Origin of the sequence: Providencia sp. (assembly GCF_040396775.1) — a bacterium.
GTDB lineage: Bacteria > Pseudomonadota > Gammaproteobacteria > Enterobacterales > Enterobacteriaceae > Providencia.
On sequence record NZ_JBEBNT010000016.1, the window covers coordinates 57,672 to 98,061 of the forward strand.

Below are 40,390 nucleotides of genomic sequence, written 5' to 3' on the forward strand. Positions count from 1 at the left end.
GGGCTATATCGCGGTTGAGCTGGCTGGCGTGTTAAACGGTTTAGGGGCTGAGGCGCATTTATTTGTTCGTAAACATGCACCACTGCGCTCTTTCGACCCACTGATTGTCGAAACGCTGGTGGAAGTGATGAACACCGAAGGGCCAAAACTGCACACCGAGTCGGTTCCAAAAGAAGTGGTGAAAAATGCGGATGGTTCATTAACGTTGAAATTAGAAAACGGCCATGAACAAACTGTTGATGCATTAATTTGGGCTATTGGTCGTGAGCCAATGACAGATAACCTGAATATTGAAGCAACGGGTGTTGCACTAAACGATAAAGGTTACATCAAAGTCGATAAATATCAAAATACCAACGTTGCGGGTGTTTATGCAGTGGGTGATAACACGGGTGCAGTGGAATTAACGCCAGTTGCGGTAGCTGCCGGTCGTCGTTTATCTGAGCGCTTATTTAATAACAAGCCAGATGAGCACTTAGATTACAGCAATATCCCAACCGTTGTATTCTCTCATCCACCAATTGGCACTGTCGGTTTAACTGAGCCAGAAGCGGTTGAAAAATACGGTGCGGATAACGTGAAAAGTTACAAATCATCGTTTACAGCGATGTATACCGCAGTCACTTCCCACCGCCAACCTTGTCGCATGAAGTTAGTTTGTGTCGGTGAAGATGAAAAAATTGTCGGAATTCATGGTATTGGTTTCGGTATGGATGAAATTCTTCAAGGTTTTGCGGTCGCATTAAAAATGGGCGCAACCAAGAAAGACTTCGATAATACCGTGGCAATCCACCCAACTGCAGCGGAAGAGTTTGTGACGATGCGTTAAGCATGGTTAACGAAAGTTAAAAGCTAAGCTCTGATGAGCTTAGCTTTTTTTGGCATTATTTTTCCAGCAGTGCGGCAATTGCAGGAATAGTCGCTAAGCTATCGAGGTATTTTTGCATCCCTGGGGTTGTTTCCACCGGCGTATATTTCACGAGGAACATCACAAATGCACCGACATACACATCCACAGCAGTAAATTGCTCACCACAAATAAACGGTTTAGCGCTGTTTAGACCGACTTCTAAGCAAGCCATTGTACGTTCTACAGAACCAAAGCCAGACGATTTTTGTTGTTCTTCGTTTAATTGAATGCCTAAGTCGTTAACGGTGAAAGCCGATTCAATTGGGCCAGCGGTAAAGAAAAACCAACGGTAATAATCAGCTCGTCTTGGGTCATCTAATGCAGGTGCTAAGCCTTTTTCAATGAACTTATCTGCTAAATAAGCACAAATCGCTGCAGTTTCTGTGACGATAGCATCGCCATCAACTAATGCAGGCACTTTCGCCATTGGGTTAATCGCGAGGTATTCAGCGGTGTGCATGTCTGCACCATAGCCTAACTCAATGCGTTTGTAAGGCACATCTAAGATTTTTAATAATAAATCAACAGTATTGCCACGTGACATTGAATTAGTAAACAGGACGAGTTCGCTCATGGTTATTCCCTTATATGAAGTTGAGCACTTACTATAAGGGAGGGCAGTGTCAGAAATTGTCAGGAGACACACACAACACTTCTTTTTGCCAGCGTGCTAATAAATATTCCTTTGGATACGGTAACTTATCAGAAAGTGCAAAGTACGACTGAATCCGATCCAAGCGAAAATGACGGTAGCTTTCTCGTAATTCACACCACGCCGCTAAGACTTGGGACTCCTTCATATAGCCAATTGCAATCGGCCAAATGATTCGTTCGGTTGGTTGATTTTGCGCATCAAGGTAAGTCATTTTGGCTTTGCATTCTTTGCGTAAACTTGAGCGTAAATCCTTAGCGATCTTATCATTGATGTCATAATAATGTGTTGTGGGGGCAAATAAGGTATTTTGATTGAGAATTTTTTGGGCGTTCCCTGCTACTACGGCATTGATTTTGCTAATCGCTCGCATGGCAGAGTTTTTTAATTCACTATCCGCATTACTTTTTACCCAACGTAGTCCTAAAATCAACGCTTCTAGTTCATTTTCGTCAAAGGCTAGTGGTGGTAATAACAACCCTGTTTTCAACTGGTAGCCGATACCCGCTTCCCCAACAATTTCAGCCCCTTGGTCGCGCAAAGACTCAATATCACGATAAATTGAGCGAATACTTACTTCAAGCTGTGAAGCCAGAGTTTCTGCTGTAATTGGATAACGGTTTTCTTTTAGGATCTGCAATAGAGTTAGTAAGCGTTGGGTACGAGTCATAAGTTTTTACTTATTTTTTAATTTAGGCCGCGCCTATTTGAACAGCAAATAGGCGCTGTGTATGTGTTTATTTACTTTTTTTCCACCAAGAGACGATGTAATCTGCCACTTGCTCTGGGTTATTGATATCGAGCTGCGGGACTTGCGTATCAATAATTTCATTGCTGGCAACAGCGACCACATAGTTATCGATCAGGCCATTTAGTGGTTTTCCAACCTCGGATCGAAACAAGGCGATTTTATCGATCGTCTCATGTTTAAACCCTTCAACTAAAATCAGATCTAAAGACGCGGGATCAAATCGGCTGGCTAAATAATAGAGGTCCATCTCTTTGGTTTCTGGGGTTTCTGTCATTAGCGCCCAGCGCTTTTCACTGGCGACAAGAGTTTGGTCAGCACCTGCTTTGCGTAATTCAAAGCTGTCCTTGCCCGGTTTATCCACTTCCATATCATGGTGAGTGTGTTTAATTAAACCGACACGTACGTTACGTTGCCTAAGCAATGGTATGACTTTTTTTAATAAGGTGGTTTTACCAGTGCCACTGTAGGCGGTAATTCCAAGTAGGGGTAGAGTATTTTGCTTCATGGTTATTTTTGTTGTAACTCCCAGTTACGGCTATCTTCTGGTGTATTCAAATTAGCGAATGACCCAGTTTCTGACGAGAACGTGATGCCTTTTGCATTGATTTCCTGCATAAAGAGCATTAGCTTGCGATCACCTCTGGCGAGATAATCATCAAGTTGGGACCGAAGGCTGTGATGCAATAGGGCGAAAGTTGGGTGCTCGCGTTCTGCATCTTGCGCATAACAGGCTAAATGCTGCCCTTTTTCCATGAACATTTTTTCCGCTAAATTCAAGGGGAACGAAGGCACATCACAAGGCACGAATAACAGCCAATCGGTTTTTGCATAGTGAAGCGCGGCCTGCATTCCCGCTAAAGGGCCTGAAAAGTCCGCATTTAAATCCGTAATAACCGTTAATTGGCTTTGACGATATTCATCTTGATTGCGATTGGCATTAATCATCACTTGGTTAACTTGGGGGGATAAGCGCGCAAGGATATATTGGTATAAAGGTTTACCTAACAAAGGGATTAAGCCTTTATCTTGCCCACCCATACGTGTTCCTCGGCCACCTGCCAGTATGACCCCTGTAATTGACTGTCGAAATGACATATTCAATATCCTTGAATATCTTCAAGAAAATGTTTCAACTTACCTGTAAACACTTTCGCGTATAGTAATTGCTAAAATTTATTCTATTTTGCTATAAAATCAATGAATATTCGTACGTATTGGCGCTAAACTTTACGTAGATTGACAACAGTTCGCTTTTTCTCTTGTATGATTATTGATAACTTGTATCGAATATTCGTGATAAAGGAATAAACATGAAATGCCATCGCTTAAATGAAGTCATTGAGCTTCTGCACCCTGTCTGGAAAGATAACTCAGATTTAAACCTTGTCGAATTATTGCAGAAACTTGCTGATGAAGCGGGCTTTAAAGGCAGCTTATCTGAATTAACAGATGATGTATTGATTTATCATCTGAAAATGCGTGGCACAGACAGTAACGATGCGATCCCTGGCCTGAAAAAAGATTATGAAGATGATTTTAAAACAGCGATTTTACGTGCTCGTGGGATCATAAAAGACTAAATCATGGATGAAATAGAACATTCGAATTTCCATTTTAGTGGGATTTCACCCGATTTGATTTTAGACGCGCTTATGGAAGCGGGTATTTACCTAGAATCAGGGCTGACAGAACTCAATAGTTACGAAAACCGTGTTTTCCAGTTTCAAGATGAAAACCGCCAACGTTATGTGGTGAAGTTTTATCGGCCTGAGCGTTGGAACCGGTCGCAAATTCAAGAAGAACATGATTTTACGTTAGAGTTACATGATGAAGGTCTGCCTGTTGCTGCTCCTCTTGAGTTTGCTGGGCAAACCGTATTGGAGTTTGGTGGCTTTATGTTTGCTGTTTTTCCGAGTATCGGTGGGCGGCAATATGAAACAGATAACTTATTTCAGCTTGAAAGTGTCGGGCATTTATTAGGGCGCATTCACCAAATTGGTCAGCGCAAAAACTTTGCATTTCGTCCGACAATGGGGATGGATGAATACCTTAATAAGCCGCGCGATATTATTGTATCAAGCTCGTTGTTGAAAGAACGCGACAAAGAGCTGTTTATTGAATCGTTAGATAAACTGATTGCGCAGGTCAAATTGCAATGGCCAACAACTTTATCCACCTTGCGACTGCAGGGGGATTGTCATCCGGGTAATATTTTGTGGCGTGATGAGGCGTGGATGGTGGATTTCGATGATGCGCGAAATGGCCCTGCCATTCAGGATTTATGGATGCTGCTTAATGGCTCACGCCAAGAGCAAGTCATTCAATTAGATACATTATTAGAAACCTATAATGAGTTTTCTGATTTTGATGTAAAACAGCTAAAGCTGATTGAACCGCTTAGGGCGATGCGCATGGTTCACTATCTCGGGTGGATTATTCGTCGTTGGCAAGACCCGGCGTTTCCTCGGGCGTTTTCATGGCTACAAGCTGATGATTTTTGGCAAAAGCAATCCATTGAGTTTGCGCAGCAAATTGAACGGTTGCAGGATGCTCCTTTGCAATTAACCCCGCAGTTTTAACATTTAAGTCTTTGTTTTTGGAGAATGTAGTCTATGAAAAAAATTATGTTGGCTTTGCTTGGTATTGCCATGTCTTTTGGTGCCGCAGCGGCAAATTACACGGAAGGTAAAGAGTATACCGATGTTAAGCCTGTGCAAAACCTGCCACAAGTTTTAGAGTTTTTCTCTTTTTATTGCCCACACTGTTACCAATTTGAAAGTGTGTATAAAGTGCCACAAACGGTAGAAGCAAATTTACCTGAAGGCGTAAAAATGGAGCGTTATCACGTTGATTTTTTAGGGCCTTTAGGTGCTGATTTAACACAAGCATGGGCAGTTGCTATCGTACTGAAAGCGGAAGATAAAGTGACGCCAATTCTGTTTGAAGGTATCCAAAAAACACAAACTATCAACAGCAAAGCCGATATCCGTAATGCTTTCATCAAAGCGGGTATTTCTGGTGATGAGTATGATGCAGCGCTAAATAGCTTCGTGGTTAAATCTGTCGTGGCAAAACAGCAAAATGCAGCTCAAGATTTAAAACTACGCGGCGTGCCAGCATTATTTGTTGACGGCAAATACCAAGTCCGTAACAACGGTATTTCTGCTGATAAAGCTGAAGACTATGGCAAAGAGTTCTCTAATGTGGTGAATTTCTTAGTGAATAAAAAGTAAGCCTTATTGATGGTGGCAAATCCTGCCACCATCACGCTATTTTGCTTTGCGACTGAATCAATATCCACAATTCGACTACTCCCTTCATGTTGTGTTAAATCAAAATATTTCGTAGCTAACTCATTGATTTTTATTTCTTGTTTTTATATGAAAACCCCTCCTTTCTTATTGAATTCAATCAATAACATAAATATATGCACATGGTTATCCACAGGATATTCCCTTTCGCATCGTGATTAATTATGATGTGAATAATCACTCTCTTGGCTCGTATTGGTGATCATTTGTTTGAAATTGGTCTCGATTTCAACAGAATTTCGGTGAAGGCTTGGCGTAATGTAAAACTTGGGATGTATCCGAAGCCACATTATGGCATCCTATGGCTCTTCATTCCCGATTAACAAGATGATGACAGACTATGGCTCAGATTGCAGAAAACCCCCTTATTTTGGTTGATGGTTCTTCCTACCTATACCGTGCTTATCATGCATTCCCTCCGCTGACAAACAGTGCAGGCGAGCCTACAGGTGCGATGTATGGCGTGCTCAACATGCTGCGCAGCCTCGTGTTGCAATATAAGCCTAGCCATGTCGCGGTTGTCTTTGATGCGAAGGGAAAAACGTTTCGTGATGAATTATTCGAAAGTTATAAATCTCACCGCCCACCGATGCCGGATGATTTACGGGCACAAATAGCGCCATTACATGAAATGGTTGAGGCGATGGGGTTACCATTGCTCGTCGTTTCAGGGGTAGAGGCCGATGATGTTATCGGGACTTTAGCTCGTGAGGCTAGCCGTAAAGGTATGCCTGTTTTGATTAGTACGGGTGATAAAGATATGGCGCAATTGGTTGAGCCAAATATCACGCTGATCAATACCATGAATAACACCATTTTAGGCCCTGATGAAGTCAAAGATAAGTACGGTGTTCCTCCTGAACTTATTATCGATTTTCTTGCATTGATGGGGGATTCATCAGATAACATTCCGGGTGTGCCAGGTGTTGGCGAAAAGACAGCATTAGCACTGTTACAAGGCATTGGTAGTTTAGACGCCATTTACAACGACCTTGATGCTATCGCACCATTAGGTTTTAGAGGCTCAAAAACCTTAGCCCCTAAAATGGCGGAAAACCGTGAACTTGCGTTTTTATCTTACCAACTTGCGACGATCAAAACTGATGTTGAGTTAGATAAAAAATGTGAGGAATTACAAGTTACTGAGATTGATGCAGATAAGCTTCATCAGTTATTTAGCCGCTATGAATTTAAACGTTGGTTAGCGGATGTTGAAAATGGCTCTTGGATGGATGGCAAAGGTGCCAGTACTAAAGCCGCTCAAACACCCGCAACGGCAACAGTGAAAGCTGTTGCGCCTGCGACACCAACACTCAGCGCTGAAAACTACCAAACTATTTTAGAAAAAGCAGATTTAGACCGTTGGGTTGAAAAACTGAGCGCAGCCTCTTTATTTGCTTTTGATACCGAAACTGACAGTTTAGACACGCAAGAAGCGCGTTTAGTTGGTATGTCATTTGCCATTGAAGCTGGCCATGCAGCCTACTTACCTATAGGCCACGACTATCTAGATGCGCCAGATCAGATACCACTTGATGAAGTCCTTCAGGCGATGAAACCGATCCTTGAGAGTGAAACAATCCTCAAAATTGGTCAAAACTTAAAATATGATGCAGAAGTTTTAGAAAACTATGACATTGAATTAAAAGGTATTGGTTATGACACCATGCTGGAGTCCTATGTATTAAATAGTGTGGCAGGCATGGGGCGCCATGATATGGATAGCCTTGCTGAACGCCATCTTAACCATAAAACGGTGAGTTTCGAAGAGATTGCCGGTAAAGGTAAAAAACAGCTGACATTTAATCAAATTGCGTTAGAAGAAGCGGCAAATTATGCAGCGGAAGACGCAGATGTCACCTTGCTGCTGCATCAAGCGCTTTATCCGCAGGTAGAAGCGGAGCCAAAACTGAAGCACATTTTTGAAAATATCGAAATGCCGCTGGTACCGGTGTTAGTTCGTATGGAACGCAAAGGGGTATTAATTAATGCAGCGACATTGGCAGCACAATCCAAAGTCATTACGGCACGATTAGCTGAGCTAGAAAAAGATGCGTTCGAGCTGGCGGGTGAAGAGTTCAACCTAGCATCACCAAAACAGTTGCAGACGATTTTATTTGAAAAACTGCAATTACCCGTGATTAAGAAAACCCCAAGTGGTGCAGCATCAACGAATGAAGAAGTGCTGGAAGAACTGGCACTTAACCATGCGTTACCTAAATTGCTTTTGGAGCACCGTAGTTTAGCTAAATTGAAATCGACCTACACGGATAAGCTACCACTGATGATTAGCCCGCGTACTGGCCGTGTTCATACTTCATATCATCAAGCAGTAACCGCAACGGGGCGGCTGTCTTCACGGGATCCAAACTTACAAAACATTCCAGTGAGAACAGAAGAAGGGCGCCGAATTCGCCAAGCGTTTGTGGCGCGTGACGGTTATAAGGTTATGGCGGCGGACTATTCGCAAATCGAATTACGCATTATGGCGCATTTATCACAGGATAAAGGCTTACTCACCGCGTTCGCAGAAGGGAAAGATATCCACAAAGCAACGGCGGCCGAGGTATTTGGTGTTCCTCTTGATGAAGTCACGAGCGATCAACGCCGTAGTGCAAAAGCGATTAACTTTGGTTTGATTTACGGTATGAGTGCATTTGGTTTAGCGCGCCAGTTAGGCATCCCTCGTGGTGAAGCGCAGCGTTATATGGATTTATATTTCGAACGTTACCCAGGTGTTTTACGTTACATGGAAAATACACGTGTGCAGGCATCTGAACAGGGTTATGTTGAGACGCTAGAAGGGCGTAGATTGTATTTAGCGGATATTAAATCCAGCAATGGTATGCGCCGTAAGGCGGCAGAGCGTGAAGCGATCAATGCCCCAATGCAAGGTACTGCTGCGGATATCATCAAAAAAGCGATGATCGCTGTTGATAACTGGCTGCAAACGGAAAAGCCAGAAGCAGATATGTTAATGCAAGTACACGATGAATTGGTTTTTGAGGTCAAAGAGTCTGAGCTAGAGCGCGTTCAAGCACAGGTTCAAGCCTTGATGGAGCAAAGCTTAAAGCTGGATGTACCACTTAAAGTGGAAGTCGGTATTGGTGATAACTGGGATGAAGCCCACTAACCATTGATTGCATGATTTAATGAAGCGCCTAATGAAATTTTATTAGGCGCTTTTTTTATGAATACGTTTCGGGTAATTATGCGTCTGGTATTATTGACTGTAAATTGAACATAACTCCTCGATAATTCACTGAATTTAACTTGAAAAATAAAAAAATAAACGACATTTTTATGCGACTTGGCTCTCATAAATATGTAATAAAAATACGATTTTTTATCTTTATTTTAATATATAGGTAGCTGAATCGATATAAGCTTTGAAAAAAAACTACAAAAAGACTTTTTTTCGAACGAAAAATAAAGTACATTAATAGGCGTAGGGTACAGAGGTAAGATGTTCTATCTTTCAGACCTTTTACTTCACGTAATCGGATTTAGCTGAATATTAGCTGCTCCAGTCAAAGTTTTTGACTGGAGCATTTTTTTATCTAAAATTCAGTGAATTAGACTTAAGGCGGGCAAGTGAGTCATCGGCGACCCACTTGTTCGGCAGGTTAAGCGGGTGTGTTATACCAACTATCTAGCTTAATTCGCAGTTTATCAACGCCGATTTTTTTCAGCGCAGAGAAATACTCAACTTCAATATCTCCCTCTAATGGAGCCAGTGCTTCACGCACTTCTGCCAGCTGTTTCTTTCTTGCTCCTGAAGCCAGCTTATCGGCTTTTGTTAGCAACACTAAAACGGGTACACTCATCGCGACAGACCATTCAATCATCTGCATATCGAGATCTTTTAATGGGTGACGGATGTCCATTAAAACGACGAGGCCTTTAATGCACTCTCTTTTTTGCAAGTATTCGCCAAGTGCTTGTTGCCATTTGCGTTTCATTTCTTCAGGAACTTCGGCATAACCATAACCTGGAAGGTCAACAAGGCGCACACCTTCTTCAACTTCAAATAGGTTGATTAGCTGCGTTCTTCCCGGTGTTTTACTGGTGCGTGCTAAGCTTTTTTGCTGTGTTAATGCATTTAATGCACTGGATTTTCCCGCATTTGAGCGGCCAGCAAAAGCCACTTCAATACCCGTATCTTTGGGAAGATGACGGATATCAGGTGCACTGATGACAAATTTTGCCATCTGGTAGTTATGATTTTTAATTGCCATTGGTCTTTCTCCCTGAGTTAGCCTCATAAGGCTGGGGGATTATAGCTTTGCTTAGCCTCTCCCGACAACTCGAAATATCATTCGCGCTCGTGTAATCCAATTAAGAATGGATTAGGGAGAGTAGAAAAAGTCGTCAGTGAAGATATAACCACAATTAGCGAAGCTTTTTATTAAAGTTGGTCTACAATTTAACGCATTTGGTGATTTTCATGCTTTTGGCGTAAATATAGGTAAATCTTTAGCAATCTGGGCAGCTTCACTCTAGAATTGCCTAATTGCAGTAGTAATGCGTCATAACGAAAGGGATCTTACATGTTAAAACGAATTTTTGTGCCACTTTTGGCCGTTTGCGCAATGAGCGCCTCCTCTCTTGCATTATCCGCGGGTGAAACCTATATCAAGTTAGTCACATCAGCGGGTAATATCGAATTAGAATTGAACAGTAAGAAAGCGCCAGTGACGACAGAAAACTTCGTTCAATATGTTAATGAAGGCTATTACAATGGAACCACTTTTCATCGTGTGATCCCTGGCTTTATGATCCAAGGTGGTGGTTTTGATAAAGATCTACAGCAAAAACAAACTCGCGCGCCAATTAAAAACGAAGCGGATAATGGCCTGCGTAACTTACGCGGTACCATTTCAATGGCTCGTACAGCGAATAAAGACAGCGCGACTAGCCAGTTCTTTATTAATGTCGCAGATAATGCATTCTTAGACCATGGCCAGCGTGACTTTGGTTACGCCGTATTTGGTAAAGTGGTGAAAGGGATGGATGTTGCAGATAAAATTTCTAAAGTGAAAACTGAAAATGTCGGCCCATACCAAAATGTCCCTGTAGAGCCAATTACAATCATTTCTGCTGAAGTGATCAAAAAGCCTTAATGCTGTTTTTAGTGGGTAAGCGAATGCGTTTACCCACTTTTGCTAGTCAATAAGTCGTTTTTTAAGTTCGCTATAGATTTCATCACGCTTATCTACCTCAATAACGGTTACGGTGACATTAATATTACCAGAATCATCGCTTTTCACTGTATAAGCAAGACGATACGCGTCATTTTTGAGCTTAATTTTATAGCAATTATGTTGTAGTGAAAGCCGATTCTTTGGCAATGTTAGTGATTCATAAGGCTCCATTCTCTTTTTTAAAATCTTTTTAAATTTTTCTTTTATTGCTAAATTGAGCGAATCCCATTCCTTCTTCGCAGTAATTTTGAACTTTAATTGTACTTTGAAATGAGACATGATTAGATTTCATCTAATCTAACGTCTAACTCTGGCTCATCCATTTGGAGAGTTACTTTTTCAAGTAATAATTTATCACTGAGTTGCTCTACCATCAGCTCGAATAATGCAGGAGGAACACAGTAGAATGCGGGTTTGTTGTGGCTAAGTATAGCGATAGGTTCCCCTTCCGATTCTTTCATTACCGCTGCAGGATTTTTTTTGAATTCGCTTATTGAAGCGGTTCTCTTTGCATGAATGGCTTCTGTATACATATTAAACCTCATAATTAGCTCTATTTTTAGTGCTAATTTTAGCTCTAATTTAATTTTTGTCTATTAAATCCACGAAAAGTTTGTCTTAATTTTATCGTTTTAGTAAATACTTTTACTTCCTTGTATTTAAAGTAATTCTTAATATCATCATGAAATTGTTATGGGAGTGTAAATATAATTCCATGATTTTTATATGGAAATTTTTATGGATAAAAAACATTCCTTGACGTAAATAGGCTATTTTCCTGCTAAGGCTGTGCTATGATAGCCGCCCTTTGTCATTTTTCGTGGTGTTTTAATCATCGTTCTGATTGTCAACATCCAGAAAATATGCATGGGATATAATATATAATGATAAAAATCAGTCGGATAGGCTACTATGCTTCTACTTATTGATAATTACGATTCATTTACTTACAACCTTTACCAGTACTTTCGTGAGTTAGGGGCTGAGGTTGTTGTAAAACGTAATGACGAAATTACCATCGAAGAAATTGAACAGCTTTCGCCTACACATCTGGTGATTTCACCCGGGCCATGTACACCAGATGAAGCAGGGATCTCCCTTGAGGCGATAAAATATTTTGCGGGCAAACTGCCTATTTTAGGGATTTGCCTTGGTCACCAAGCCATAGGCCAAGCTTTCGGCGCATCTGTCGTTAAAGCCCGTGAAGTGATGCATGGCAAAACATCCGCAATCCATCATAACCACCAAGGTGTGTTCAAAGGTTTGAACCGGCCACTGACGGTGACTCGTTATCACTCTCTGGTTATTGCCGCAGAGACACTTCCTGTTTCTTTTGATGTATCAGCATGGTCACTGAATAACGGTGATGTTGATGAAATCATGGGAATACGGCACAAAACCTTACCAATCGAAGGCGTTCAGTTTCACCCTGAAAGCATTTTGAGTGAACAAGGCCATGAGTTATTGAATAATTTCTTAAAGTATTAGTTTGTTAATATTGTTCATAACAAATTAATTATGCATATTTCACCCTTGCCTATTGCTCTTTTGTGATTTTTTATTCATATTTGATGCTTATATTTTCACTTAAGCATCAAGTTAGAGCAGGTGAGGGGTATGACAGAACAACAATCAGTAAATCGGCAGACTTTTGACCAAGTCATGTTGCCTATATTTTCGCCAGCGGAGTTTATTCCAGTCAAGGGCGAAGGAAGCCGAGTTTGGGATCAGCAAGGTAAAGAATACATTGATTTTGCGGGCGGAATTGCCGTTTTAGCCTTGGGTCATTGCCACCCAAGTTTAGTCGCGGCTGTTCGTGAGCAAAGTGAAAAGCTTTGGCACGTCAGTAATATCTTTACCAATGAACAAGCGCTTAAACTCGCGCAAAAAATCACCCAAGCGACATTTGCCGATCGCGCGTTTTTTGTAAACTCAGGTTCAGAAGCCAATGAAGCGGCTTTTAAGTTGGCACGCCGCTATGCCATCACAAAATACAGCCCTTATAAAACCAAAATCATTGCATTCAAGCAGGGGTTCCATGGCCGCACACTATTTACTGTTTCGGTAGGTGGGCAAGCAAAATACGCAGATGGCTTCGGGCCAAAGCCTGCAGATATTATCCATGTGCCTTTTAACGACCTTGATGCAGTTAAAGCGGTGATCGATGAGAACACTTGTGCGGTCGTTTTAGAGCCTGTACAAGGGGAGGGCGGTGTCACTGCGGCTACGTCAGAATTTCTGCAAGGTGTTCGTAAGCTGTGTGATAAAAATAACGCTTTATTGATTTTCGATGAAGTGCAAAGTGGAATGGGGCGCACAGGCAAACTATTTTCGTATATGCACTATGATGTGACGCCCGATATTTTAACCACGGCAAAAGCATTGGGTGGTGGTTTTCCAATTAGTGCGATGATTACGACAGAAGAAATCGCGAAAACCATGGAAGTTGGTTCTCATGGTACGACTTATGGCGGTAATCCATTAGCTTGCGCGGTAGGTAATGCGGCATTTGATATTATTAATACTGAAGAAGTGTTAAAAGGTGTCGAAAAACGTCGCGGGCTATTCGTTGCTCATTTAAATAAGCTAAACGATAAATACGGTATTTTCTCCGAGATCAGAGGAATGGGGTTATTAATCGGCGCGGAGTTAGATGGCAAACTATTAAACCGTTCAAAAGATATTTTGCAAGCCAGTGCAGTGGAAGGCCTGATGATGTTAAACGCTGGCACTAACGTACTGCGTTTTACGCCTTCTCTGATTATTTCTGAAGAAGAAATTAACTGCGGAATGGCGAAATTAGAGACGGCGATCGGGAAATTGTTGAGTTAATTATCTAATTTAAATTGGTAGAGATATTCATACCTCTACCAATTTGTTTTTTAAATGTTCTTTTTGGCTTCTGATATTAATTGATTGACTTGTGTTTCTGCATCTCCAAATATATCTACTATTTGCTGATTTTCTTCTTTCTGTCGTGTTAATCTAGCTATTTCTTTATCAAGTTTTTCTAATATCTGATCGTTAGTGGGCCGACTTGCCTGAGCGCGTCGAGAAGGATAAATATAGCCTGTTGAACTATTTCCTTTTGTTAATAGTTTCATTTTTTCGGTTTGTATTTGCTTTTTAGAGCTTTTATGTATATCACTAGAGTTTTCTTTATTATCTTTTTCTTGATACAACGATTCGGTTGAAGAATACTTTGAACTGCTTGAGAAAAAGTTACTATCTGAATGATAAGCCGAGGAATCAGAGCTTAAGCTTTCATTACTCGAATAAAGGTTAGATGTTGAGCTTTGACGATTATCATTAAAAAATTCATTAAGCTCATTCTTTGTATTTTCACTGATAATATCAAGATTTAATTTATTGATTATATGTATTGCATTATCAATAATATATTGCGAACTGTCTTGTTTAATTGTTTTTTTATTCTGTGTGTTTGGAGTTTCATTTGATAAACTATGTGAGTTAATATCATAATCATCCCAAGCTAATTTTTCATTTGATTCAGACTCATCTATATAATCTTCGAGCATTTTAATGACCGATTTCATTTCATTAAAGATATCGTTGATTTCCTTGAGTCTACAATTTGTTAGTTCTGATGAATTAATCATGTCTATAATATTTGATTCTTCAAATAGCTCATGGTATTTGGATTGATTTTCATCTTTTGAGCTTTCCATTATCAGAACATTAGCTTTTGATTCAACTATATTTATTTCATCGAGTAGAATTTTATAATTATTACATAAATCTAATTTTTGTTGTTGAGTTGTATAGATGATATTACTTGTAGCCTTAGCGTCATTAATTTTTTCGTGTTGTTTTATTAAACTTTTTTTGGCTATAGCGGCTTTATCTATAATCTTAGTCTTTCCAATTTCAAACTTTACGCATGGTTCTTCATTGTTATTTTTATTAAATTTATTTTTTAAATAGCGTATGCTCTTTTCATGGGTTGATTTTAATTCTAATATTAAATTTGAGAATCGACTTGCAGAGCGATTTAAATGAAAGTCTTTAAAAGTTTTGGTTTCTGGAGTGCTTATTTTATCAATTGACATTAATTCGGTATCCTGTTTTTTACTGGTAAATGAATCATTTTTTCTTGAAACTGTATGGTTAAAAATACGAGGGGCTTTTAGAATTAAGAACTGATCATGAGTTTCAATTTTTTCATGATATTTATAAGGTAATGTGATTTTTTCTACTGGTGGCGAATATTTTAACTGGTTAACTTCCCTTTGCTCGCATGGTTCAAAATGACAGGTCGGCATTGCAAAATACTGTTTTTGATAGTTTGGCTTATCAGTCTTGTATCCCCCAATATTAGTCGCTTTTCTGATTTCCGTGGATAATGATAGGCTTTTTATTTGTGGGCTAGCTTTATCATTAGTGTTAATTAACTTTTCATTTTTAAGCGTTGAGTTAATATTTATAGTCATAGCTAATGTTATTCCTAATAATGGTTTTGTTACCATTATCTTAGTTTGAACACTAGCTAAAAAAATATAAAGAAACGACACTCATTTAAAAATGATATATAAAACAATCGTATTTTGGGGAAATAGCGTTATACCCATGATACAACGCTATTTGAAAGTGTGCGCCCCACCAAGGGAGTGAGGCGAAAGGTTAATTATCGTGTACCGTAAACAACAATGGTTTTACCATGCGCGGAGATTAAGTTTTGATCTTCCAGCATTTTCAAAATACGGCCAACAGTTTCACGGGAACAACCAACGATTTGGCCAATTTCCTGACGGGTGATTTTGATTTGCATCCCGTCTGGATGCGTCATGGCATCAGGTTGTTTGGCTAGATTCAGTAACGTTTGTGCGATACGGCCTGTTACGTCTAAGAAGGCGAGGTTGCCCACTTTTTCTGACGTAGTTTGCAGGCGGCTTGCCATTTGCGCAGAAAGGCGCATTAAGATATCAGGGTTTACCTGAATCAATTGACGGAATTTTTTGTAAGAAATTTCAGCAACTTCGCAGGCGATTTTTGCTCTAACCCACGCAGTACGTTCTTGCCCTTCTTCAAATAATCCAAGCTCACCAATGAAATCCCCCTGATTCAGGTAGGAGAGGATCATTTCTTTGCCTTCTTCATCTTTGATTAAAACAGCCACTGAACCTTTAACGATGTAGTAAAGGGTTTCTGCTTTCTCACCCTGATGGATCAGTGTGCTCTTGGATGGATACTTATGAATATGGCAGTGTGACAAAAACCATTCAAGAGTAGGGTCTGTTTGTGGCTTGCCGAGAACCATTAGCGTTATCCTCTGTATGTTATTGCAGCCATCCGGAAAAGCGTACCAGAAAGGCTGGCTTTAAAGTCACTAGCTTAGCATATTAATTTGTCTTATATACCCTAAATAACAGGAAGAGCAACATTGCATCAATCGCTTTTCATGGTTAGGGGAAACAAACTGATATCAACACTATAATATAATCAAATACAACGTTGAGTTTTGATCTTAATCCTATCAACTAAGTATTGTTTGTAGCATATCCAATACAGAAAGTCTTCCCTGTATCGCTTCAGCAGAATAAAGCTGATATAACATTCATTATATCTATGGAACAATGTAGCCTTTAAATCGATTTCATTTCAAGGGGAATAAAATGGAAGCAAGAGTTAAATGGGTAGAAGGACTCACTTTTTTAGGTGAGTCAGCGTCAGGCCACCAAGTGATGATGGATGGTAACGCTGGCGATAAAGCACCAAGCCCAATGGAGATGGTTTTAATGGCTGCGGGCGGTTGTAGCGCGATTGACGTGGTATCCATCTTACAAAAAGGCCGTAATGACATTACCGACTGTGAAGTGAAATTAACCTCTCAGCGCCGTGAAGAGGCGCCACGTTATTTCGTTAAAATCCATTTGCATTTTATTGTAACAGGGAATGAATTAACGGATAAAGCCGTTGAACGTGCTGTTCAACTTTCGGCTGAAAAATATTGTTCGGTCGCATTGATGTTAGAAAAAACCGTCGAAGTGACCCATAGCTTTGAAATAAAAAATTAAAAATAAATTTAATTATTATTAATATATTTGAATGGAAAGATGCTTATCTTAATTATTGGTAAGCATCTTGTTTAATAATCAAAAAACAATTTAGCTATGTTTCTGGCTAATGAGTTTTTCAACTATTGGCGTCATAATTAATTCCATCGCTAAGCCTAATTTCCCGCCAGGTACAACAATAGTATTCATAGCGGAAATGAAAGAGCCGGATATCATTGATAGCAGGTAGGGGAAGTCGATTTGTTCAAGCCCACGAAAACGAATAACGATAAAGCTTTCATCTTGTGAAGGAATGGCTTTCGCTGAAAATGGGTTTGAGGTATCCACAGTCGGCACCCGTTGGAAGTTAATATGGGTACGAGAAAATTGTGGCGTGATGTAGTTAATGTAATCCCCCATCGAACGTACCACCGAATCCATTACCGCTTCTCGGGAGTGCCCACGCTCAGTGGTGTCACGGATAAGCTTTTGTATCCACTCTAAGTTTACGATAGGTACAACACCGACCAATAAATCAACATGTTGTGCGACATTGTGTTCAGGTGTCACTATCCCACCGTGTAGGCCCTCATAAAACAGCACATCCGTTTTTTCGGGTAACGATTCCCAAGGGGTGAACGTACCTGGTTGTAAACCATAAGGCACTGCTTCGTCGTAGGTGTGCAGGTATTTTCGTGATTTCCCACAGCCCGTTTTAGCGTAATCCACCAGTGTTTGCTCAAGTAGCGCGAAGTCATTGGCTTCTGGGCCAAAATAACTAATATGACGGCCTTGCTCTCTGGCTTTACGAATTGCCATATCCATTTCAGGGCGCGTATAACGATGGAAGCTGTCGCCTTCTAGCGTGGCAGATTGGATATTTAATTGATGGAATATTTTACGGAATGCTTGGCTAGTTGAGGTCGTACCAGCACCGCTTGAGCCAGTGATGGCAATGATCGGGTGTTTTTTGGACATAGCGGACTCCCTGTGTTGCGCTTATGGCCACTATTTCAGAAACAGCGAACGAAGCGGGTTAGCGGGCTTTAGGCATGAAATTAACGGATTCATGCAATTCTGACCAGACTAGCACAATTTCGCCAGAAACTAACTGCCGTTTCACATCGTTCACTTTATCTTGCAGGCTTTTTTCTTGGGCGCCGTAGTCGGTGCCTTCGCGTAACACATAGCTTTCAATCAGATTTTCCAGTGTTTCAGGCGCAATCTCTCGCCAAGGAATAATCATTCTTTTTCCTTATTTAAATAAGGGGTTAGCCATTGTGGAATTCGGGATTCTAGCCACATTTGGGGCTTTCTTAATGTCCCACTCACAAAGCCCACGTGGCCACCATGCTCAGTCATTTGATATTCCACATTTTTAGGTAAATGTGATAAATCAGGAACGACTTCAGGTGCCATAAAAGGATCATCTTTGGCATGAATGATTAACGTTGGTTTCGTAATATAGGCAAGCTTAGGGAGTGCGCTACATTTTTGATAATAATCCGTTGCATCATCAAAGCCATGAATGCGAGCGGTGATAACATCATCGAATTCACGAATACGTTTCAGTTGTTTTAGCTGTAATAAATTTAAGGGTAACGAACCAGGGTAGCGAACCAGTTTTCGAGTCGCATTGCGCTTTAAACCATTGAGCAGATAGCGTTGATAAAATTGGGAGATCCCTTTTTCCATACGCAATGAACAGGCTTCCAACATTAATGGTGCGGAGACCACCACACCTGCGTCGACATCTGCATTTTGACCGCTTTCAGCGAGATAACACGCTAACATATTGCCACCAAGGGAATAACCCACAGCCGCAGTTGGTGTATCACCAAAAGTTTGCTTGAGCCAGCGCAAAAAATAGCGCGCATCGGTGGTTTCACCTGAATGATAGATACGCTGCTGGCGATTCGGCTCACCGCTGCAACCACGAAAATGCATAATGACACCTAACCAACCTTGGTTTTGTGCGCTTTCTAACATGCCGTGGGCATAGGGGCTTTTAAAATTGCCTTCTAACCCATGAAAAATAACTAAACGCGGCTTATGTGCAGCGAGCTCAGGTTTTTCGCTCCAAGCAAGATCGATAAAATCGCCATCAGGCAATTCAAGTCTCTGCCAAAGAGGTTTAATTTTCGGTGTCCTGCGAAAAATTCTTGGCAACAACGTTTGGAGGTGTGGATTCTTAGCCCAACTTATCGGACGAAAGTTTTCTGACATAGCCTTATTTTATTTAATGGGGACTCTTGTGAGTCACATAACATACTGTTATTTTTTTGTGATGCAAGTAAACAAATTTGAGTTTGAGGATTAAAGTATAAATGACACTGGGGCTGATTTTTTCACTTTTTACATTTCTATTCATTGCAGCTGTCACACCCGGCCCTAACAATATGTTGCTGACCTCAAGCGCAGCAAACTATGGTTTTCGTCGTACTATCACACTCTGCCTAGGGATCATGCTAGGTATGCAGTCCATACTTTACCTCTCTGCATTTGGGATTGCTGCGCTTTTACTGCTATATCCTGCTATCCATATCGTCTTAAAAATTGCAGGGAGTATTTACTTATTGTGGCTTGCATGGAAAACCGCGACGGCAAATTATGCACCACTTAAAGCAAATAGCGAAGTGGCAAAAAGTGTGACTTGGTATCAGGGCGGCTTATTGCAGTTTTTAAACCCAAAAGCATGGATGATGGGGTTAGGGGCTGTTGGCGGGTTTAGCCTGCCCGGCGAGTTATTCACTCAATCAATTATCATGATGAGTATCGCTTTTGTGATTGTGAATTTGGTGGCAGGCCTTATTTGGATGGGGTTTGGTTCATTAATCAGTTTGTTTCTTCGTAGCCGCCGTGCATGGTTTATTTTTAACTGGACGATGGGATTGCTGACCGCACTGTGCGTACCATTGATTTGGTTGGAGTAATGCCTGTACCCAAGAAGCTAAGTATGCTTAGCTTCTTGGCATATCTATATATGAAAAATATGGTCGTGACCCGTTGGTAATTCGATAGTTAGGCTAAGTTTCCCGCCCATCGCTTCGACGTAGCGTTTTAACGTGGCAAGTTTTAGGTCATTTCCCCGTTGTTCAATTTGTGTAATCGCAGGTTGTGAAATACCCAGGTTTTCAGCTAGCATTTTTTGGGAAATATTCAGTTCTTCTCGTAATAACTGGAGGCCTGTTTCGAGTACCATTTCTTCAGTTAAGGCTTTGATTTTAGATTGACTTTGAGGGGAACGTTCAGCAATTGCGTCACGCAGTGTTTTCATTTTTTTTCTCCATGAGTGCAAGGTATGCCATAAATTCATTATCAGCAATTTGAATCATTGTTTGATAAAAACGTTTGTTATTACTTTTATCTCCTGCGTATAACACAATAGCTTGACGTTTGAAATCAAAGGCAAAAAATGCGCGTAGAGCCTTCCCCGAATGTTGAATTCTTGACTCTTTCATATTGCTATATTTTGAGCCTTTAATGGTATCAGCATAGGGACGAGGCAGTTTAGGACCATAGGTTTCTAGGTTCCCAAGAGCGGCTAAGACTTTCTCTTGAATGGGTACGTTTTGCTTATTTAGCCAATTTTCAAAATGAGAGGTTAATATTACTGTCCACACGATGCATCCTTGCATAAGTGATAATCTATTGTTAAATCTATAAGCTACAACTTATATTGTCAAAGCAAAAAAGCAGCCATCAGGCTGCTTTTTTGCTTTGAGCGAGATTAACTTAAATCGACGCCTTTACTGCCAAATAGGTACGTAAAAAGGAAACCACAGACATACGAAACCAATATGCCGCCCGCATATACTGCCATCCCAGCGAGAACGCCTTGCCCTGAGGTCATTAAGGGAATGGCTATTAACCCCGATGGGCCAAACACGGTATTTAAACCGACAGGCAGTCCCATCCATGCCACCGCACCGATAAAGAACCCTCCTGCCGCGCCACCTAAACACGCAGTGACAAATGGTTTAACACGGGGGAGTGTGACACCGTAAATCAGTGGCTCACCAATGCCTAAGAAGCCAGGGAACAGAGCACCACCGATTTGACCACGGGTTACTGAGCCTTTTTTCGCTTTCACATATAAAGCAAGCGCTGCACCGACTTGGCCTGCACCGGCCATCGCGAGTATCGGGAATAGCGAGTTAAACCCTTGAGCGTCCACTAAGGCAACGTAAACAGGGATAAACCCTTGGTGAACCCCAAACATCACCGCGATCAAGAACAGCCCTGCTAAGACTGCGGTGCCTATAGGGTTACCATTTAAGTGCATAAATAACCACGACATTCCGTCGAACAGCCAAACACCAATCGGCATGATAAAGATAAAGGTTGCTGCACCAACAATTAACAAAGTAATAGTTGAGGTCAGAATAATATCAAGGCTGGATGGAATAATTTTACGGACTTGTTTTTCTACCCACGCACCGAAAATACAGGCAATTAGAATCCCTATGATGTTACCGCGAGGGTCAATGTGCCAACCAAAGAAGTTCGACATCCCTGAATAGAAGCCTTTTGTTGCCTCAGGGTCGTAGCCTAAAATAAATAAGGCGGCAATAATTGCACCGTTAACACCGCTCCCCCCAAAGGCTTTCTGGGCGTTGTAGCCAATTAATAGCCCCATAAAGGTAAATAAACCTTTACCGAATATGGCGAGGTAGGCAATAGCGCTTTTTAACCAGCCCAACTGCTGGGAGTCTGGTGGGAACAAGTTTTCATTGGCGACTAACAGGCCAAGTAATGACGCGATCCCCATCAATAGACCCGCCCCAATAAACCCAGGAATTAATGGGGTAAAGATAGTGGCAAATTTTGAGAGAAAACGGTGTACTGCGCTGGTTTGTTTCTTTTTCAGCTGCTGCTTATTGGCAGAGGCAATTTCGTTGAGGTCTTGGGTTTGATGAGGCTGTTCATCATGCTCATCTTCTTCATCCTCTAATATTTTGTTCATTAAGTCCGCAGCGGTTTGGGCTTTACCCGGGCCAAGAACAATTTGCAATTGTTCGTCACTTTCAATAACGCCAAGCACGCCTGCGATTTGTTTGAGTGCGGTTTTATCAACGAGTTGCTCATTGTTGAGTGTGAGCCGTAAGCGAGTCATACAGTTGCCCGCTAATTTAATATTGCGACGACCCCCAGCCTGTTGCAGGATCTGCTGCATCATTTCTATTGTTATTTTAGCCATACTATTTTTCTCATTAAAATCCGCGGATTAGGCGGAGGATGCCATCTTGAGTGCTGTACGAATAAAACCGTTATTGTTTGAGAGCAGTTGACGAGCCTCATCGGCATTCAGGCCCGATAACACCATCAAAATGGCCGTCTTACAGTGTCTGTCACATTGTTGAAGTGCGTTTTCAGCGGTGGTTCGGTCGCAGTCAGTTGCCTCCATAACAATTTTAGTTTGTCTTTCAATTAACTTGGCATTCGTGGCTTCGACATCCACCATCAAGTTACCAAATACCTTGCCGATGCGGATCATCGCGCCTGTGGTGATCATATTCAGAACTAATTTTTGAGCCGTGCCTGCTTTCATGCGAGAAGAGCCTGTGACGACTTCTGCGCCAACGACAGGGGTGATTGCGATATCAGCCGCATTGGCGATGGGACTATTTGGGTTACAGCTAATAGCTGCGGTGGTAGCGCCGACAGAGTTTGCGTAGGCTAAAGCGCCTAATACATATGGGGTACGCCCACTTGCCGCGATACCAACTAGCACATCGTTTTCATTAAATTGGATATTTTTCAGGTCTTGCTCACCTAGCTCTGGTTTATCTTCCGCATTTTCGACAGCGCGGAAAATAGCTTGATGGCCACCAGCAATGAGGCCGATGACTTGTTCATGAGGTGTTCCATACGTTGGTGGGCATTCACTGGCATCAAGTATGCCTAAACGCCCTGATGTGCCTGCGCCTGAGTAAACCAATCGACCGCCTTTTAGAAATGCATCTGCAACTTTGTCAACCAACTGTGCAATTTCAGGGAGCACTTTTTCAACCGCTAACGGAACGAGTTTGTCCTCATTATTAATCACATGCAGCATATCAACCGTTGAAAGCTGGTCGATATTAGTACTGGCTGCATTACGGCTTTCCGTTACCATTTTGCTTAAATCGATAGTCATAAAAATTGCTCCTAATTCAGATATTGTGCTAATACTAAGGAATTATTTATTCCTTTGGTGTGATTGAGATCACGCCGATATCTATTCTAATTTGCGAATATAAAGGAATATTATGTAAAAAATCTCAGGTTAAAAAATGGCTTTATATTGAATTTATTTAGTTATTTTTCACGTATCGATTAAGTTTGGTAGGAATAATTTATTATTCTTTTTTTTTGAAGACTTGAAATGAGCACCTGTTTGGAGATATCACCATGACATTACTGGACGTCATTACATATTCACTACCGAGATTAGCCGATAATCAACGTAAAATTGCGCAATTTATCCTTGAAAATCCAGAAAATATACTGAGTTTGTCTTCATCGGAGCTGGCCGAAAAACTAAATGTTAGCCAGTCTGCTATTGTGAAGTTTAGCCAAAAAGTGGGGGTTAAGGGGTACCCAGCCCTGAAATTGGCACTGAGTGAAATCATTGGGCGCCAGAAACTCAATGAAGGGACGGCTCATACTGCATTACATAATCGCATTGCGCCAAATGATAACTTGATGGTGGTGGCACAAAAACTGGCGATGGAGAAAAACCATTCGATTACTGAGACAACAAAGCACATTGATTTCAAACAGTTTGAACGGGTTGTGGAGTTAATCGATAAATCACAACGAGTACAAATCGTGGGGATCGGCGGCTCGGGGTTAACGGCGAAGGATTTAAGCTACAAGCTACAAAAAATCGGGATCACCACATTAGTTGAATTTGACCATCATGTACAAATTGCAGCGGCTTTAACGTTAAATTCCAATGATGTACAGATTGTGATTTCGTTTACGGGCAAGCGGAAAGACATGCTGAGTGCGGCGAATATTGCGCGTAAGCAGGGCGCATCGGTTATTGCTATTACGCGTGATCGGCATTCACCGCTGGCACAACTCTCTGATTACGTAATTGAAAGTATTGCAGAAGAAGATGAGTGGCGTAGTTCCTCTATTTCATCCCGAACTGCACAAAACACCATAACCGATCTCATTTTTATGGCATTGCTGCAAAAACGCGAGGCTAAAGCCAAGTCGTTAGTTATGAATGCGAGAATGGCAATCAATAATTTAGATGAATAGTCTTTTGTCTTATAACTCATCGATAACTTTGCAATAAATATATATTTGCGTTAAGACTAAAGTCATAAGTATTTAAATTTGAAATATTCAAAGGGGAATTATTGATGAGAGCACTCATTGTTTATACTGAGCTAACTGACGAAGATTCCGTTATTAGCCACGCCGTTGCAAGGCTGGCAAGTGAATTGAACGATGAACACGTTGAAACCGTGATTATTCGCGATTTTGAAGATGGTATGGCTTACATTCGTTCAAACACCAGTATTGATTGCTTGCTATACGGCCGCGATATGTCAGACAAGCAAGAACAAACTCAAGCTCATCAGTTAATTACCCAACTTCACCGTCGACAAGAAGATGTGCCTGTCTTCTTGCTGAGTGATCGTGAGGAAGCACTAACGGCTTTTGACCGGAAAATGATGGAGCAAGTCGATGAATTTGCATGGATTTTAGAGGATTCAGCCGACTTTATTGCAGGGCGTGTCCTTGCTGCGATTATTCGCTACCGTGCGCAGTTGCTGCCGCCATTAATGAAAAGCTTAATTAAATACAGTGATATACACGAATATTCGTGGGCGGCACCGGGGCACCAAGGCGGCGTTGGCTTTACCAAAACACCGGCGGGGCGTATTTATCACGACTTTTTTGGTGAGAATTTATTCCGCACCGATATTGGCATTGAGCGAGTCGCAGTGGGGTCATTACTTGACCACACTGGGGCATTTGGCGAATGTGAAAAAAATGCGGCGCGCATCTTCGGGGCTGACCAATCTTACTCTGTAGTTGTTGGCACATCGGGTTCTAATCGAACGATTATGCAAGCCTGCATGACCGATGAAGACGTTGTGGTCATCGACCGAAATTGCCATAAATCGATTGAACAAGGATTGATTTTGACAGGGGCTAAGCCAGTGTACATGACTCCAAGTCGCAATCGCTATGGGATTATTGGCCCCATTTACCCGAAAGAGATGACACCTGAAGCTATTGCAGAAAAAATTGCTAAAAACCCGCTAACATCGGACAAAATCGGTAAGCGTCCGGCTTATAGTGTTGTTACGAACTGTACCTATGATGGCGTGTGCTACCATGCGCGCAAGGTACAGGATTTACTGGATAAATCCTTAGATAGAATCCATTTCGATGAGGCGTGGTATGGCTATGCGCGTTTTAATCCGATTTATCATGACCATTTTGCCATGCGAGATGAACCGAGAAATGGCGATGAACCGACCATCTTCGCCACACACTCTACGCATAAATTATTAAATGCGTTATCCCAAGCATCATTTATTCACATCAGAAATGGCCGAAATTCGATTGATTTCAATCGCTTTAATCAAGCTTATCATATGCATGCCACCACCTCGCCGCTGTACGCGATTTGCGCCTCAAACGATATTGCAGCGGATATGATGGATGGTAATAGTGGGCGTTCACTTACCGACGAAGTTATTCGTGAATCTATCGATTTTCGTCAATCACTGGGTTACTTGTATAAAGAGTTTCTCAATGATGATGAATGGTTCTTTAAGCCATGGAATCAGGAGATGGTGAAAGACCCTGCGACAGGGAAACGTTATGCCTTTGAAGATGCCCCTGTTGAGTTGCTGATGAAAGAGCAGAGCTGCTGGGTAATGAACCCTGAGGATAAATGGCACGGTTTTAAAGATATCCCTGAAAACTGGGCGATGCTTGACCCGATTAAAGTCAGTATTTTGTCACCAGGAATGGGGGATAATGGCAAGTTGCTGGACACAGGGGTTCCCGCAGCGTTGGTCACAGCATGGTTAAATCATTATGGTATTGTGCCAACACGGACAACTGATTTCCAAATTATGTTCTTGTTTTCTATGGGGATCACCAAAGGTAAGTGGGGGACTTTGGTCAATGCGCTGCTTTCCTTTAAACGCCATTATGACAATAACACGGGGTTAAAGAAGGTGCTGCCAGAAGTGGTGGAAAGCGCCCCTGAAATATATGGCCATATGGGACTGCGTGACTTAGGCGATAAAATGTTTGCTTATCTGCAAAAAAATAACCCTGGTGGGCAATTAAACCAAGCCTATGAACAACTGCCTGAAGTGATGATGAGCCCACGGGATGCGTACCAAGAAATTGTCGCTAACCGTGTGGAAGCCGTCCCGCTCGATAAACTCGCAGGGCGTATTGCCGCCAATTCGATTATTCCGTATCCACCGGGTATCCCGATGTTGCTATCAGGGGAAAGCTTTGGAGATAAAAACAGCCCACATATTGGTTACTTACACAGCCTACAAGCGTGGGATAGTGAGTTCCCTGGTTTCGAACATGAAACCGAAGGAACTGAAATTATCGATGGGCAGTATTATGTGATGTGTGTGACGAATTAATGCTAAAAATCCCCTCATCTCATCATGAGGGGAGTTAAATTAAGCAATTTCTTTCGCTTTTTCATTTAAAAAATCTTTATAAAATATGACGTTATTTATTTCCGCCTGTAGTCGAGGATCACTTCTTACTTCCCAAATATCAACAGCTTGTTGAAGATTTAACCAATAGTCTTTGCTGGTATTAAAAGCTTTTGCAAGTTTGAAGGCCATATCGATAGATAATTTTCGATTATTATTCACTAATGCGCTAATGGTATTTCTATGAACGCCGAGTAGCTCAGAAAGCTCGTTAATTTTCATACCTGTGGGTATGAGATATTCATAAAGTAACACGTCACCAACACTTGCGGGTTTTCGCATCGCTTGCATGGTTTTCTCCTTGTCATCTTTTTCGAACAAAATTAATTATTTTTAGGTATGGTAAGCTCGCAGGTGATAGAACCTAGTTACCATTCACTTATTCGGTGTTAGACGTCTTTATGAGGATCTAGGTATAGATCTTTGATACCATTTTCCCATTTAAAAATTAAACGATATTGGTTATTGACTCTTATTGAGTAGTAGCTTTCCAACGGTGAGTTTAATTTTTTCAGCCTATTACCTGGTGGGCTTTTTACATCATTTAAAATAATGGCTGCATTCAACATATCCAATTTTCTAGCAAGTACAGCTTGAATGTTTGAAGGTATCGCCTTATGAACCGTGCCGTATTGATAGAATAAACCTAAGTATTTTTCTCTAAACTGTAATTTGCAGTCATCCTCACTCTGTTGCATTTTCACTCCTTGAAAAATGGCAAAGATGTGGCATTGTAGCAGCACGTTTTTAATTGCACAACTGCACTGTGCATTTATGCAATTAAGAGGGTGGATAACCAAAATTAGGGTAAATAAAAAGCGCTTATCTGATCAAGGAACAAGCGCTTTTTTGAGTGTTAATTAGTGGAGGAATAACTAGCCAGCCTCAAACTCACGGGTCATCACTTCCAGCTTTTCTTGCAGTTCCATCCATTCCATTTCAACGTCTTCAAGGGCAGATTTTTGCTCCGTTTGTTTTTTCAAACACTCGGTCAGCTCCGCTTTTTTATCTTGCTCATAAATTGCGGCATCAGAAAGTTTCGCTTCTAACTCGCTCAGTGATGTGGAATATTTCTCCATCTGCTTTTCCAACTCCGTAATTTTTTTACGGATTGGTTGAGTCAGTTGGCGAAACTCCGCTTCACGACGTTTTTGATCTTTTCTATCTTGCGCAGTGACTGTTGCCGCCGCTGCAGGTTTGTCTTTTTCTTGCTGGTCACGCACTTGCTGCAATTCAAGCTTGTTTTGCTCGGCAAGCCATTGTTGGTAATCTTCTAAATCACCATCAAATTGTTCTACTGCACCGCCGTGAACTAAATACAGTTCATCAGTGGTAGTGCGTAGTAAGTGCCTATCATGGGAAACGACGACTAATGCACCTTCGAATGCCATCAAGGCTTCGGTGAGGGCTTGGCGCATGTCTAAATCCAAGTGGTTGGTTGGCTCATCGAGTAACAACAGGTTCGGGCGTTGCCAAACAATCAGCGCTAACACCAAACGTGCTTTTTCTCCGCCAGAGAAACGACCGCTCGGGTCTGTCACTTGGTCACCTTTAAAACCAAAGCCACCTAAATAATCACGCAGCTGCTGCTCTGTTTGTTCAGGGGCAAGGCGTGCAAGGTGCTGCAAGGGGGACTCTTCTGGGTGCAAATATTCCAATTGGTGCTGGGCGAAATAGCCCAACTTGATACCTTTGGCGAGGGATATTTCCCCTTGTAACGGCGGTAAATCACCTGCTAACATCTTAATTAACGTAGATTTACCTGCGCCATTGCGACCCAGTAATCCAATGCGTGAACCTGGAACCAGATTCAGTTTAATTGATTGTAAAATAATTTTTTCACCGTAACCTGCGCTTACTTTTTCCATCTTTAATAATGGATTTGGCAGACTTTCAGGCTTACGGAATGAAAAATGGAAGGGGTTATCCACGTGTGCAGGTGCCACCATTTCCATTTTTTCCAACATCTTAATACGGCTTTGCGCTTGTTTTGCTTTGGTGGCTTGCACTCTAAAGCGGTCAATATAGCTTTGTAAGTGTGCGGCTTTAGCCTGCTGGCTTTCATACAGTGCTTGTTGCTGAGCCAGCTTTGTTGCGCGCTGGCGTTCAAACGACGAGTAGTTGCCCGTGTATTCGAACATCGTTTCTTGTTCGATATGCAACACTTTATCAATAATTGGATCGAGGAAATCCCTATCATGGGAAATTAAGATTAACGTGCCTTGGTAGCTTTTCAGCCATTTTTCCAGCCAAATCACGGCATCTAAATCAAGGTGGTTGGTGGGCTCATCGAGTAGCAGCAAATCAGAGCGGCAAAGTAGCGCCTGCGCGAGGTTCAAACGCATCCGCCATCCACCGGAAAACGATTTCACCGGGGAGTCTAATTGCGCTTGGCTGAAACCTAAACCATGAAGCAAACTGGATGCACGCGAACGGATTGTCCATGCATCGATAGCATCTAATTGCCCATGGACGACAGCAATGGCGTGACCATCATTTTTTTCATTAGCTTGGACCAGTTTTTGCTCAAGGGCACGAAACTCACGGTCACCGTCAATGACATATTCGAGTGCTGGCACATCTAATGCAGGGGTTTCTTGGTTGACCCATGCCATAGACCAGTTGCTTGGAAACGTTGCCGAGCCTGCTTCAGCCTGTAGCTCGCCTTTTAACAGCGCAAGCAGCGTCGATTTACCGCAGCCGTTTTTACCCACTAAACCAACTTTTTGGCCAGGGTTAATCGTCGCCGTGGCATTGTCCAAAAGAACACGAACGCCTCGACGAATTTGGAGTGAAGAGAAAACAATCATAGCAACCGTCTATTAAAAATATGTTAAATTACCAACGTATATACGTTCGAATAATAATACGAATACTGCAATATTTAGGGCGTAAACTCTATTTAGCAGGCAGCATGGTAACGGAAAATGTTCCGTCTGACACGCCTTTGAGGAGGGAAAGATGTCAAATACACCAAAAGTACTGGTGGTCTATGCCCACCCAGACCCTGATGAATCTATCGCCAACAAGGCGTTGCTTGATGCGGTGCGCGATTTTGAACATGTCACGGTGCATGATTTATACGCGACATACCCCGATTATTTTATTGATGTGACTGCGGAGCAAAAGCTACTGTGCTTGTATGATGTGATTGTTTTTCAGCATCCGCTCTATACTTATAGTTGCCCCGCATTATTGAAAGAGTGGTTTGATCGTGTATTAACGCGCCGTTTCGCCACGGATATGGGGTATCAAAAATTAAAAGGCAAATATTGGCGCTCAGTGATTACAACAGGTGAGCCTATCCATGCCTACCAACACGATGGGTACAATCGTTACCCTTTAACAGAAATACTTCGTCCATTTGAATTGACCGCATTGATGTGTGATATGCAATGGCTGGAGCCGACCATTATTTATGCGGCACGTCGGCAGCCTAAAGCCCATTTTCAACAGCTGATTGATGACTACCGCCAATGGATACAACAACCGCTAAGTGCGGGAGGGCTTTCCTAATGTCAGATATGGGATTATTTGAATCTGTCATCATTTTCCTCTGTGCAGGTGTCATCATGGTGCCTATTGCCCAGAAAATTCGGTTGGGCGCGGTACTTGGGTATCTATTGGCGGGGATTATGATTGGGCCATTTGTACTTGGCTTTATCCATAATGTTGATGATATTTTGCACTTCTCTGAAATGGGCGTCGTGTTCCTCATGTTCTTAATTGGTTTGGAGTTAAAACCCTCTAAGCTATGGGAGCTGCGGCGTTCGATTTTTGGCGTAGGCACCGTTCAAGTGGTGATTACTGCGGCAATCATGGCATCACTGCTGTTTTTAGCCAAATTTTCGTGGCAAGCCGCCATTGTTGGGGGGCTAGGGATGGCGATGTCATCGACGGCGATGGCATTGCAACTGATGAACGAAAAGGGAATGTCGAATAAAGAAAGCGGCCAGCTCGGTTTTTCCGTTTTGTTATTCCAAGATATGGCGGTGATCCCGATCATGGCGTTAATCCCCTTATTGGCAGGGGACACGGCAACCAGTGATTGGCAAAAGATAGGCTTAAAAGTTGTCGCTTTTGTCGGACTGTGGGTGGTGGGGCGCTACTTATTACGTCCGCTGTTTAGGCTAGCCGCAAAATCGGGTGTACATGAAATTTTTACCGCCGCCGCGCTCTTAGTGGTATTAGGTTCGGCGTTGATTATGGAAAGCCTCGGTTTTTCGATGGCGTTAGGCACCTTTATGGCGGGAGTCATGTTGGCAGAAACAGAATTTCGCCATGAACTGGAAATCAACATTGAGCCATTTAAGGGCTTACTATTGGGGCTATTTTTTATCTCCGTGGGTATGTCGCTTAATTTACAGGTATTGTGGACCTATTTACCACAAGTATTGATTGCGGTAGTGGTTTTAGTGGCAGTTAAAGCCTTGGTGCTGTACTTGCTTGGTTTTGCTGCTCGACTACGTAACGGTGCGCGAGCCCAATTTTCAGGTGTCTTAAGCCAAGGTGGTGAATTTGCTTTTGTCATTTATGCCACGGCTTTTGGGGCGAGTGTGATTGATGAGCGCCAAATGGACCTTTTGCTGGTGGTGGTCACACTTTCGATGATGACAACGCCACTTGTGATGCAGCTGATAGATGCCTATTTGAACTACCGTTATAATCAGCAGCCCGCATCCAGTGAAAAACCTTTTGTGGAAGATAACGACCCGCATGTTATTTTGGTTGGATTTGGCCGCATGGGGCAAGTGGTTGGGCGTTTATTAATGGCGAATAAAGTCAAAATCACGGTACTGGAACAAGATGTGACTGCGATTGGCACAATGCGGCGTTATGGCTATACCGTGTATTACGGTGATGCGCGGGAGCTGCAATTACTGCGCTCAGCAGGGGCGGATAAAGCTAAAGCCATCGTGATAACGAGTGATGTGCCAGAGGAAGTGATGGAAATTGTGCGAATTTGCCAAGAAAATTTCCCTAACTTGCATATTATTGCTCGAGCAAAAGGCCGTTTGGAAGCGCATGAATTGTTGCACAGTGGTGTGACTGATTTTAGCCGTGAAACATTCTCTAGCGCCCTTGAGTTAGGTGGCAAGGCATTAATTAGTACCGGTATGCATCCACACAAAGCTTATCGGGCAAAACAGCATTTCCGTCGTTTAGATATGCGCATGTTGCGGGATGTCTATCCCGAAGGTGAAAATAGCGATAGCGGGCAAATTTCACGTGTGAAAGAAGCGCGTCGTGAGCTCAACGAGCTATTTGAAAAAGAGATGCAAAGAGAACACCGACAGCCACATAGCTGGAACAATGAACAATAAGGGTAAGAAATGGCTTCAACTCGTAAGCGTTTTATTGCAGGCGCAACCTGCCCGAAATGCCAATCACAAGATACGTTGATGATGTGGCGTGAAGATAAAATTGATGTGGTCGAGTGCGTCAATTGTGGCGACCAGCAGCGTCAAGCGGGGGAGGTTGCCACTGAACACGTGAGACAAAAAGAGCAAGTAATTGGTATTTTTACACCTGAATAAGAGAAATTTGTCAATTCTCAATACATCATCATTGTTTTTCGGTACAATTGGCAAAAAATTTTCCCCTTACGGGTAGTAGGAGATGTCATGAAAGTAGCAAAAGACTTGGTGGTCAGCTTGGCTTATCAAGTAAGAACAGAAGACGGTGTTTTAGTTGATGAGTCCCCAGCAAGTGCGCCACTGGACTATTTGCACGGCCGTGGTTCTTTAATTTCTGGTCTAGAAAAAGCGTTAGAAGGCCGCTCTGTTGGTGAAAACTTCGATGTTGAAGTGGCTTCTGACGATGCATACGGTCAATACGATGACAACTTAGTTCAACGCGTTCCTAAAGACGTCTTTATGGGTGTTGAAGAGTTGGAAGTTGGTATGCGTTTCTTAGCTGATACTGACATGGGCCCAGTTCCTGTCGAAATCACAGGGATTGAAGGCGACGAAGTTATCGTTGACGGTAACCACATGTTAGCAGGCCAAAACCTGAAATTTAATGTTGAAGTCATGGGCATCCGTGAAGCAACAGAAGAAGAAATTGCACATGGCCACGTTCATGGCGCAGATGGTCACGACCATGACCACGACCACGAAGGTGGTTGCTGTGGCGGTGGCGGTCATAGCCACGGTTCAGAAGGCGGTTGCTGTGGTGGTGGCGAAGGTCACGGCCACGGTCACAAACAAGGCGGCTGCGGCTGCCACTAATACGTCGTATTAGTGTTTGTTGAAGAATAAGAAAAGGAAGCGAAAGCTTCCTTTTTTTGTTGCTATCAGTAATGTGGCGGCGGTGTTTCTTCTTCTGGTCGCGCCAAAAGGGAATCTTGCGACGATTTCAGTCTTTCCGTCACGATGCGTAAATGTTCCTGCATCCGCGTCAACTGCATTTGTTGGTCAGTAATCACCTGATTAAGCTGTTCGATGGCTAATTCTTGGAAAGCCACTTTGCTTTCTAAAAGTTCTAAACGTTGTTCGAATGAATGAGACGAGTCCATTTTCGACTCTCCTTAGGCGTTTTCATCATAATCAAACCATCATAATAACCGAACATTACAAATCAACAGATAAGTTTTAGTTAAACATATAGGCGATGAAACCTCTTTTTGTTAATGTTGTCTGAAGAAATGATTATACTGTTTCTAACACATATAAATAATGAGCACCCAAAGCATTAGGGGCATTATCATAAAATGAATGGTAAACGTTGGGTTTACTGTTCAAATAGGTTCGTATTAAAATCATCGGAGATTAGGATGAAATCACTGTTTAAGGCAAGTCTTCTGGCAACAACGTTGGCACTTACTTTCACTGCTCCGCAAGTTATGGCAGCGGAAGCCAAAGCACAAAGTAGCGCATTTAAAAATGCGGAAGAGCGCAATGCTTATGCACTGGGCGCTTCTTTAGGTCGCTACATGCAGAATTCATTAGAAGAACAAAAAACCATTGGTATTAACTTGGATAACGCACAATTATTAGCGGGTGTTCAAGATGCATTTAATGGCAAAAGCAAAATGACCGATGCTGAAGTTGAAGAAACACTGCGTCAGTTCGAAGGGCAAGTGAAAGCAGCTGCCGATAAAAAAATGAAAGATGAATCAGCTAGTAATGAGAAAAAAGGGGCTGAATATCGTGAGAAGTACGCTAAAGAAAAAGGCGTAGTGAAAACCAAATCTGGCTTACTGTACAAAATTGAAAAAGACGGTACAGGCGCTAAACCTAAAGCTGATGAAACTGTTGTTGTTCACTACAAAGGCTCTCTGATTGATGGTACTGAGTTCGATAGCTCTTACTCACGTAACGAGCCACTGACTATCCCATTAAACTCAGTCATTAAAGGCTGGACTGAAGGTTTAGTAAACCTGAAAAAAGGCGGCAAAATGCAGTTAGTGATCCCAGCTGATTTAGCCTATGGCGAAAACGGCGTTCCGGGTATCCCAGCTAACTCAACTTTAGTTTTTGATGTTGAATTATTAGATATCAAACCAGCTGCTAAATAAAATAGATTTTAGTTGTCATCAAGCCTGAGGCATTTGTCTTGGGCTTTTTTATGCAAATAAGAAAATTAATCTATACATGGTTATCGATTAAACCACACTAAAAATTAAGATACTTTTGTTTTTTGCCATGAAAGCTCCTTATTTAAAAATAAAGAAAATACAGTGGATAATACGGTTAAGAATATAAAATTTTTAGGTGAATTTCTAATGATATGGAAAGGCGTAAAATATGAAATATCAATATTTGACAAATAGAATACAAAAAGGTTAATCAAGTCAACGATTAATATTAATGAAATGGCTAACACAAAAGTACGTTTAAATATGGATTTAATATGTAATGAATAATTTAGTACAGAGGTAAGTAGCAGTGAGCGCATTACCATAATCAGTAAGGTAAAGACGATTGAATAGATAGTCAGCTCATCAACATATATTGTGACAGCACCTGTGATGATCAGTAATAAGTCATATATTTCACTAAATGAAACTATTAGGAAGTAAATAATTAGCATGTGGGTTTTTCGTTTAATCAAAATAAACCTCATTAATTAATTTGGCATGTGGATAGAATTAAATCATTATTAAGTTTGAATGATTAAATATAATATCTTGATACTATTCTGGCTAAATAAAATGGTAAGAAATTATAATTTTATTGTTTTAATTATGGTTTCGATTTAAATGTATTATTAATAAAACTCATTAAAGAGAATGAAAAATTTATATTTACCGGCAAGTAAGTTGTTTTTTTCGTTATAAATTATGCGGAATCAAGGCTTATGATCCAGTTTTAGATAAGTCACTGCCTGGCGTGGCAACAGAGTCTAACCGTGGTGAATTTTCGGCAAAAAAATCCCCAAATTGTTTAAAACTTGTGATAAAACAGACTGTCTTGCATTCATTCGCTTGACGGCGACGTCTTGGAGTTTTAACTTCAGAAGACTCTATTTTATTATTTATCATCACGATTGTTGATTATACGCGGTGCAGTAAAGGCAAATTAGTCGAATAATGAATGCCTTATTAGTCAACTGGATGAAATGTTTACATTAGAAGGATGATGTTGAAAATGTCAGATTCTTTACAGTCACACGACCTCAGCGATATTAATATACTGGATAACCAGCCTTTTGCTGAAACCGACCACGAAATCTTAAAATCATATGAAGCGGCGGTTGATGGCTTAGCAATGCTAATTGGTGGGCACTGTGAAATCGTTCTTCACTCATTGGAAGACCTGAATTGCTCTGCGGTGAGGATTGCTAACGGTCAGCACACAGGGCGTAAAATTGGCTCCCCAATTACTGACCTTGCGCTGCGTATGCTGCACGATATGGCAGATGAAGAATCTAGCGTCTCTAAAGCCTACTTTACTAAAGCGAAAAGCGGCGACTTAATGAAATCAGTGACGATTGCGATCCGCAACCGTAAGCAGCGTGTCATTGGTTTACTGTGCATCAATATGAATTTAGATGTACCTTTCTCCGAAATTATTCAATCGTTTGTTCCAGAAACAAAACAAGAAGTGACTTCAGATGTGAACTTTGCCTCATCTGTTGATGACTTAGTCGCTCAAACATTAGAGTACACCATTGAAGAAGTGGGCGCGGATCGTAACGTATCGAATAATGCGAAGAATAAACAAGTCGTTCTGAACCTCTACGAAAAAGGTATTTTCGATATCAAAGATGCGATTAACCAAGTGGCAGATCGCTTAAATATCTCAAAACACACCGTTTATTTATACATTCGTCAGTTTAAGAGCGGTGAATGAGTCACGCTAATCCATTAACGTACTGCATCTTGGTGACGGGCCCAGCGTATGGGACGCAACAAGCTGCAAGTGCGTATCAATTTGCTAAAGCCCTTCTTGCAGAAGGGCACACGTTAAAAACCGTATTTTTTTATCGTGAAGGTGTGCTGAACGCAAACTTACTCACATCCCCCGCAACGGACGAATTTAATTTACTCGCGGCTTGGCAGCAATTGGCAAAAGAGGCGGGTTGTGAAATGCACATTTGTGTTTCTGCGGCGCTACGACGTGGTGTGGTTGATCAAGAACAGGCTCAAAACTTATCATTATCCACTAATAATTTGGCGGATGGGTTTATGATGAGTGGGTTAGGTAGCTTAGCTGAAGCGATGATGACAGCAGATAGAACCCTTCAATTTTAGGAAAGTAAGGTATCGCGTGAAAAAAATCGCCTTCGTTTTTACAACAATGCCCCATGGAAGTGCAAGTGGGCGTGAAGGGTTGGATGCCTTGCTGGCAACATCTGCGTTAACGGATGAAATTGAGGTGTTTTTTATTGCTGATGGCGTTTTTCAACTGTTAGCAAACCAGCAACCTAAAGCTATTCTTGCACGGGACTATATCGCAACATTTAAAATATTGCCGCTATATGACATTGAAAATACTTATCTTTGTCAGGAATCACTTCAAGAACGCGGATTATCAGAAATAAACGAGTTTGTACTTGCTCCTAAAATTCTCAGCGCACGTGAAATTCAGCTAAAATTAGCCGATTGTGATGTGGTATTGAAATTTTAACCAATTGTTCATATTTTAAGCTTGGGTTGCGTTTTGATCTATAGTAGGATCGTTTCTATGCTTTATACATTAGCAACATCTCCGTTTAACTGTGATTTTCCGGCCATACTTCGCCTAATTACAGATAAAGACGCGGTTTTATTGATGCAAGATGGCGTGGCTACTGCAATATCGCAGTCACCTTACCTTGATGCATTACAAAGAACGGGGGCACAATTATATGCCTTGGATGTCGATATTAACGCTCGAGGGTTGCAAAATACCCTATCACCCGCCGTTTCTGTGGTCACATATCAAGGTTTTGTGAAGCTAACCGAAGTCCAAAAACAACATTTTGCCCTATAAAGGCACTAAAAGTTGTATATTTCTTGACACCTGACTCAGTCGGCAATAAAATTTCGCGTCCTCGTGTATCGTCATGTTGGCGAACGAGGTTAAAATCCGTGTTTACGAAGCAAAAAAACCAGGAGCTTTTTTAATAATGGCAACTATTAATCAGCTGGTACGCAAATCTCGTAGCTCGAAAGTTGTTAAAAGCAACGTTCCAGCACTGGAAGCTTGCCCGCAAAAACGTGGCGTATGTACTCGTGTATATACTACCACTCCTAAAAAACCAAACTCAGCATTACGTAAAGTATGCCGTGTTCGTTTAACGAATGGTTTCGAAGTATCTTCCTACATCGGTGGTGAAGGCCACAACTTGCAGGAACACTCCGTAATCCTTATCCGTGGCGGTCGTGTTAAAGACTTGCCAGGTGTGCGTTATCACACCGTTCGCGGCGCACTGGACTGTTCCGGTGTTAAAGACCGTAAGCAAGCTCGTTCTAAATACGGCGCGAAAAAACCTAAGGCTTAATGGATTACCGTTAAGTAAGGCCAAACATTTTAATCTTAATGTCAAAATACTCTCGTAGAGTTTTGGACAAACCTGAATTAACAACGGAGTCATATCCATGCCACGTCGTCGCGTAATAGGTCAACGTAAAATTCTTCCAGATCCTAAGTTCGGATCAGAATTACTGGCCAAGTTTGTAAATATCCTGATGGTAGACGGGAAAAAATCTACTGCTGAAGCAATTGTATATACTGCGCTTGAAACTCTGGCTCAGCGTTCTGGTAAAACTGAACTTGATGCATTCGAATTAGCACTGGATAACGTGCGTCCGACTGTGGAAGTTAAATCCCGCCGTGTTGGTGGTTCAACTTACCAAGTTCCAGTTGAAGTTCGCCCGGTTCGTCGTAATGCCCTGGCAATGCGTTGGATCGTTGATGCTGCTCGTAAACGCGGTGATAAATCTATGGCACTTCGCCTAGCAAATGAATTATCAGACGCTGCTGAGAACAAAGGTTCATCCGTTAAGAAACGTGAAGACGTTCACCGTATGGCAGAAGCTAACAAGGCGTTCGCACACTACCGTTGGTAATCTCTTACCAATCTTAGTGATGTATCTCAGGGTAGCTTTCAGCTGCCCTTTATATGAAGAATTGAACGCCCACGAGAGAGGAAAAAATGGCCCGTCAAACGCCCATCGCGCGCTACCGTAATATCGGTATCAGCGCACACATCGACGCAGGTAAAACCACTACTTCTGAACGTATTCTGTTCTATACTGGTGTAAACCATAAAATCGGTGAAACCCACGAAGGTTCAGCAACAATGGACTGGATGGAGCAGGAGCAAGAGCGTGGTATTACTATCACATCTGCTGCGACTACTGCATTCTGGTCTGGTATGGCAAAACAGTATGAGCCACACCGTGTAAACATCATCGACACCCCAGGACACGTTGACTTCACAATCGAAGTAGAACGTTCTATGCGTGTTCTTGATGGCGCAGTAATGGTTTACTGTGCAGTTGGTGGTGTTCAGCCACAGTCTGAAACTGTATGGCGTCAGGCTAACAAATATAAAGTTCCACGTATCGCGTTCGTTAACAAAATGGACCGTATGGGTGCGAACTTCTTACGTGTTGTTGAGCAATTAAAAACACGTTTAGCTGCTAACGCAGTTCCACTGCAATTACCAGTCGGCGCAGAAGAGTCGTTCACTGGTGTTGTTGACTTGCTGAAAATGAAAGCAATCAAGTGGAGCGATGAAGACCAGGGCGTTACCTTCGAATACGAAGATATCCCTGCGAACCTGCAAGAAGCAGCTGAAGAGTGGCACAACAACCTGATCGAAACCGCAGCAGAAGCATCAGAAGAACTGATGGAAAAATATCTGGGCGGTGAAGAACTGACTGAAGCAGAAATTAAAGCTGCATTACGTCAACGTGTTCTTGCAAGCGAAATTATCCTGGTTACCTGTGGTTCTGCATTTAAGAACAAAGGTGTTCAGGCGATGCTGGATGCAGTTATCGATTACTTACCAGCACCAACAGACGTACCTGCAATCAATGGTATGCTGGACGATGGTAAAGACACGCCTGCTGAACGTCATGCAAGTGATGAAGAGCCGTTCTCATCTTTAGCATTTAAAATTGCAACTGACCCGTTCGTTGGTAACCTGACATTCTTCCGTGTTTATTCCGGTGTTGTTAATTCAGGTGATACTGTACTGAACCCAGTTAAATCTAAAAAAGAACGTTTTGGCCGTATCGTTCAGATGCATGCTAATAAACGTGAAGAGATTAAAGAAGTTCGCGCTGGTGACATCGCGGCGGCAATTGGTCTGAAAGACGTTACTACTGGTGATACTTTGTGTGCGATTGATGCACCAATCATCCTGGAGCGTATGGAATTCCCAGAGCCAGTAATCTCTGTTGCAATTGAACCAAAAACGAAAGCTGACCAAGAAAAAATGGGTATTGCATTGGGCCGTTTGGCGCAAGAAGATCCATCTTTCCGTGTATCAAGTGATGAAGAGACTAATCAGACTATCATCGCGGGTATGGGTGAGCTGCACTTAGACGTTCTGGTTGACCGTATGCGTCGTGAATTTAAAGTTGAAGCGAACGTTGGTAAACCTCAGGTTGCTTACCGTGAAACAATCCAGATCGAAGCGAAGGATGTTGAAGGTAAACACGCTAAACAGTCTGGTGGTCGTGGTCAGTTTGGTCATGTCGTTATTGACATTTTCCCACTGGACAAGAAAGACAAAGACGGTGCTGAGATGAACTATGAGTTCATCAATGAAATCAAAGGTGGTGTGATTCCAACTGAATTCATCCCTGCGGTTGACAAAGGTATCCAAGAGCAGCTGAAATCTGGTCCATTAGCGGGCTACCCAGTCGTAAAATTGGGTGTTCGTCTGCATTACGGTTCATACCATGATGTTGACTCCTCTGAGCTGGCGTTTAAACTTGCGGCATCGATCGCGTTTAAAGAAGGCTTCAAAAGAGCTAAACCTGTTCTGCTTGAGCCAATCATGAAAGTCGAAGTGGAAACACCAGAAGACTACATGGGTGATGTAATTGGTGACCTGAACCGTCGTCGTGGTATGATTGAAGGTATGGATGACTTAGCTACTGGTAAAGTCGTTCGTGCACAAGTACCATTGTCCGAAATGTTCGGTTATGCTACTGACCTGCGTTCTCAGACACAAGGTCGTGCTTCATACTCTATGGAGTTCCTGAAGTACAATGAAGCACCAAACAACGTTGCACAAGCTGTTATCGAAGCTCGTAACGCTAAATAATCGATTTTAAATCGATTAACTACTTTAATTTAAGTTCCTTCTTTATCGTGAAGAGGGAACTCCATAAGGAATAGAGTCGTGTCTAAAGAAAAATTTGAACGTTCAAAACCGCACGTTAACGTTGGTACTATCGG

Annotated in this window: 45 protein-coding genes (1 of these 45 running past the window's edge); 25 read left to right on the top strand and 20 right to left on the bottom strand. The window is 41.9% G+C overall.

The features are described from left to right. Positions 1-829, top strand: the 3' portion of a protein-coding gene (gene gorA, locus ABWP91_RS15420; protein WP_353243999.1) for a glutathione-disulfide reductase. It extends 524 nt beyond the left edge of the window; 829 of the gene's 1,353 nt are visible here — the last part of the coding sequence; the start codon falls outside the window, past its left edge; its stop codon occupies positions 827-829. Between the two features lie 55 nt (positions 830-884). Here gorA and ABWP91_RS15425 read toward each other — a convergent pair whose 3' ends face one another. The 4 genes from ABWP91_RS15425 to mobA form a co-directional block, all read right to left on the bottom strand. Further along, positions 885-1,484 (bottom strand): glutathione S-transferase family protein, encoded by a 600-nt coding sequence (locus ABWP91_RS15425; RefSeq protein ID WP_353244000.1) that lies wholly within the window; start codon positions 1,482-1,484, stop codon positions 885-887. Positions 1,485-1,533: 49 nt separating this feature from the next. Then, a complete protein-coding gene (locus tag ABWP91_RS15430) occupies positions 1,534-2,232 on the bottom strand; it encodes a helix-turn-helix transcriptional regulator (protein ID WP_353244001.1) in 699 nt (232 codons plus the stop codon). 67 nt (positions 2,233-2,299) lie between these two features. After that, positions 2,300-2,818 (bottom strand): molybdopterin-guanine dinucleotide biosynthesis protein MobB, encoded by a 519-nt coding sequence (gene mobB, locus ABWP91_RS15435; RefSeq protein ID WP_353244002.1) that lies wholly within the window; start codon positions 2,816-2,818, stop codon positions 2,300-2,302. 2 nt (positions 2,819-2,820) lie between these two features. Next, entirely contained in the window at positions 2,821-3,408 is a 588-nt protein-coding gene (gene mobA, locus ABWP91_RS15440) for a molybdenum cofactor guanylyltransferase MobA (protein ID WP_353244003.1), read from the bottom strand. Positions 3,409-3,623: 215 nt separating this feature from the next. Here mobA and ABWP91_RS15445 point away from each other — a divergent pair, with 215 nt between their 5' ends. The 5 genes from ABWP91_RS15445 to spfP all read left to right on the top strand — a co-directional run bounded on the left by ABWP91_RS15445 (position 3,624) and on the right by spfP (position 9,138). Next, complete coding sequence (locus tag ABWP91_RS15445) at positions 3,624-3,893, top strand: YihD family protein (RefSeq protein WP_353244004.1); 270 nt, start codon at positions 3,624-3,626, stop codon at positions 3,891-3,893. A gap of 3 nt (positions 3,894-3,896) precedes the next feature. Continuing rightward, positions 3,897-4,892, top strand: coding sequence for a serine/threonine protein kinase (locus ABWP91_RS15450; protein ID WP_353244005.1), 996 nt, complete (start codon positions 3,897-3,899; stop codon positions 4,890-4,892). A 33-nt stretch (positions 4,893-4,925) separates the two neighbouring features. After that, positions 4,926-5,546 (top strand): thiol:disulfide interchange protein DsbA, encoded by a 621-nt coding sequence (dsbA, locus tag ABWP91_RS15455; protein WP_206084827.1) that lies wholly within the window; start codon positions 4,926-4,928, stop codon positions 5,544-5,546. A gap of 418 nt (positions 5,547-5,964) precedes the next feature. Beyond that, positions 5,965-8,757: a DNA polymerase I gene (gene polA, locus ABWP91_RS15460; protein WP_353244006.1), complete on the top strand. Its 2,793-nt coding sequence runs from the start codon at positions 5,965-5,967 to the stop codon at positions 8,755-8,757. A gap of 333 nt (positions 8,758-9,090) precedes the next feature. Continuing rightward, positions 9,091-9,138, top strand: a complete 48-nt coding sequence (gene spfP / locus ABWP91_RS19840; RefSeq protein WP_438361642.1) for a small protein SpfP — start codon at positions 9,091-9,093, stop codon at positions 9,136-9,138. A 112-nt stretch (positions 9,139-9,250) separates the two neighbouring features. Here the strand turns inward: spfP and yihA are convergent, their stop codons facing one another. Beyond that, a complete protein-coding gene (gene yihA, locus ABWP91_RS15465; RefSeq protein WP_219245435.1) occupies positions 9,251-9,862 on the bottom strand; it encodes a ribosome biogenesis GTP-binding protein YihA/YsxC in 612 nt (203 codons plus the stop codon). 312 nt (positions 9,863-10,174) lie between these two features. Here yihA and ppiA point away from each other — a divergent pair, with 312 nt between their 5' ends. Then, entirely contained in the window at positions 10,175-10,747 is a 573-nt protein-coding gene (gene ppiA / locus ABWP91_RS15470; RefSeq protein WP_353244007.1) for a peptidylprolyl isomerase A, read from the top strand. A gap of 42 nt (positions 10,748-10,789) precedes the next feature. On the opposite strand, the gene ABWP91_RS15475 is transcribed toward ppiA, so the two are convergent. Together ABWP91_RS15475 and ABWP91_RS15480 are read right to left on the bottom strand one after the other, a co-directional pair. Then, a complete protein-coding gene (locus tag ABWP91_RS15475) occupies positions 10,790-11,107 on the bottom strand; it encodes a type II toxin-antitoxin system RelE family toxin (RefSeq protein WP_353244008.1) in 318 nt (105 codons plus the stop codon). Between the two features lie 2 nt (positions 11,108-11,109). After that, positions 11,110-11,373: a type II toxin-antitoxin system Phd/YefM family antitoxin gene (locus tag ABWP91_RS15480; RefSeq protein WP_353244009.1), complete on the bottom strand. Its 264-nt coding sequence runs from the start codon at positions 11,371-11,373 to the stop codon at positions 11,110-11,112. Between the two features lie 367 nt (positions 11,374-11,740). Between ABWP91_RS15480 and ABWP91_RS15485 the strand changes: the two genes are divergently transcribed. Together ABWP91_RS15485 and ABWP91_RS15490 are read left to right on the top strand one after the other, a co-directional pair. Next, entirely contained in the window at positions 11,741-12,316 is a 576-nt protein-coding gene (locus tag ABWP91_RS15485; protein WP_353244010.1) for an aminodeoxychorismate synthase component II, read from the top strand. A 129-nt stretch (positions 12,317-12,445) separates the two neighbouring features. Further along, positions 12,446-13,660: an aspartate aminotransferase family protein gene (locus ABWP91_RS15490; protein ID WP_353244011.1), complete on the top strand. Its 1,215-nt coding sequence runs from the start codon at positions 12,446-12,448 to the stop codon at positions 13,658-13,660. A gap of 50 nt (positions 13,661-13,710) precedes the next feature. Here ABWP91_RS15490 and ABWP91_RS15495 read toward each other — a convergent pair whose 3' ends face one another. Next, positions 13,711-15,279, bottom strand: a complete 1,569-nt coding sequence (locus ABWP91_RS15495) for a hypothetical protein (RefSeq protein ID WP_353244012.1) — start codon at positions 15,277-15,279, stop codon at positions 13,711-13,713. A 194-nt stretch (positions 15,280-15,473) separates the two neighbouring features. After that, positions 15,474-16,106 carry a cAMP-activated global transcriptional regulator CRP gene (gene crp, locus ABWP91_RS15500; protein WP_004262556.1) on the bottom strand — a complete coding sequence of 211 codons (633 nt, stop codon included), beginning with the start codon at positions 16,104-16,106 and terminating at the stop codon, positions 15,474-15,476. Between the two features lie 355 nt (positions 16,107-16,461). Here crp and ABWP91_RS15505 point away from each other — a divergent pair, with 355 nt between their 5' ends. Beyond that, on the top strand, positions 16,462-16,863 hold the full coding sequence (locus ABWP91_RS15505) for an OsmC family protein (RefSeq protein ID WP_353244013.1): 402 nt from the start codon (positions 16,462-16,464) through the stop codon (positions 16,861-16,863). A 90-nt stretch (positions 16,864-16,953) separates the two neighbouring features. Here ABWP91_RS15505 and ABWP91_RS15510 read toward each other — a convergent pair whose 3' ends face one another. The 3 genes from ABWP91_RS15510 to ABWP91_RS15520 are packed head-to-tail and all read right to left on the bottom strand — an operon-like array spanning position 16,954 to position 19,068. Next, entirely contained in the window at positions 16,954-17,820 is an 867-nt protein-coding gene (locus ABWP91_RS15510; RefSeq protein ID WP_219245441.1) for a phosphoribulokinase, read from the bottom strand. A gap of 58 nt (positions 17,821-17,878) precedes the next feature. Then, complete coding sequence (locus ABWP91_RS15515) at positions 17,879-18,088, bottom strand: YheU family protein (RefSeq protein ID WP_353244014.1); 210 nt, start codon at positions 18,086-18,088, stop codon at positions 17,879-17,881. Further along, entirely contained in the window at positions 18,085-19,068 is a 984-nt protein-coding gene (locus ABWP91_RS15520; RefSeq protein ID WP_353244015.1) for a hydrolase, read from the bottom strand. The genes ABWP91_RS15515 and ABWP91_RS15520 overlap by 4 nt, the downstream gene beginning before the upstream one ends. A 101-nt stretch (positions 19,069-19,169) precedes the next feature. On the opposite strand from ABWP91_RS15520, the gene ABWP91_RS15525 reads away from it, so the two are divergent. Further along, positions 19,170-19,775 (top strand): LysE family translocator, encoded by a 606-nt coding sequence (locus tag ABWP91_RS15525; protein ID WP_219245444.1) that lies wholly within the window; start codon positions 19,170-19,172, stop codon positions 19,773-19,775. Between the two features lie 44 nt (positions 19,776-19,819). Here ABWP91_RS15525 and ABWP91_RS15530 read toward each other — a convergent pair whose 3' ends face one another. The 4 genes from ABWP91_RS15530 to murQ form a co-directional block, all read right to left on the bottom strand. Then, positions 19,820-20,119, bottom strand: a complete 300-nt coding sequence (locus ABWP91_RS15530) for a helix-turn-helix domain-containing protein (protein WP_353244016.1) — start codon at positions 20,117-20,119, stop codon at positions 19,820-19,822. Then, positions 20,103-20,465: a type II toxin-antitoxin system RelE/ParE family toxin gene (locus tag ABWP91_RS15535; protein ID WP_353244017.1), complete on the bottom strand. Its 363-nt coding sequence runs from the start codon at positions 20,463-20,465 to the stop codon at positions 20,103-20,105. The genes ABWP91_RS15530 and ABWP91_RS15535 overlap by 17 nt, the downstream gene beginning before the upstream one ends. 107 nt (positions 20,466-20,572) lie before the next feature. Next, a complete protein-coding gene (murP, locus tag ABWP91_RS15540) occupies positions 20,573-22,042 on the bottom strand; it encodes a PTS N-acetylmuramic acid transporter subunit IIBC (protein WP_353244018.1) in 1,470 nt (489 codons plus the stop codon). 27 nt (positions 22,043-22,069) lie between these two features. Beyond that, a complete protein-coding gene (gene murQ / locus ABWP91_RS15545) occupies positions 22,070-22,981 on the bottom strand; it encodes an N-acetylmuramic acid 6-phosphate etherase (RefSeq protein WP_353244019.1) in 912 nt (303 codons plus the stop codon). A 254-nt stretch (positions 22,982-23,235) separates the two neighbouring features. Here murQ and ABWP91_RS15550 point away from each other — a divergent pair, with 254 nt between their 5' ends. Together ABWP91_RS15550 and adiA are read left to right on the top strand one after the other, a co-directional pair. Next, the gene (locus ABWP91_RS15550) at positions 23,236-24,096 is read left to right on the top strand and encodes a MurR/RpiR family transcriptional regulator (RefSeq protein WP_353244020.1); all 861 of its coding nucleotides are present in this window, start codon (positions 23,236-23,238) and stop codon (positions 24,094-24,096) included. A gap of 104 nt (positions 24,097-24,200) precedes the next feature. Then, positions 24,201-26,468, top strand: coding sequence for an arginine decarboxylase (gene adiA / locus ABWP91_RS15555; protein ID WP_353244021.1), 2,268 nt, complete (start codon positions 24,201-24,203; stop codon positions 26,466-26,468). A gap of 39 nt (positions 26,469-26,507) precedes the next feature. On the opposite strand, the gene ABWP91_RS15560 is transcribed toward adiA, so the two are convergent. The 3 genes from ABWP91_RS15560 to ABWP91_RS15570 all read right to left on the bottom strand — a co-directional run bounded on the left by ABWP91_RS15560 (position 26,508) and on the right by ABWP91_RS15570 (position 29,356). Further along, positions 26,508-26,837, bottom strand: coding sequence for a HigA family addiction module antitoxin (locus tag ABWP91_RS15560; protein WP_353244022.1), 330 nt, complete (start codon positions 26,835-26,837; stop codon positions 26,508-26,510). A gap of 98 nt (positions 26,838-26,935) precedes the next feature. After that, positions 26,936-27,244 carry a type II toxin-antitoxin system RelE/ParE family toxin gene (locus ABWP91_RS15565; RefSeq protein ID WP_353244023.1) on the bottom strand — a complete coding sequence of 103 codons (309 nt, stop codon included), beginning with the start codon at positions 27,242-27,244 and terminating at the stop codon, positions 26,936-26,938. A 177-nt stretch (positions 27,245-27,421) separates the two neighbouring features. Continuing rightward, positions 27,422-29,356 (bottom strand): ABC transporter ATP-binding protein, encoded by a 1,935-nt coding sequence (locus tag ABWP91_RS15570; protein WP_353244024.1) that lies wholly within the window; start codon positions 29,354-29,356, stop codon positions 27,422-27,424. A 151-nt stretch (positions 29,357-29,507) separates the two neighbouring features. On the opposite strand from ABWP91_RS15570, the gene kefG reads away from it, so the two are divergent. The 4 genes from kefG to slyD all read left to right on the top strand — a co-directional run bounded on the left by kefG (position 29,508) and on the right by slyD (position 32,776). Then, positions 29,508-30,062, top strand: coding sequence for a glutathione-regulated potassium-efflux system ancillary protein KefG (kefG, locus tag ABWP91_RS15575; RefSeq protein ID WP_219245452.1), 555 nt, complete (start codon positions 29,508-29,510; stop codon positions 30,060-30,062). After that, on the top strand, positions 30,062-31,870 hold the full coding sequence (gene kefB / locus ABWP91_RS15580; RefSeq protein ID WP_353244025.1) for a glutathione-regulated potassium-efflux system protein KefB: 1,809 nt from the start codon (positions 30,062-30,064) through the stop codon (positions 31,868-31,870). Before kefG ends, kefB begins: the two co-directional genes overlap by 1 nt. 9 nt (positions 31,871-31,879) lie before the next feature. Then, positions 31,880-32,083 carry a YheV family putative zinc ribbon protein gene (locus ABWP91_RS15585; protein ID WP_206084808.1) on the top strand — a complete coding sequence of 68 codons (204 nt, stop codon included), beginning with the start codon at positions 31,880-31,882 and terminating at the stop codon, positions 32,081-32,083. An 87-nt stretch (positions 32,084-32,170) separates the two neighbouring features. Continuing rightward, on the top strand, positions 32,171-32,776 hold the full coding sequence (slyD, locus tag ABWP91_RS15590) for a peptidylprolyl isomerase (RefSeq protein ID WP_219245454.1): 606 nt from the start codon (positions 32,171-32,173) through the stop codon (positions 32,774-32,776). A gap of 65 nt (positions 32,777-32,841) precedes the next feature. Here the strand turns inward: slyD and ABWP91_RS15595 are convergent, their stop codons facing one another. After that, positions 32,842-33,063 (bottom strand): SlyX family protein, encoded by a 222-nt coding sequence (locus ABWP91_RS15595; protein ID WP_353244026.1) that lies wholly within the window; start codon positions 33,061-33,063, stop codon positions 32,842-32,844. A gap of 258 nt (positions 33,064-33,321) precedes the next feature. Between ABWP91_RS15595 and fkpA the strand changes: the two genes are divergently transcribed. The 8 genes from fkpA to fusA all read left to right on the top strand — a co-directional run bounded on the left by fkpA (position 33,322) and on the right by fusA (position 40,256). After that, positions 33,322-34,065 (top strand): FKBP-type peptidyl-prolyl cis-trans isomerase, encoded by a 744-nt coding sequence (fkpA, locus tag ABWP91_RS15600; RefSeq protein ID WP_353244027.1) that lies wholly within the window; start codon positions 33,322-33,324, stop codon positions 34,063-34,065. A 1,072-nt stretch (positions 34,066-35,137) separates the two neighbouring features. Beyond that, a complete protein-coding gene (locus tag ABWP91_RS15605) occupies positions 35,138-35,842 on the top strand; it encodes a helix-turn-helix transcriptional regulator (RefSeq protein ID WP_206084803.1) in 705 nt (234 codons plus the stop codon). Then, entirely contained in the window at positions 35,839-36,243 is a 405-nt protein-coding gene (tusD, locus tag ABWP91_RS15610; RefSeq protein WP_353244028.1) for a sulfurtransferase complex subunit TusD, read from the top strand. Before ABWP91_RS15605 ends, tusD begins: the two co-directional genes overlap by 4 nt. Before the next feature lie 16 nt (positions 36,244-36,259). Next, positions 36,260-36,619 carry a sulfurtransferase complex subunit TusC gene (gene tusC, locus ABWP91_RS15615; RefSeq protein ID WP_353244029.1) on the top strand — a complete coding sequence of 120 codons (360 nt, stop codon included), beginning with the start codon at positions 36,260-36,262 and terminating at the stop codon, positions 36,617-36,619. 57 nt (positions 36,620-36,676) lie between these two features. Beyond that, positions 36,677-36,964: a sulfurtransferase complex subunit TusB gene (gene tusB, locus ABWP91_RS15620; RefSeq protein ID WP_353244030.1), complete on the top strand. Its 288-nt coding sequence runs from the start codon at positions 36,677-36,679 to the stop codon at positions 36,962-36,964. A 136-nt stretch (positions 36,965-37,100) separates the two neighbouring features. Continuing rightward, entirely contained in the window at positions 37,101-37,475 is a 375-nt protein-coding gene (gene rpsL, locus ABWP91_RS15625) for a 30S ribosomal protein S12 (protein ID WP_004265905.1), read from the top strand. 97 nt (positions 37,476-37,572) lie between these two features. Further along, the gene (rpsG, locus tag ABWP91_RS15630) at positions 37,573-38,043 is read left to right on the top strand and encodes a 30S ribosomal protein S7 (RefSeq protein WP_219245461.1); all 471 of its coding nucleotides are present in this window, start codon (positions 37,573-37,575) and stop codon (positions 38,041-38,043) included. An 86-nt stretch (positions 38,044-38,129) separates the two neighbouring features. Next, positions 38,130-40,256, top strand: a complete 2,127-nt coding sequence (gene fusA, locus ABWP91_RS15635; RefSeq protein WP_353244031.1) for an elongation factor G — start codon at positions 38,130-38,132, stop codon at positions 40,254-40,256. Positions 40,257-40,390: the final 134 nt, after the last annotated feature.

Excerpts from the sequence above, each read along its gene's own strand:
- ABWP91_RS15425 (WP_353244000.1), bottom strand. The coding sequence starts at position 1,484 with ATGAGCGAACTCGTCCTGTTTACTAATTCAATGTCACGTGGCAATACT.
- ABWP91_RS15430 (WP_353244001.1), bottom strand. The coding sequence starts at position 2,232 with ATGACTCGTACCCAACGCTTACTAACTCTATTGCAGATCCTAAAAGAA.
- mobB (WP_353244002.1), bottom strand. The coding sequence starts at position 2,818 with ATGAAGCAAAATACTCTACCCCTACTTGGAATTACCGCCTACAGTGGC.
- mobA (WP_353244003.1), bottom strand. The coding sequence starts at position 3,408 with ATGTCATTTCGACAGTCAATTACAGGGGTCATACTGGCAGGTGGCCGA.
- ABWP91_RS15445 (WP_353244004.1), top strand. The coding sequence starts at position 3,624 with ATGAAATGCCATCGCTTAAATGAAGTCATTGAGCTTCTGCACCCTGTC.
- ABWP91_RS15450 (WP_353244005.1), top strand. The coding sequence starts at position 3,897 with ATGGATGAAATAGAACATTCGAATTTCCATTTTAGTGGGATTTCACCC.
- dsbA (WP_206084827.1), top strand. The coding sequence starts at position 4,926 with ATGAAAAAAATTATGTTGGCTTTGCTTGGTATTGCCATGTCTTTTGGT.
- polA (WP_353244006.1), top strand. The coding sequence starts at position 5,965 with ATGGCTCAGATTGCAGAAAACCCCCTTATTTTGGTTGATGGTTCTTCC.
- yihA (WP_219245435.1), bottom strand. The coding sequence starts at position 9,862 with ATGGCAATTAAAAATCATAACTACCAGATGGCAAAATTTGTCATCAGT.
- ppiA (WP_353244007.1), top strand. The coding sequence starts at position 10,175 with ATGTTAAAACGAATTTTTGTGCCACTTTTGGCCGTTTGCGCAATGAGC.
- ABWP91_RS15475 (WP_353244008.1), bottom strand. The coding sequence starts at position 11,107 with ATGTCTCATTTCAAAGTACAATTAAAGTTCAAAATTACTGCGAAGAAG.
- ABWP91_RS15480 (WP_353244009.1), bottom strand. The coding sequence starts at position 11,373 with ATGAGGTTTAATATGTATACAGAAGCCATTCATGCAAAGAGAACCGCT.
- ABWP91_RS15485 (WP_353244010.1), top strand. The coding sequence starts at position 11,741 with ATGCTTCTACTTATTGATAATTACGATTCATTTACTTACAACCTTTAC.
- ABWP91_RS15490 (WP_353244011.1), top strand. The coding sequence starts at position 12,446 with ATGACAGAACAACAATCAGTAAATCGGCAGACTTTTGACCAAGTCATG.
- ABWP91_RS15495 (WP_353244012.1), bottom strand. The coding sequence starts at position 15,279 with ATGACTATAAATATTAACTCAACGCTTAAAAATGAAAAGTTAATTAAC.
- crp (WP_004262556.1), bottom strand. The coding sequence starts at position 16,106 with ATGGTTCTCGGCAAGCCACAAACAGACCCTACTCTTGAATGGTTTTTG.
- ABWP91_RS15505 (WP_353244013.1), top strand. The coding sequence starts at position 16,462 with ATGGAAGCAAGAGTTAAATGGGTAGAAGGACTCACTTTTTTAGGTGAG.
- ABWP91_RS15510 (WP_219245441.1), bottom strand. The coding sequence starts at position 17,820 with ATGTCCAAAAAACACCCGATCATTGCCATCACTGGCTCAAGCGGTGCT.
- ABWP91_RS15515 (WP_353244014.1), bottom strand. The coding sequence starts at position 18,088 with ATGATTATTCCTTGGCGAGAGATTGCGCCTGAAACACTGGAAAATCTG.
- ABWP91_RS15520 (WP_353244015.1), bottom strand. The coding sequence starts at position 19,068 with ATGTCAGAAAACTTTCGTCCGATAAGTTGGGCTAAGAATCCACACCTC.
- ABWP91_RS15525 (WP_219245444.1), top strand. The coding sequence starts at position 19,170 with ATGACACTGGGGCTGATTTTTTCACTTTTTACATTTCTATTCATTGCA.
- ABWP91_RS15530 (WP_353244016.1), bottom strand. The coding sequence starts at position 20,119 with ATGAAAACACTGCGTGACGCAATTGCTGAACGTTCCCCTCAAAGTCAA.
- murP (WP_353244018.1), bottom strand. The coding sequence starts at position 22,042 with ATGGCTAAAATAACAATAGAAATGATGCAGCAGATCCTGCAACAGGCT.
- murQ (WP_353244019.1), bottom strand. The coding sequence starts at position 22,981 with ATGACTATCGATTTAAGCAAAATGGTAACGGAAAGCCGTAATGCAGCC.
- ABWP91_RS15550 (WP_353244020.1), top strand. The coding sequence starts at position 23,236 with ATGACATTACTGGACGTCATTACATATTCACTACCGAGATTAGCCGAT.
- adiA (WP_353244021.1), top strand. The coding sequence starts at position 24,201 with ATGAGAGCACTCATTGTTTATACTGAGCTAACTGACGAAGATTCCGTT.
- ABWP91_RS15560 (WP_353244022.1), bottom strand. The coding sequence starts at position 26,837 with ATGCAAGCGATGCGAAAACCCGCAAGTGTTGGTGACGTGTTACTTTAT.
- ABWP91_RS15565 (WP_353244023.1), bottom strand. The coding sequence starts at position 27,244 with ATGCAACAGAGTGAGGATGACTGCAAATTACAGTTTAGAGAAAAATAC.
- ABWP91_RS15570 (WP_353244024.1), bottom strand. The coding sequence starts at position 29,356 with ATGATTGTTTTCTCTTCACTCCAAATTCGTCGAGGCGTTCGTGTTCTT.
- kefG (WP_219245452.1), top strand. The coding sequence starts at position 29,508 with ATGTCAAATACACCAAAAGTACTGGTGGTCTATGCCCACCCAGACCCT.
- kefB (WP_353244025.1), top strand. The coding sequence starts at position 30,062 with ATGTCAGATATGGGATTATTTGAATCTGTCATCATTTTCCTCTGTGCA.
- ABWP91_RS15585 (WP_206084808.1), top strand. The coding sequence starts at position 31,880 with ATGGCTTCAACTCGTAAGCGTTTTATTGCAGGCGCAACCTGCCCGAAA.
- slyD (WP_219245454.1), top strand. The coding sequence starts at position 32,171 with ATGAAAGTAGCAAAAGACTTGGTGGTCAGCTTGGCTTATCAAGTAAGA.
- ABWP91_RS15595 (WP_353244026.1), bottom strand. The coding sequence starts at position 33,063 with ATGGACTCGTCTCATTCATTCGAACAACGTTTAGAACTTTTAGAAAGC.
- fkpA (WP_353244027.1), top strand. The coding sequence starts at position 33,322 with ATGAAATCACTGTTTAAGGCAAGTCTTCTGGCAACAACGTTGGCACTT.
- ABWP91_RS15605 (WP_206084803.1), top strand. The coding sequence starts at position 35,138 with ATGTCAGATTCTTTACAGTCACACGACCTCAGCGATATTAATATACTG.
- tusD (WP_353244028.1), top strand. The coding sequence starts at position 35,839 with ATGAGTCACGCTAATCCATTAACGTACTGCATCTTGGTGACGGGCCCA.
- tusB (WP_353244030.1), top strand. The coding sequence starts at position 36,677 with ATGCTTTATACATTAGCAACATCTCCGTTTAACTGTGATTTTCCGGCC.
- rpsL (WP_004265905.1), top strand. The coding sequence starts at position 37,101 with ATGGCAACTATTAATCAGCTGGTACGCAAATCTCGTAGCTCGAAAGTT.
- rpsG (WP_219245461.1), top strand. The coding sequence starts at position 37,573 with ATGCCACGTCGTCGCGTAATAGGTCAACGTAAAATTCTTCCAGATCCT.
- fusA (WP_353244031.1), top strand. The coding sequence starts at position 38,130 with ATGGCCCGTCAAACGCCCATCGCGCGCTACCGTAATATCGGTATCAGC.